Origin of the sequence: Fuscibacter oryzae (genome assembly GCF_016765795.1) — a bacterium.
Taxonomy (GTDB): Bacteria; Pseudomonadota; Alphaproteobacteria; order Rhodobacterales; family Rhodobacteraceae; genus Fuscibacter; species Fuscibacter oryzae.
The window spans coordinates 224,397-277,972 of sequence record NZ_JAESVP010000005.1 but is presented as its reverse complement, the minus strand read 5'-3'; the positions used below and the strand labels follow the sequence as shown (position 1 = coordinate 277,972).

Genomic DNA, 53,576 nt, shown 5'->3' with positions numbered 1-53,576 from the left:
GAATTTTCCGACGCGATGGCATCAAGGGCCGCTACATCTACCAGCGCATCGGTGATTTCATCTGTCAGGCGCAGCGCGGTGTCGGAAAGAAGCTGCAACAGAACCCTGTGATCTCCGGGCGAAAGCGCCAGGTGACCAAGCGCACCAATGATGCACTTCAGTTCAAGTGCCTTGGCATGGTTGCGCTCCAAATGGGAGAAGATCGCGTGTCTCATGGTCAGTCCTCGAGTTCATGTACTTGCTTGAGCAGCGCGCCAGCCACTCGCGCCGCATTGTCGATGGCGTCGAGAACAAGACGACGGTGATCGCCGTCCTCGGCCAGCACGTTGATCAGGTCCATCATCACATTCAGCTTGGAGGAGTTGATGCGGATTTGGCGGATCGCCTCTTTCCGATTGATCATTGCATCGCCCCCTCACGCTCGATGGCGCCATGGGTGATGCGGATGGCACGACGCTGATAGGCGACGGCCTCCTTCAGTTGAGCGGCGTCGAAGTCGGACGGGCGCTCGCCCATGGCATCCAGCGCCAAAGTCAGGAAGTCGCGCAATTCGCCCCAAACTGTGGGCGACAGAACGCCAGGCAAGCCACGGCCGTTCCCGGAAATCGGGTTGAGGTCTTTCATCGGTTTCTCCTAAATAATCTGTTGCCCATTCGGGCCCTTTTGGTCTAAAAGGATCACATCGGACCTGTCAAGCCCCTTTAGGCCATAATGACCCAAATAGACCAACACTTCAGCGGAAGCATTCTTGCGGCGGCGCGCACTTTGCTTGACCTGACGCAGGCCCAAGTTGCGGCAGAAGCAAACATCTCTGTTTCGACGCTAAAAAGAATGGAAGCGCGTGGTGAACACGCCCCATCAGGGGCACCTCCATCAAACAACTATCGTGCAGTCGTCGCGTTCCTTGAGCGGGCGGGCATTCAGTTTATCCCTCCAGACCATGACGGAGACGAGGGGGTTCGTCGCAAGTATCTGGACGAGGGCGCTGTGGAGGTGTTGGATCGATTGTTCCCTGGCGCCAGAGACCGTGATTATGTTGGCGTCCGCAGGCGCAAGTAGGAGACCTTTCGAAGATGATCAAAGGCAAGGGCACCATCACATACGATGATGGCCAGGCGTTCGAAGGCGATGCCACCTTGGATTTCCAAGTGGTCGGAAACCTGCGCCACGGGGCGGGCACTTTCGCGCATGCCAAGGCGTTCACTCTCGCCGCGAAAGGTGGCCAGCCCATCCTCGCATGCGGTGGGCAGCGCATCCGAGTTCTGTTCACGGAGGCCAGCATGGATGGACTGGCAAGGTTCAACACTTCCGGTGACTTCCTGAGCGAATAGCGATGCCACACCTCTACTGGACGCCAGAGCGCATTGCACAGCTGCGTCGTGAGATCGATGAGTTCGAGCGCGTCGCCTTCTCAGCCCCGTACCAGACGCTGATCGAGCGTAAGAAGGACATGACAAACGCCGGTCGCGCCTGTTCAGATGACAACGTGAGAAGCACCCTGTGCGGATCGGTTGGCTACATTGCCAAGCATCCAGACTGGGTGCGAGAAGCGATTGCGAAGGCACGGAGCAGTGCAGACGGTTTGGGTGGGAGATGACTGCCTGCCGATCGAGCGGATCGGCGCGGTGATGAGGGTGGTGTGAGGCGGAGTTGTTGGGCGGGACAGATGCACGACGCATGCCCATGATCTTCTTGATTTTCATGTTGCAACATTTGATCACACGACGACGATCGTTTGATCTATATCGTGTAGTTAGGTTGATTCGCCGAGAATATCTTGCGTCAACCCCCTCCGCAAACCGGGATCAGAACGTGATTTGATTTTTTCGTCTTTCCGGTTGATAAACTGTTTGTCAACCCCCGATGACTAACGGATTTATCGTGTTCAGCTTTCGTGAAATCTTGCGTTCTATGATTGGCGGAAACGCCAAAAAGCGCAGCGCGTTCGCGAACGAGCGCGAAGCTTACGAGTTTGTGCGGCGGGCATACAACGAGACTGGCGGGGTAACGCCGGAACTTAAGCGCGTGTTCGATTTCTATAAGAATTCCATGAATGACCCCTGCGAACCAACCGAAGGCACTAACTCTCTCCGTGGAGAAAATCGGGGCGGAGAACGCGCTTTCACTGTTCAACTGCGGACAGAGGCCGGTAGACCACTGGGCAAGAAAGAGCGCCCTCAAGCTGCACAAAAAGGGGCGGCATAAGGTCTATTTGGCTAGTGCGGAGGGGTATGAGAGCCCTATCGGGTTTTACTCCCTCAGCATGGCCCATCGGAAAGCCGCCAAGTTACTCAGGCAAGAAGACCGAGACGGCTGGCATATGGGCGCACCCTTCGTCTTCTTGGACTGGCTAGGCGTACATAAAGATCATCAAAACAAGGGCGTTGGACGAATTCTCCTCGCCGATGCGATCAATAGAACGATGATCGTGAATGACATAGTCCCCGTTTATGGGCTGGCACTTAGTTCTCTCAACAAGGAGACCACCAACTACTATGAGAAGCTGGGCTTTCGCATGGCTCCCGGTGAGAGCGCTGATGCCAACCCACTCATGATATTGCCCATTTTCACTATCGTGGAACTCTTCTAGTGGACGCGGCCTGAACGTTCCGGCCCCGCCCCGCGCCGGGCTTTTTCGTTTCAGATCATAGACAAAGGCCGGGGCGCATCCCGCTACCCCGGCCTTCTGATTGCCCCCGCGTCGCCCCGTGACAACCTGCGCCGCGCTGTCGAAAGGCTCAGCCGCGCCATGACGGGGTTTTCGGCTCAAGCTGCCGGGCACTCACCGTCTGATCCCAGATGCTTCGGCGCGCGAGATCGCCGGGTGCATCCAACCCTATTCGTCATCCCGTCATCGCATCGAACAAATCCGGGCTAAGTGGTCGCTGCGACACCTGCGGCACTTCCGGCCTGTTCCCGGCAGCCCCAGCCCGCAGCGTATTGATGGAATGCTCCAGCCACACCCGATCCAGTGCCAGGATCAGATCCACATGGTGCGGCGCCAAAGGCAGCCGCATGACCCAGCCATAGGCCTCGATCTCGCCATGGCTGATCGGATTCGGGCCGTGGGCGTGCCATGTGCGGCGGCCGGCAAGATCGCCAAACACGCGCCAGATCAACAGACCCGCATCTGGCGGGCGCGGGCTGCGGCCAGCCAGATGGCCACGCAGGGCATCACACATCAGCTGGGAAAGGCGGCGCTGGTTCATCCGAGACCTGCCACGATGTTCAGCCGGTAACCCTGCTTGTATTCTTCGTTCAGCTTCTTGGTCAGCGACCCCATGCTGTCCACGGCCATGCTGCCCACCCATTGGATGTTGACGGTCGCTGGCGGGGTGGAAGCAGAGGCGGGCGCCGTCGATGTGCTGGCCCCTTTGCCGACGCTGCCAGAGCCGCTGCTTTCGCTTACGCCCTTGATGGCGGCCACAAAGGCGGCACCCTTGGAGATAACCAACGCGGCCGACGCAAAGCCGAAGGTGCCCTTCTCCAGCTCTTTCGCTGCCCCCTTGAGGGTCGAAACCCAAGCCTCGGCCGCGGCGAAAGCCTGCCCGATCTTCAAGGCCTTCTTGTTGATCGCTCCAAGGCCGGTCAGCATCTGGGCGCCATAGCCCAGCATGGTTTCAAGGGTGCCCTTCTCGCCCTCTTCCTGCACGCCGCGCATGCGCGCGCGGTGCTCAGCCTCCAGCCGTTCAATGGCCGCGTGCCGCCCACCGATTGCCTCAAGCTGGGCATCGGTGGCATTGTTGATCAGGTCCAGGCTCTCCTGATACCACTCTTCAACGATCTCGCTTTGGGTCTGCAGATCGGCCAGCAGTTGCTCGATGCGGCTGGCGCCACCTGCACCCCCGCCGCCACCTCCACTCGTCGCCCCGCCGCGGCCTCCACCTGTCTTTTTTCCGGGAGGGAGAAGATCAGACCCGGTGCCGGTCAGAGGCGTGCCGGTCGTCATGCCCTCGCTGCCGGGCGGCAAGAGGCTGGTGCCAGTGCCAGACAGTGGGGTTCCGGTGTCCATGCCAAGCCCCACCGCTGGCATGTTTGCGGCTTCGCGCATCTTATCCACGACGCCCGCCGCCCACGACAGGGCGCGCGACAGGGCACCGGAAAGCCCATCCACCTGACCGATGGCGTTCTGCAGGTTGATGCCGTCGATCTTGCTGGCCTCGGCCAGAGCGGCCCTTGCCCTCTCGATCAGGCCCGCCATTTCCGTGTTGAGGTCGCTGGCCGGCCGCTTGCCCTGGACAACCTCAGAGATCAGGAGGTCCATCTGGGATGTCACATCGGCAAGTTCGATGGCCAGCGCTTCGGCATTGTCGGCACCAGACCCCAGGATGTTCGGGATTTCATCCCCGATGGCCCGCGTGGTCGCCAGCACATCACGCTGCAGGTCTTGATAGATATACCGGACCTCGTTGGCATCATCCTTGGCCTTTTCGAGGAGGACGCCATTCTCTGCCAGCGTCTGGCGCAGTTCCTCGCCAAGCTGTCCCTTGGCGATATTCTCGCCGCCCATCATGTTGTCGATGTCGTCGATCAGGCCGAAGTTTTCCGCCAGTGCGACGGCAAAGGTCTTGCCCAGGCCAGACAGGCTGGCCGTGATGGCGCTGAACTTCCGATCCAGCGCATCCGCCTTGGCGATGGCCTCCTGATCCAACACCACGCCAAGGTTGCGGGCTTCGGCGATGGTGTCAGACAATCCCTGCTTGCCCTGCGAAAGCAGTTCGACAAAGCGCTCGCCGCCCGTGCCGCCGAAGATCTCGTCGGCGATCCTGATCTGGGCGGCCTTGTCCAGACCTTCGAGGCGACCGACGATCTCCAGCATCAAGGCCGAAGGGTCTTTCAGCGCCTGCGCCAGTTCGGTGGAGGTGAAGCCCAGACGCTTGAAGGCATCCGCCGCTGGGCCGCTGCCGGTCGTGATCCATTCATCGGCCCGCAGGTTCAGCTCCTTGAAGCCGTCGATCACCGAATCGAGGCCGATGCGGTTCTGTTCTGCGACGAACTTCCACTCCTGAAACGCTTCCACAGCCATGCCAGCGCGCTTGGCCTCGTCACCCATCTCGGCAATCTGCCGGATGGTTTCGCGGGTAGAGCGCCCAAGTCCCTCGATGGCGGCCACAGCGCCACCGGCCAGCAGGCCACCGGCAAAGACCTTGGCGAAGGTGCCGACGCTGGAGGAAACCGACCCGAGGGCCTGATTGATCCGGCTGGTTGACCGGATCATATCGTCTTCCATCTGGTCGGTTGCAGTCCGTGACCCACGCCGCAGCCGATTATAGCTGCCCGTGCCGGTCTGCTCGGCCTTCTTCATCCTCTTCTCGAATTCCGAGATCCGGGCCTCGAGAAGAACCACCAGGCGTTCGCCATCATCTGCCATCAAAGCACCATCATATCATCGGTGAACCAGTCGGAATTCATCAGGACGTATCCGCCCTCATCTGCTGCACAGCGGGCCACGGCCATCGCCGCCGCTTGGGCGCCGTCGATCTTGTCGCGGCTCTTGCCCTTGTGGAACGTGCGGTTGCCCGAGGGATCAGTGCGCACTTCGATGTTGGCGAAGTTCCAGCGCAGGACCGGGTGCCCGCCATGGCGGAACCGCTTGCCGATGATCGCCCGCTCAAGCTCCTTGACGGCCGGTGCCATCGTCACCCAGCCCTGCCGCATCTCCACCGCCGGGAAACCATCCTCGAGGAGGTTGTTCAGCATGTTCCGGGCAAGATGGGGGTCGAAGGCGACCTCACGCACATTGAACCGGGCACAGAGTTCGCGGATCGTGGCCTCCACCACCCGGAAATCCACCACGCCGCCGGGCGTGGCTGTGACCTGTCCCTCTTCGGCCCATACCGTATAGGGCACCTGCGCCTCGTCTTCCCGGCGGCGCAGGTTGTCCTCCGGGCAGAAGTACCAAGGATGCACCTGAAACCCGTCCGGGCCATCGCGCCAGCAGGCGACAACGGCGGTGAGGTCGGAGTTGCTGGACAGGTCCACGGCCAGCCAGCAAGGCTCTTGCCGGGCCTCAAGGTCTTCGAGATCAACCTCGCCGCCGCCCTCATCGTAAACGTCCATGTCCACGAAAGGATCGGTCGCGTGATCCAGCCAGATATTGAGGTTCAGCTGCCGGAAGGCTTCGCGGTCGCCAACGCGGCGTGACCCCTCTTTGGCCAGCTGGCGCAGGCCTTCGATGTCTGGATAGCCATGGCGCAGGCCAGGATTCACGCGGAACCAGACCGCCTCATCCTGCCAGTCGCAATCCCGCTCGGCCTCGAAAAGGACGGGCAGGATGGAAGGGTCATCCACCTCACCACGCGCCACGCGCCGGGCATCATTCACGATGTCCCAGGCGATGTTCTCCTGCCCGCGGCCAGCGGTGGTGGCGATGACAAGCAGGCTGCCCGGCGTCTTCACAAGGCCAGAGCGCAGAACGTCCCAGAGTTCCCGCTTCTTCCAGGCGTGCAGTTCGTCGGCCAGCACGAAAACCGGGGTGCGCCCGTGCTGGGTGCCCGCGTCCGAGCTGATCGCTTCGCAGAAGCTGCCGATCTTGGGATAGACGATGCGATTGCGGTAATCGAGGGCGCGGATGTTCGGCGCGATCTTCGGATGCGCCTGCAACAGTCCGCGCAGCTCTTCATAGGCGATGCGAGACTGCTTGCGGTCCGATGCGGCGGTGATCACCTCGCCGCGCGCTTCCCGTTCCGGCCCGACCACATGCAAGGCTTCCAGCGCCGCCGAAAGGCTGGTCTTGCGATTGCCGCGGGGCACGAGGATCACCACCGTCTTGACGATCCGCCGCCCATCTTCGTGGCGCGGGCCATAGATGCGCCGCACGATCCGCTCTTGCCACGGGTCAAGCTGGAAAGCCTTCCCGCTTTTGGGGTGGCGCAGCATCTTCAGAAAGCGCACCGCCCTCTCGCCGAAGCCCAGAGGGTCAGGGATTTCCGAGCCATCATAGATCCAGTCAGGATACGTCGAGCGGGTCATCGCCGTCCTCCGTGTCCTCTTCACGCATGGCAGGACGGGACCGGGAAACCGGGGTCAGGCCGAGTTCCGCCGCGTGCTGCCGGGCCGAGGCCATGGCCTTGTCCTGCACCCGGATCAGCTTCAGGAGAGACCCGCTATCGGTCTCGGTCTGGATCGTTGCCTCGGTGGCCCGCACTCGGCCGATGCAGATGCAGTAATTCTCCAGGATGCCCAGATCGGCGACGGTCAGGATGCGGCGTTCCGACAGGACCGGCATGACGCGATCCCATTCGTTCTGCGCATCCGCCGCCAGCCATGCGGGCGCGGGCAGAATATCCACTGCCGCCGCATCTTGCTTCATCTGGGGCTTGGTGCCCTTCATTCGACACCGCCGATCTGCAGGCACTCGATTTCGAGGCCTTGATCATTGCCGATGACGCGCACGCGCTTGATGTTGAAATCCGCCCCGCGAAACTGCAGCCGATTGGCATTGCTCACACCGGCAACGAAGCGGGTGCGGAAGGTCATGGTTTCCCGATCCTCCGCACCGCCATCCGTATTGGTCTCCGTCGCTGAACGGTCCAGCAGTTCGGCCCGCAAGGGGAAGCCGGTGATCCAGTTCGTGATCGGCGTGCCAGTTTCGTTCGTGGTCACGACGGCCCGCTGGACGTTGATGACATGGCGCAGCTTTCCAGATTTCACGGCGCGACCTCCACGACCAGGGCATCGACCGTCACGACGCAATGCGATGTCGCGCCATTCGAATCGCGCAAGGTCCGAACCTGCGAAATGCGGGCCAGAGGGCAGTGATAGCCCCCGCCCAAGGAGAAGGGGGCCGACCTGATTGCGGCCTGAACCGCCCCGGCAATGGCCTTGGCGCCTTCGGTCGATGGTTCGCGCACCCAGATATGCAGGTCGTGATAGATGCGCACACGGGCGCGCCGGTCGATAACGCCTTCGTCCAGAGCCTGAGTTTCCCCCATGACGATGGAGGGCACCGGGGCCGGTCGCTCGTGGCGATCAAGGATGTTCGCCGCGGGCACCAGCGCGATGACCGCGGGGCTGCCCACAAGGCGCGCGCGGATGGCCTTTTGGAGTTCGAGGTCGGCGCTCATCGTGCCTCCCTGATCGCTTTGCCGATGGCGCGCTTGATCACCCCGGCGGCGCGTTTGCGGGTCAGGCGGAAACCCGGCCAGAAGAATGCTTGCGCCGGGGTGTCTTCGGTGCCGTGTTCGACCAGATGGGCATAGCGCACATCTGTATTGCCCACGGTGATGGCCGCCGCGTTTTCGGGCACGATCATCGATCCACCCGGCTGAGAATAGGCGGGCGTGGATTGCCCCGGCCCGGTGACCGCGATGCTGGCCGCCATGTCGCCGCTATCCACGGGCGCAAGGCTGCGCTGCACACCGGCCGTGATGTCCGCAGCCTTCAGCAGCGCGGGCTTCACGGCCTCGCGCGCTGCTTCCGGGATGGCCTGCATCCGACGCTGGAACTTTGCGAGACCGCCGTCATCCGCCATCAGAAACTCCAGTCCCGATAGGCGTCAACGATCTCGCTTACCCCGAAAGGGATGACTTTCGCGCCCTCCCCGGCGGCTTCGCGGTTCTCGTACCAATGGGCGGCAAGCTGGCAGGTCGCCTCTTTCAGGGGCGGCGGAACCGGATCTTGATCAACGCCGCCGAAGCGATCCTCGACCTTGTAGCCCAAAATGCTTTCAAGATATGCCTGAGCTGCCGCAACCTTTCGGGCGAGAAGGTCAAAGTCGATTGCCTTGATTTCCTCTGGCAAGTTCAGCTGCGTGCTAAGGTCGTCGGGCGTCACAATCGTCATGTCCTATCCTTCCTGCCCGTCACGCCGACCGCGTGATGGGGCTGTTGATGCCGATGGTGGCCATGCCCTTGACCACGCTGTTTGCCGAATCCATCGCCTCGATGCAGGAGGTGACGGGCCCGGTCCAAATCCTCGTCCGGCCGTCCGAAAGAACGAGGCAGAAATAGTAATCGGCGTTGGCCTTGGCGGCCGCCCACAGGGCCACCTGGCCGTCGTCAGATCCATTGAGGCCGAAGACGATCTGCATGCTTTGGGCGGCGCGGCTGGTCTTGATGGTGACCGTTTGATCCTCTTCCGATCCATCTTCGGGCGGGCTTACTTCCGTCGTGCCCCACTGGATGCCAATCTGGCCAAGAGCCTCTAGGTCAGAAATCTCGGTCCAAGACCCGGCATAGGTTGGCCCTGCACCAGATGGCCAGGACAGCTGCAAGGAGGCTGTCCCGCCGATGAAGAAACGACTGCCAGACGCGGCCCAAAGCATCCGCGATCACCCGAGCGGTGCCACGCGGACCACATTGCTGTTGATCCAGAGCGAGATCTTGTTCTTCGCCACGTTGTTCGCCGCGTCGATGGTTTCTTCGACCGATGCAACCTTGGCAGCGAAGAGGCGACGAGACGCGACGGGTGCCGTGGTCGCGGTATGCGTGCCGCTCTGGGTGCCCGAGGTGGTGATGGCCGCACCGCCCGAGGTCGCAGACACAGAGAAGCTGTTCGTGGTCAGGCCCGTGGCAGAGACATAATAGGTCGTGCCAGCGGTCAGGCCGGTGGGCAGCGCTCCGGTGGTGGAGAACACGACGGGTGTGCCAGCAACCAGACCATGGGCGTTCCACGATACGACGCCGGGCGCGGCGATGGTGATGGTCACGGCCGAGGTCTTGACCGGCGGCGGATCGGTAAAGGTCACGCGGAAGGCATAGTCATAGACCGTGCGCTCAGCGGCAACGGCCGCAATCTGACCGGCGTCAACCGCATCGATCCCGCAGACCAGATCGAGGGAACCGGCATTGCGGGTGCCCTTGAGGCGCAAGGTCCGGTTGCCCGACAGGCTGTCGAAGGTGATTTCCGACGCGGTATCCCCGAAGCTGCCCAGGTTTTCGACCTGGGCGATGTTGGTCCAGGTCTGGCCAGAGAACGAGGCTTCGGTAAGATCCACGCCAGCCAGCGTGATGGTGCTGCCGATTTCGATGGTGCAGCCATTCGAAGCGAATAGCATTTTTTAAGCTCCTTGAGTTGCGCGCCGCTCAAGGCGCTGTTTGGTGCTGTTGTGGTGGTGGCGACAGAGCGCCTGCCAGTTCGTCCGATCCCAGAAGATCGCATTGTCGCCCTTGTGGGGCTTGATGTGGTCCACCACCGTCGCGGGCGCGCCGCAGCGGCACAGTGGATGGGCTTTCAGGAAGTCGATCCGCGCGCTTTTCCAGTCGGAATCATAGCCACGGGCGCGGGCAGAAGGACGGGTCTTGTCGAACCGTGCCTTGCGCTCGGCATCGGCCGTGGCGCGGCAAGGGCAGCGCCCACCGGGGGGCACCGCCTTGCCACATCCACAAATCCGAGGCGCGCGGATCGGCATTGTCAGGCCACCGGCTTCGAGGCCGTGCCTTCCAGCACGACGCTTGCGCCCGCGGCCAACGAGGTGCCGCCCGCCTTGGTCAGGGAGAGGCGGACGTAGCGCTTGTAGCCAAAATAGCCGATCTTGTACGAGGCGTTGGCCGCCAGCGTTGCAGGGGCGTTGGTCTTCAGCGATGCCGCCGCAACGTCCGCCCAGCCGGTCGAGCCGTCCGTGCTTTCCTGCAAGGTTGCGCCGAAATCACCAGCACCCACGATTGCGCCCGTGTTGATCACGAAGGCGGCGCGGTTGACGTTCAGGAGGTCGATGGCCGGGCCCTGGATGGCGGCGGCCTGCACGGCCGGAGCCAGTGCCAGGCGGGCGGCGAGGTTGGAATAGTTGTCACGCATGGCCGGTTTCTCCTTACGAGGTTGCCATCTTGAGCTTCTTGAAGCGCGCCGCCTGCAGCACGCCGCCACCCACGCGCCGGGTGGCGTGAATGCGGGTGATGCCGTTGGTTGCGCGGGTGTAGGGATCGACCAGCGTGGACATGCTGAGCCGGTCGAGGATGCGATAAGCCTCGAAATCGCCGTAGAGGATCGGGAAGGCATCCGCTGCGACGTTGGGCATATCGACCAGCTCGATGACCGGGCGGCCCAGGATCGTTTCAGGCTGGCCAGCCTGATAGGAGGGCTGCCAGATATAGTTGTTCTGGCCATCCTTCAGGGTGCGCAGCACGCCCAAGGTGGTGCCGTTCAACGCCCAGACGCCCTTGTTGCGATACATCGCGGGCATCGAATAGAGCATCTTCACCAGCGCGTCGGGCTGCACAGCAGTCGCATGACCGTTGGCGTAATAGCCGATGTCCGGGTTGACCATGAAGCCTTCGGGCTGCAGCACGCCATCGCCCCAGACAAAGCCGGTCGCTTCCTTCTTGCCGAAATCGTCGGCGAGAGCCTGGCGCACTTCGGTTTCGGCGGCGGGGGCGTCCTGCATCAGGACGTTGGAAATCTCCACATAGGTCGAAAGTTCTTTCGTGGTCATTTCCTTCTGGCCGAAGGTGATGGTGCTTTCCGAGCGGGTCGCCATCTCGCCATGCCAAACGGCATTGGTGGTGTCGCTGCGCGTCGGATAGATCACGTTCGGCACCGAAATGCCGCGCACCGAGGCTACCGAGCGAACCGGGCTGAACTCGATCAGGTCGCGGATGATTTCCGTCGACAGTTCCGGGGGCACCAGATAGCCGCCTTGCGGGTCCACCGAGACGTTGAGGGCCTTGCGGTCATCTTCACTGATCTGGTTGCCCAGGCGCAGATAGGAACCAAAGGCCTTGCGCTCTTCGGTCGGCTCCTTCGCCTTGTCGCCGCCGGTTTCGGGCCGGTTCAGCTTTGCCTCGATCTGGTCGATGCGCTTGGACAGTGCGGAGACGGGCTTCAGATCCTCGCCCAGATCGGCGAGTTTCTTTTCAATCGCCGTAAGATCCGGCGTGGTCTGTTCAGTCATGTCGAGTTCCTTTGCGGATGTGATGCGGGCGCCGGGGTGCGCTGGCACCGCGACGACGCTGATTTCCAAGAGTTCGAGGTCGGAGATGGTCCTGCCGCCGCCCACACGGGGCGCCGACTTGCGGCTCTGAAAGCCGATGGAGAGGCCGCGCATCGCGCCTGCCTTGATCAGCGCCCGAACCTCTGCGGCCCGCGCGACTTCGGTGACAAGGAGGCGGCCCTTGACCTTGAGGCCTTCGGCCGTCTCCTCGATCTGATCCCAGACGCCAACGGTATCGGCCTGGTCATGGCTGGCCAGCATTGGCAGGGGTGCAACGGCCTTGACGAAGGCCCCGCGGTTGATCACGTCGCCCACGCGGTCGGGGCTTCCGAAGGGCCAGGCAATGCCTTCGATGGCGCCGGCATCGTCAACCGTCAGGGTGGCTTTGAATTCGAGGCGATCCATCAGGCACCGCCTTTCGCAAAGGCGCGACGGCTGCCTGCGAAATCGTCAACCTTCTCGATCACCCACCGGCCCGCCTTCAGGAGGCGCAGCACGTTGTCGAAGGTGAACGGCACGGGCTTGCCATCTTCCGCCACTTCCCATCCGATCACGCAGCGGGCCAGCATCCGCTGGCGGGCCAGTTCGCGGTTTTCGCCGGAAATACGGCCCTCATCGTCGGCCAGATCGACAAGATCATCTGCCATCTTGATCCGCGCGCGGCGTTGGATGTCCCCATCTGGGCCAGCGATCAGCAGGCGAATGCCCGTCTTATTGCCCTCATAGGGGTCGATCAGATCCAGCCAGCGGCCTTTGTCCTGATCTTCGGCGATGTTGGGCAGGTCACTGAAGTTCATCGGGCTTCCCTTCTTTCGGATCGGGCTTCGCGGGTTCCGCCGGTTTTTCGGTGATGTTCGGGTTGCTGAACTCGTCGCCGCCTTCGCGCGGGGTCAGGCCAAGCCATGCCCGGCCCTCGTTCGGGTTGATGGTGCGGGACGAGATCAGGCTGTTGATCACCGTCGCGCGGGTGGCCAGATCGGCACGGGTCAGGTCGTCACGATCAAAACGGATGACGAAGCCGGCGGCCTCTTCCGGGGTGAACAGCGCCCGACGCAGCGCGCCCTCAAGCGCCCGCAGCCATGGCTCCAGCGTGTAGGTGAGGAACTCCATCCCCATCTGCTCGCCGTTCGACCATGTGGCCCGTTCGAGGTCATAGAGCATGGTGGGCGGCACACGGAACGCGCGGGCGATTTCGAGGATCTGGAACTTGCGGTTCTCGATGAACTGGGCATCGGTGGATGAAAAACCGATGGCCTCGTACGACGTGCCATCGGGCAAGATGATCGTCTTGCCGGAGTTTTCCGCGCCGACCATCGTGCTGTCCCAGATTGCCCGGATGCGCTTGATCGCATCCTCCCCGAGGCCCTTTTCAAACTTGAGCGCGCCGCCCGGCTTGGCCCCTTTGGCAAAGAGATTGGCGCCGTGCTGGCCAAGGGTGTTGGCAAGGCCGATGGCCTCGGCCGCCAGGGTCAGGGGCGATCTGCCGAAAGGCGGCCGCAGATGGATGATGTCTTTCCCATCCACGGGGCGGCTATTGATCTGGTATCGCGGTTCGCCGGTCGCCTGATCATAGTCCACGGTGATGATGCCAGAGCGGTAGCGCACGATCTCCAGCACACCCGCGCTGCCACGGTTCACCCAAGCCACACCGCCACGATCATCGGTCAGTGCGTCGATCACCAGATCACGGATGAATTCGAAGCCCGAGGTCCAGCCATTGGCCTGGTCACGCAGGAAGGGCAGCACGGGGTGATTGGTCGCGTCGGCTTCCACCCCATCCGAACCGACGGCCTTCACCATCACATCGAGAGAGGCAACCGCTTCGCTGATCAGCCGGATGGCGGCGCTCACAGCGGGGATGCGAAGGGCTTGCTGTCCGGTGATGGCGACACCGCCAGCGGCGGGAACGATGCCAAAGATGGAAAGCACATCCGGCGTCGGATCAGCGAGGCCCTTGGTTTCCGGTGCCCTTGCGGGCCTGATACGGGACAGGAATTTCATATCCCGGATGGTGGCAGAGCGGGGGCCATCCGCCCATTTTGCAGGCTCTAGCTATTCCTTGCAGAACCTTGCATCCACGAAATCAGGTCAGACCGAAGCGCGAAATACCGCTCGTTGAGGCGCCGGATCGGCACATCGCATGCCGGATCTGCGGACCATCGATAAATAGTCGCAACCGATACGCCCAGCACCGCTGCGATGCCATTGGCCCCCCAGATCTTCTCTCGCGGCTTGATCGCGGCCGGTATGACCTCTTCATCGAACCTCCAGCGATCCAGCGGCGGCGGCTCACCAGGTTCCAGCTTCCTCATTGCACCCATCCTGAAAACTCCAATTCTGCTCGATCTCGCGCGAAGTTCCCCGCGCCGGTCCCCCTCAAAGGGGCAAAAGTCGAAGACCACCCCCCGTGATTTTCCACACTCAGATTTTCCAACAAAAACAGGCAAACACGTTCCACCACCACCAACATTTCCCTAATATAAATGACTGTGGTGGTGGATGTTTCCACCACCCACCACAGCGGTCCATTTCCACAGTCACCACAGTTAACCACCACAGTCAGATTGAGTGTGGTTGCATTCATGACACACCCTTGATGTCGGCATCGGTCATGGGGTCACCGGCCCCGATCACCTCCACATCACGGCCTGTACGGCTGTCACGCGTGGCCTCGGTGACCAGTGCCCCACTGCGCAGCCATTGCGCCATGATCCTGCGGACCTTCGCCCTGGCCATGTTCTGGGCGGCTGTGCGCTGTTCCTTCTTGAGGCCACGCCCGAGGTCCATGGCCAGCACATCGCCGATGATGTAGCCCGCCCAATCGGCGGCACGTTCGCTTGCCTTGGGCGGCTGGTCGCAGGAACTGATGGCACGCTGCACATCCTGCACATGTGATGGCGTCACCCCGTCGAAGGCATCAGGTGGCTCCCATGCCGTGCACACACCCATCGTATCGCCGTTGGGCCAAAGGCCAGCACCGTTATGGAGGGGCACGCCTATCATCTTGCGCCAGGACGCCTTGCTGGCTGGCACCAGATTGACCTTGCCATCCTGCACCCTGAAATAGCGATCTGGCTGTTCGATCCCGAAGTTTGCCGCCTCGATCTCGCTCATCTTGGCAAGGTATCGGGCTGACCTGACACCATCAATCAGGGCGCCAGCGCCCCGGCTGCCATAGATGCCGATGGCCGAATCCAGGGCGGCAGCCTTGCTGACGTGGTGAACCAGTTCGATGGCGCAGTTCGTCGCATCAGCAATGATGCGCCACATCGAAACCACTTCGTTGATCGCAGTGGTGTCGTTTTCTGGAACCGAGTGCGAAGTGACAAATGGATCGACGATCAGCACGTCGATCTTGGCCGACGCCAGCGCCTTCACCAAAGCCTTGACGGTGGGGGTCGAAATCTTACTGCCATTTCGTTCGGTGGTTGCAATCTTGATTGGCACATGGCGCCCGCTATCCATCATCAGCCGGTCGCCAATATCCTCCTTGCCGATGCCATAATTGATGCACGCAGCTTGAAGCCGCCTTGCCAGTTCATCGACCGGATCTTCGCCGTTCCAGGTCCACACCCTCAGGGGCTTTGGTGGCGCGTCTCCGATCAGGTTGCGCCCCGTGACCATGGCCAGCGTCTCAACGGTCATCAGGGATGACTTGCCGACGGCACCGGGGGCGACGGTCAGGGACAGGAAGCCCCGGATCAGGTGATGGCCATAGAGCCATTGCCGTGGGGGTATGCTCTCGGCATCGCGCCACTCGTAGGGTGTCGGGGTTATGCCCGGTGGATCGTCCGCCGATGATTCAGGTTTTTCCTTCGGTTCATCTGGCGGATCAGGCAAATCGTCATCACCGGCATACTGGCTGTCGATCCACCTATGACCTTCGTCCACATCAAGCCCACCATCCGGCCGGCGAAACCCCTTAGCCAGCGCGACGAACTCGGCAGGCTGCCACTCGCGCTGATCCATACCTTCGCAGCTGATCTCGCCGGTGGCTTCCTCCACCTTTACAAAGTGGGGTTCGTCCGCTGGCCAAGGCACCATGATGTCGGCCATCTTTTCGGCTATGCTGTCGGCCCACTGGTCGTGTCCCGCCAAGAATGCGCGATCCCTGATGCGTGCCATCCTGGGCAGGGACATCTCCGCTTCGAGGTTGATGGGGATTTGCCGGTCAGATGGCCAGGTTGCGACAGCTTCCCAGCCGCTGGCGGTCTTGATGGTTCCCGGCAGCCCGACCGCCTCAAACCAGTCATCAATCCGAATTGCCATAGTCACGAGGCCCACCCCGTGCTATCGTTCTGGCCTGCACAATGAACTGCCGAATTTGCCCCGGTTGCGCCCGCCAGCGCGCCGGGGTTTTCGTTTCTGGTGGTGTTTGGGTCGATTTCGCCCAAGCCCACTTTCACGTTGTGTTCTTGGTCTGTCTGTGGGCCGGTATCCCGGCTAAGTGCCTTGCGGCTATGGATTTCGTGAGAACTTAAAATCCCTAGCCGCAAGGCGTGCCGGTTCAAGTCCGGCCGCGGGCACCAGATTGATTGATATCGTTGATGTTTTATCTGCGCTTGCTCGCGCTTTGCCCCTTGGCGCATGGCAGGCCCGCTGAAAGGGGGGCCGGTGGGCTGACTGTCAGCCCTACGCTTGTGCGTCAGATTGCGTCAATTTCTTTGGCGCCGCGAACTATGCCGCCCGAACTGCACCTTCTAAGCAAGGCAACAGAGCGGAGGGCGGTATGGCGAGCGTCGATTACATCGTGGTGGGAGGCGGCTCGACCGGATGCGTCGTTGCGGGCCGCCTGTCCGAAAACCCCGATTGCAGCGTTGCCTTGCTGGAAGAAGGCCCGCGTGACCGCAGCCCGTGGATTCACATTCCCGGTGCCTATTACAAAACCGCGCAAGGCCGCCTGTTGAAGCGCCTGCCGTGGGAGCCCGGTCCGGGCCAAACGCGCAATGACCAGCCGACGATGGTGCAAGCCTCGGTTCTGGGGGGCGGCAGCTCGGTCAATGCGATGATCTATATTCGCGGCAACCCGGCTGACTATGCCGCTTGGCAGGCGCAGGGCGCCACAGGTTGGGGCTATGACGAGGTGCTGCCCTATTTCATCAAGGCCGAGGATAACAACCGCTTTGCCGCCCCCGCGCATGGCACGACCGGTCCGCTGAAGGTGTCGGATATCGATAATTTGCACCCCCTTAGCCGGGCCTGGCTGCTGGCCTGTCAGGAACAGGGGTTGCCGCTGAACCCTGATTTCAACTCGGGCGATCAGGCGGGGGCGGGGGCCTACCAGATCACGGCGCGCGGGCGCAGGCGGTCTTCGGCGGCGGTGGCCTATATCCACCCGGCGCTGGGGCGGCCCAACCTGACCCTGCACAGCGGCGCGCAGGTGCTGCGGGTGCTGATCGAGCAAGGCCGCGCGACCGGCGTGGAATACCTGCACCGCGGCCAGCGCAAAACCCTGCTGGCCCGCAAAGAGGTGATCCTGTCGGCCGGTGCCATCGCCACGCCCAAGCTGATGATGCTGTCGGGCCTTGGGCCAGCGGCGCATCTGGCACAGCATGGCATCACGGCCATCGCCGATCTGCCGGGCGTGGGGCAGAACCTGCAAGACCATATCGAGATTTCGCTGGTCTATCAGCTCAATGGCCCGCACAGCTATGACCGCTATAAAAAGCTGCGCTGGCGGGCGATGGCGGGGCTGGATTACCTGATGTTCGGCAAGGGGCCCGCCACGTCGAATCTGATCGAGACCGGGGCGTTCTGGTGGGGTGACAAGGCCGAGGCGCTGCCGGATTGCCAGTTTTTCCTCGTCTGCGGCGCGGGGATTGAAGAGGGCGTTGATGGCGTGCCGGGTGGCAATGGCTGCACCGTCAACCTTGGCCAGATCCGCCCACATTCGCGCGGTGAAATCCTGCTGTCCAGCGCCGACCCCGCCGCCCCGCCGCGCGTGCGCCCGAACTATTTCGGCGATGCCCGCGATCTGGAGGCAGTGACCGACGCCACCCTGTTCGCGATGGAGGTGATGGAGCGCCCCGCCATGCGCCGCTATATCGCCCGTCGTCATCTGCCCGACAACCGCCCGATGACCCGTGAAACGGTGCGCCGCTTTTGCCAGACCGAGGCGCATGCCGCCCTGCACCCCGCAGGCACCTGCCGCATGGGGCAGGATAATATGGCCGTGGTTGACCCGCAGTTGCGGGTGCGGGGGGTGGCGGGCTTGCGCGTGGCCGATGCCTCGGTCATGCCGCAACTGATTTCGGGCAACCCCAATGCCGTCTGCATCATGATCGGCGAAAGGGCGGCTGACCTGATCACGGCGGTGGCCTGATCGTGACGGACCTGTCGCCCATCCAGGGGCTGTTGCCAAAGCGGGCGACCGCGGGCTGGCTGGCCGATCTGCCCGCCTGTGACATGGCGCAGTTTCGCCGCAAGATCAAAGTGGGCGGCCAGCCGATCTTTCTGCCCGATGAAACCAGCACTTTGCGGCAACCGTGCTGGCGGTTGCTGGTGCAGGATGCGGCGGGGCAGGTTTGGCGGGTGACAACCCCGAAATCCCCGCTGTGCCGCAGCCTAAGCTCGGTCCAGCGGGTCTATCAGGTCGCACGGGATGCCGGGCTGGCCGAGCTGCGCGTCAGGATCGACGACGCACCCCCCCTATCGGAAAGGTGACCCCATGGCACAAACCCTGATCTATCACGGCCTCGTCTCGCGTTATGCCCCCTTGGCGCTGGATCTGGAAATCATGCGCCGCACCGGGTTTCAGGGGCTGGAGATTTCCGCCGCCAAGATGCGCGCGGCGCTGGAGGCGGGCATCTCTGAAGCCGAGCTTTCGGGCTGGTTGGCGGGCGTGGATGTTCCGGGCATCGGGTTCCTGCTGGATATCGAACGCCATGGCGCTGACAAGGATGCCCTGATCGCCGAGGCGCAGGACCACATTCGGCTGGCAAAGATTGCCGGGGCCAAGGGGTTGCAGGTGCTGACCGGCCCGGTGCAGGTGCAGGCGGTTCGGGCCTTTGCGGCGGGCACGGCCTCGGGCCTTTACGAAGGCGTGCTGCGGTTGCCGAGAGAAGAGCAGATGCGCATTACCGCGCAGAACCTTGCCATGTTGGCCGACCTTGCCGCCGAATCCGGCCTGTTGGTCTATCTGGAATCCTTGGCATGGTCTTCGCTGAACCACCTTGCCGATCAGCTTGAACTGATCACGCGCGCCAACCGGCCCAACCTGCGACTGGTGGTGGATTTCTGGCATTGCTACGCCTCTGGCGATACGCCCGCCGATGTGGCCGCCCTGCCGTGCGACCTGATCTATGGCGTGCATGTCTGCGACAGTCTGACCTTTCCCGGCGGCATTCCGGATGAGTCGGTCTTGCGTGATGTGCCCACCGGCGCGGGGGTGCTGAACCTTGCGGCTTGGGTCGATGCCGTCAAGGCCACCGGCTATCAAGGCTGGTGGAGTTGCGAGTTGTTCTGCCGCCTCCAGCAGCAGGAAAACAGCTTTGCCGTCGCCGCCGATCTGCACGCGCTTATGTCGCGCCTGATCAATCCGTGAGGGGAAAATGACCGTCACTTTGGCCCATGTTGCCCTTTGGACCCGTGATATTGACCGGCTTTGCGCTTTTTGGGCGCAGGCCTTTGGCGCCAGCATCGGCCCGCTGTATCAAAGCCGCAATCGCCCCGGCTATCAGTCGCGGTTCCTGCGCTTTGCTTCTGGCGCCGAGATTGAGGTGATGACCGGCCCTTGGGTTGGTGGCCCCGGCCCGCATGAAGGGCAGGGCTATGCCCATGTCGCGCTGTCGCTGGGGTCAGAGGCGGCGGTGGATGATCTGGCCGAGCGCATGGCGCAGACCGGCGCCCTGCACGCCGCGCCCCGCCACACCGGCGACGGGTTTTACGAGGCGGTCCTGCGCGACCCTGACGGCAACCTGATTGAGGTGACGGTCTAAGCAGATCGTATTCGGGCCTTGTGATCTGGCGAAGGCCATCGCCTTCGCCATGTGATGAAGGATCAATCGGACCGGACGGGCCTCAAAGGCCCGGCCAGCGCCCGCCCCGCCATCGGCGGGCGCTTCTCGCCCGCCGGGGCAGGCACTGGCCTTTTGCATTGCGTGTGGAAACGACTTTTGCTGAAAGCGCAGGCGCGGGCGGGGAAACGCGGTGCGTTTCCTGATCCGCCCGGACAGGGGTTGCCCATACGCCCTAGCGTTCCACCTCGGCCTGCATCTCTGCCCAGGTCTTGCCGCTGGCCAGCATGTCCTGCGCCAGGCGTGAGGCCGCTTCATACCCGATCAGCGGCACCAGCGCGGTGAAGTTGGCGGTCGATGCCTCCAGATTCCGGCGGCACCGGTCGGCATCGGCGATGATGCCTTCCACGCAGCGCAGGCGAAAGGTTTCGGTCGCGTTGTGCAGCAACCGGACCGATTGCATCAGCTCGAACGCCATCACCGGTTCAAACGCGTTCAGTTGCAACTGCCCCGCCTCGGCCGCGAAAGAGATGGTGACATCCGACCCGATGACATGGAACGCTACCTGATTGACCATCTCGCAGATCACCGGGTTGACCTTGCCGGGCATGATCGACGATCCCGGCTGCACGGCGGGCAGGTGTATCTCGCCCAACCCCCCGCGCGGGCCAGAGGACAGGAGGCGCAGGTCATTGGCAATCTTCGACAGCTTGGTCGCCACCCGCTTCAGCACGCCCGAGACATGCACGAACACCCCGGCATCCCAGTTGGCTTCGGTCAGGTCGGCGGCGGGGCGCAGGGGCAGGGCGGTCAAGGTGGTCAGCTCGGCAAAGACCGCCTGCCGATAGCCGGGGGGTGCGGCAATGCCTGTGCCCATCGCCGTGCCGCCCAGATTGACCTCGGCCAGCAGCGCCACGGTCGAGCGCAGGCGTTCAGCATCTTCGCGCAGCGACACGCCATAGGCGCGCATTTCGGCACCCAGCGTCATCGGCACGGCATCCTGCAATTCGGTGCGGCCCAGCTTGGGGATGGCGGCAAACTCGACGCCCTTGGCCTCAAACGCCGCCGCCAGCTCCATCAGCCTCGCCATCAGCTTTGGCAGCTCGCCCATCAGGGCGATGCGCACGGCGGTTGGGTAAACATCATTGGTCGATTGCGACCGGTTCACGTCGTCATTCGGGTGCAGATGGTCATAGTCACCGCAGGGGTGGCCCATTAGCTCCAGCCCGCGATTGGCGATCACTTCGTTGATGTTCATATTGGTCGAGGTGCCGGCTCCGCCCTGAAACACATCCACCGGAAAATGGTGCAGATGCTGGCCCGACAGGATTTCTTCGCAGACCTTCTCGATTACCTCGGCCTTGTCCTGGGTAAGGCAGCCCAGCCGCAGATTGGCCCGCGCCGCCGCGATCTTGATCAGGGCCAAGGCCCGCACCAAGGCCGGGAATTGCCCGACCGAGGTGCCTGAGATCGGAAAATTCTCCACCGCCCGCGCCGTTTGCACGCCATAAAGCGCGTCAAACGGCACGGCCATGGCCCCAAGGGCATCCGCCTCTTGCCGGACGGGCGCCGGCCCCGGACCTCGCAGTGCCATGTCAGGCCCGCGGATGCAGTTCGATGGCAAGCCAGACGGAATCGGTGTCGGCATAATAGCGGTGCCAAGGGTAGGTCCACTGGTTCGGCCCGGTCACGCGGCAGAACGGATCATGCGAATATCCGATCAGCATCGGAATATCCTCATACATCGTGGCCTCATCCCGCTCATGGAATTTCTGCATCCGGCCCTGACCGTGGATCTGGGTATGCACCTCAAGGAACGGGTGTTCGTTGTGGATGAAGCAATCGGTGTCGCCGGGCGACCACCACAGGTTCAGCCGCATGTCAAAGGTCTGTTCCTGCTGCGGCGTGGCGCGTTCATTGGTGAACACCAGGGGATCGGTCGTCACCTCGCCCACATGGTCAAAGTGCGAGATATACAGCGGCGTGTCGCGCGGAAAACTTTTGATCCGGTTGCCCAGCCAATCCCAGCCGCGAAAGACGCAGCCGCCAAGGTTGGTTTTCTGTACCACCTTGATCAGCGCCACGCGCTCTGCCGATTTGATCACCCCGCCCTTGAGCCATGTCGATTTCCACGCAGGCACAATGGCGGGGTGCGCATCGCCGGTAATCATCGGGCGGGGTGACAGGTTCACCACCACGGCATCGGCAACGGCAAGGTCGCGGACATCGGTGACCAGTTCGGCATGGATAAAATCATCGGCAAAGGCGAGGGGGCGGGTTACGTTCGGCATCGGTCACTCCCAAAATCGGTTGGGGGTAAAAGACCACGCCCATGGCGGCCTGCCTATTGCGCGGCGCGGTTTTTACTGACGCAACCTGACGCAGATTTGCCGGGTCAGCTTGGCTTGATCATATCCGGCGTGTCGCCCAGGTATTCGCGCACCTCTCGCGGGATCGAGCCGTCGTTCATGTCCAGCGCCGTGGTGCCTGCCAGATCCTCGCGCCCCAACAGGCCGGGGCGGCGGTAATGCAGGGCAATGCGGGTCGAAAACGGTTGGCGGAACATGGTGGCGGCGATGCCGGAGGTAATGCCGAACATGAACCTCTTGGCGCTGCGCTGGACCATGGAATAGATGCCGAATGTCATCTCATTGCGCTGCACGGTTTCAAAATCCACCGTGAAGATGCGGTTTTCGATGGGCAGGACAAAGCCGTGATATTTGAAGGTGTAAGCCGTTTTCTTCGGGTCATCATGGCTGGGGAAATGCTCCACATAGGTGTGCTGCAACAGGTCTTGCCCGGCATAGATGCACAACGATGCCCGCAAGATGCGGCGCGGATAGATCGATGAGAACTGGTAGCGGTCATAGATGCCGACCAGCGATTGTTCCAGCGTGCCGGGGGCCGACATCACCGTGGACAGGAACGCCTGCACCTGCGGCGCTGCGCGCAGGCGGTTGAAGGCATCAAAGAAATTGCCGTCGATCAGCGAGCGAAACTCGGCATGCGGGCTGCACAGCACCTCGGGGCTAAGCGAGAAATGGTCGGCAATGCTGCGCACATTGGCGGATGAGGGCATGTGGCGGCCCGACAGGTATTTGTTGAACTGCTGCCGGTTGATCTGCATCTTGCGGCAGATCTGCGAGATTGAGCCGCGCTGATCGCACAGATAGCGCAGGTTGGCGGCAAAGGCGGCGGCCTTGTCGTCGGTCTCCATCCCATCCTCCGGGCGCAGAATTGTGCGTCAGTTTGCGTCAGTAAACTGCGCCATGCGAAGTTGCATTGCAAGCCCCCTGCCGTGAATTTGGCCCCCAACAAGACATGGGGCGCTGACCCCGCAGCTGATGGGAGAGCCGCATGAAACTGACTGGTGGAGAGGTCGTCGCCAAGGCCCTGAAGGATTACGGGGTCGAATATGTCGCCGGGGTGCCGGGGCATGGCATCTGGTCGCTGTTTGATGCTTTCATGCAGGAAGGGTCGAGCATCCCGTTCATTCAGGTGATGCACGAACAAAGCGCCGTCCATATGGCGGACGGGTATTGGCGCGCCAGCGGCAAGCCGATGGCCTGTTCCACCTCGGTGGGGCCGGGGGCCACGAATACGATCATCGGTCTGGCCACCGCCTATACCGATTCGACCGCGCTGTTCTACGTTTCCGGCTCGCCGCAGACCTATATGCACGGCCACGGCACCATGCAGGAGCTGGAGCGTCAGCAGGACAACGCCTTTCTGCGCATCACCGAGCAGGTGACGAAACGCGCTTGGGCCGCCAATTCGGTGAAAACCCTGCCCACGGTGATGCACCGCGCCTTCAACGAGATGCTGACCGGTCGCCCCGGCCCGGTGCATGTCGAAGTGCCGATGGATGTGCAGGTCGAAGCGGCGGATGTGACGATCCACCCGTTGGACAAGCGCATGCCGGTGGGGGTCGCCCATCCCGATCCGGCGGCGATTTCGGCGGCGGTCAAGGTGCTGCTGTCGGCTAAGCGCCCGGTCATCGTGGCGGGCGGCGGTGCGATCACCGCCAATGCGTCCGCCGAACTGACCGCGCTGGCCGAAAAGCTGGGCGCTGCTGTGTCGATCACCTGGAACGGCAAGGGCGCGATTGCCGAAGACAATGATCTGTTCATCGGCGCGGTCGGTCAGACCGGCACCACCTGCGGCAATGAGATCACCGCTTCGGCCGATGTCGTGATCTCGGTTGGCTGCCGATTTACCGACTGGTCGGCCTCGTCCTATGCCAAGGGCGTGTCGTTCAGCTTCCCGCCGGGCCGCCTGATCCATATCGACCTTGACCCGCGCGAGATCGGCAAGACCTATCCGACCGAAGTGGGCATCGTGGCAGATGCCAAAGTCGCACTGGCGCAACTGCTGGACGCGATCAGCGACGCCGAAGCCGCCAAGCTGCGCGCAGGCAATGCGGCCTTCACCGCCGATGTCGCCCGCTCGAAAGCCGAGTGGCGCGCAAAGGTCGAACCGCGCGAGAACAGCACCGAAACGCCGTTCACCTCGCAGCGCCCGCTGGTCGCCCTGCGCAAGGTGTTACCGCGTGACGGGATTGTCGTCGTCGGCTCGGGCAATACCCAAGGCGCGGTGAAGCAAAGCTTTCCGGTCTATGAACCGCGCACGCATCTGACCTCTGGCTCCTTCTCGCCGATGGGCTGGGCGGTTCCGGCAGCGATGGGGGCGAAACTGGCCTGCCCGGATAAAAAGGTGGTGGCCATCGTCGGCGATGGCGACTTCATGATGAGCCTGCCGGAAATGGGCTGTGCCGCGATGAACGGCATCAACGTGGTGTTTCTGGTGCTGAACAATCAGGGCTATATGTCGATCCGCGGCGGGCAGCGCAAATTCATGGGGCGTCATGTGGCGTCTGAATTCAACCACCACGCGGGCAATGGCGAGCCCTATTCCGCCGATATCACCGCCACCGCCCGCGCCTTTGGCCTGCAAGCCTGGAAGGTGGAAAAGAACGAGGATCTGGAAAGCAGCCTGCAAGCCGCGCTGGATTGCGGCGGCCCGGCACTGGTCGAGGTGATCGTGTCGCGCGATGCCGCTGGCCCGTTTGCCACCGGCTGGTGGGATTTCCCCTCGCCCGCCTATTACGAAAAGGAACAGGCCGGTTACGAAGAAATGCGCGCGAAAGAGCAGCATCTTTAACCTGCCGCGCCCGCCGCGCTGACCGGCGGGCGCCCTTCCAGCCTGACATCCGCACATGACGGCCCCCGCAGGACGGGCGTGGCCGAACCGAAAAGGCTTGCCTCATGATCCGCTATATCAAATCCGCCAGACTGACGCAGGGGGCGACCTCTGACCCCGCCGTGACCGAAACCGTGACCGCGCTTTTGCGCGATGTGGAAGACAACGGCGATGCGGCGGTGCGCCGCTTGTCGGTGAAATTCGACGGGCTGGACCGCGACAGCTATCGGCTGAGCGATGCCGAAATCCGCGCCTGTATCGACGGGCTGACCAAGCAGGAACGCATCGACCTCGACTTTGCCCAGACGCAAGTGCGCAACTTTGCCGAAGCGCAGCGCGCCACCATGCTGGATCTCGAGGTGGAAACCCTGCCCGGCGTGGTGTTGGGCCACAAGAATATCCCCATCGCCAATGTCGGCTGCTATGTGCCGGGCGGGAAATATCCGCTGCTGGCCTCGGCCCATATGACCGTGCTGACCGCCAAGGTGGCGGGCTGCGACCGGGTGATCACCTGCGCGCCGCCGTTCAAGGGCCAGATCGCGCCGAAGATCGTCGCGGCGCAGGCCTTGGCCGGGGCGGATGAGATTTACGTTCTGGGCGGTGTTCAGGCGATTGCAGCGATGGGCCATGGCACCGAAACCATCCAGCCCGTCGATATGCTGGCCGGCCCCGGCAATGCCTATGTCGCCGAAGCGAAACGGCTGATGTTCGGCCGTGTCGGCATCGACCTGTTCGCCGGGCCGACCGAAACGCTGGTGATCGCCGATGACACCAGCGACGGCGAGGTGATTGCAACCGACCTGCTGGGCCAGGCCGAGCATGGCGTGAACTCGCCCGCCATCCTGATCACCAATTCCGAAGCGCTGGCCCGCGATACCTTGCATCAGATCGACCGGATTCTGGCGATCCTGCCCACCGCCGAGATCGCGGGCAAGGCGTGGCGCGACTTTGGCGAGATCATCCTGTGCGACACGTTGGACGAGATGGTAGCCGAGGCTGACCGCATTGCGTCGGAACATGTGCAGGTGATGACTGCCGATCCCGATTACTTCCTGACCCATATGAAAAACTATGGCGCGCTGTTCTTGGGCCAGCGCACCAATGTCGCCTTCGGCGACAAGGTGATCGGCACCAACCACACTTTGCCCACGCTGACCTCGGCCCGGTACACCGGCGGGCTTTGGGTCGGCAAGTTCCTGAAAACCTGCACTTATCAGCGCGTTCTGACCGATGCGGCCTCGGCCCGGATCGGGGCCATCGGCTCGCGCCTGTGCCACATGGAAGGGTTTGTCGGCCATGCCGAACAGGCCAACCTGCGCGTTCGCCGCTATGGCGGCCAGAACGTGCCCTACGGCCAACCCGCCGAAGTTATCTGACCCCCAAACCAGCCCGGCAGAGACAAAATCCACGCAAAAAACACCGGGCATCCCAACCCACAGAGAGGACATCGAATGACCCATTTCACCAAACTGCTGCTGGCCACCGCCTTGGCCCTGCCGATGACGGCGCGTGCCGAAGGCGTTGTAGAAGGCATCCACCATTGGGTGTCGGAAAGCGAGGTTGGCGCACTGAAGGTGCTGACCGACAATCTGGCGACCAAGGGCTTCACCTGGCAGGACAGCGCCGTCGGCGGCCTGTCAGGCGCCAATGCGACGCAGGCCCTGCGCACCCGTCTGGCGGCGGGCAACCCACCCGCAACCATGCAGTTTCTGGGCTATGAGGGTGTTGAGTGGGAGAAGGAAGGCGCGCTGCGGTCGCTGAACGACCTTTACGCCAAGAACGGCTGGGAGGCCGCGATTGCCCCGGCGATCCTGCCCTTCGTCAAGGCGGATGACACCTATTTCGCGGTGCCGATCAACATGCACCGGCAGAACTGGCTGTGGGTCAACAAGGGGCTGTTCGACAAATACGGCATCGCCGAGCCGAAAAGCTGGGATGACCTGATCGCGGCGGGCAAGAAGCTGAAGGAAAACGGCGTCACAGCCTTTGCCCTGTCGGATGAAAGCTGGCAGATCCTGGAGGTGTTCGAGGCGATCCTGACCGACCAGAACGGCACCGATTTCTACAAGAAGGCGGTGATGGATCTGGACCCGGCGGCGCTGTCCGGCCCGGAAATGCTGAAAGCCTTTGACACGCTGCGCGAAGTACGCGGGCTGGTCGATGACGGCTTCACCGGTCGTGACTGGGCGGTGGCGACGGGCATGGTTGCATCTGGCCAGGCGGCGATGCAGATCATGGGCGACTGGGCCAAGGGCGAGTTTCTGGCTAAGGGGCTGAAGCCGGGCGTTGATTTCCTGTGCTTCCCCACTCCGGCGGCTGTGCCGAACTTCAAGTTCGTCATCGACACCTTCGGCACCTTCAACATCGACGATGCCAACATCACCGCCGGTCAGGATGCTTGGGTTGAAACCGTGATGGACCCGGAAAACCAGAAGAACTTCAACATGATCAAGGGCTCGATCCCGGCGCGGATCGACGTTCCGGTTGACGGGTTCGACGATTGCGCCAAGCGCAGCTTTGCCGACCGCGATGCTGCGGTGAAGGCGGGCACCATGGTGGGCGGCCTGACCGAAGGTTTCGCCGCGCAACCGCAGTTCGCCGGCGTGTTCTTTGATGTGGTCGGCCAGTTCTTCGTCACCGACATGTCGTCGCAAGAGGCGGTGGATATGCTGGTTTCCGGCATCGACAACGCCCGCTGATCCAAAGCGGTGGCCTGCCTTATCGGCAGGCCACCCCGGCCATCTGAAAGGGACGCCATGCAAAAACCCATTTCCCTGAAGGATCGGCTTGCGGCATGGCTGCCGCAACTGGTTCTGACACCCAGCATCCTGGCGGTTTTCGTCGGCGTGTATCTGTTCATCGCCTGGACGGCGGTCATCTCGTTCAGCTCGTCCAAGATGCTGCCGCGTTATGATTTCGTCGGGCTGGAGCAATACATCCGCCTGTGGTCCACCCCGCGCTGGATCACGGCGGTGGAAAACCTGTTCCTGTTCACCGTGCTGTTTCTGGCCATCACCATCGCCGTCGGCCTGTTCATGGCGATCCTGCTGGACCAGAAGGTGCGGGCCGAAGGCGTGCTGCGGGCGGTTTACCTCTATCCGATGGCGCTGTCGTTCATCGTGACCGGCACAGCGTGGAAGTGGATTCTCAACCCTTCGCTGGGTATCCAAAAGGTCGTCAACGATCTGGGCTGGCATAGCTTTGTGTTTGACTGGATCACCCGGCCCGAGTTTGCCATCTACTGCGTCGTCATCGCCGCCGTCTGGCAATCGACCGGCTTTGCCATGGCGATCTTTCTGGCCGGGCTGCGCGGCATCGACAATTCGATCATCAAGGCCGCGCAGATCGAGGGCGCCAGCCTGACGCGGATTTATCTGTCGATCATCGTACCCATGCTGCGCCCGGCGTTTTTGTCGGTGATCGTGCTGCTGTCCTATATCTCGATCAAAAGCTTCGATCTGGTGCTGGCGCTGACCAATGCCGGGCCGGGTTCTGCCACCGAGATGCCCTCGACCTTCATGTTCTCGGCCACGTTCCGGCGCAACCAGATGGGCGTGGGCGCGGCCAGCGCGATGATGATGCTGATGACTGTCGCCGCCATCATCATCCCCTATCTTTATTCCGAGCTGAAGGAGGACCGGAATGGCCACTGACCTGCGCTCTGCGCGCCGTGCGCAAAACTGGGGCCGCCTGTTCATCTATGGCAGCCTTGCCGCCATGGCGGCATTCTATCTGATGCCCTTGTGGGTGATGATCGTCACATCATTGAAATCGCTGGATGAAATCTATTCCGGCTCTTTCATCGGCCTGCCCAAGGCCGTGACCTTCGACGCCTGGGCCAAAGCCTGGGGAACCGCGTGCATCGGCACGAAATGCGAGGGGCTGAAACCCTATTTCGTGAACTCTCTGGTCATGGTCATTCCGGCGGTGATCCTGTCGTCTGGCATCGGGGCGATCAACGGCTATGTGCTGACGAAATGGCGGTTCAAAGGGTCGAACATCGTCTTCGGGATGCTGCTGTTCGGTTGCTTCCTGCCGTTTCAGGCGGTGATCCTGCCGATGGCGCAGGTGTTGGGGCGGCTGGGCCTGTCGGGCACCATCCCAGGTCTGGTGCTGGTCCATACGGTCTACGGTATCGCCTTTACCACCTTGTTCTTCCGCAACTACTTCATCACCATCCCGGACGAGCTGACCAAGGCTGCACAGATCGACGGGGCCGGGTTCTTCCGCATCTTCTTTTCCATCATGCTGCCCGCCGCCTTGCCGATCATCGTGGTGTCCTGCATCTGGCAATTCACCCAGATCTGGAACGATTTCCTGTTCGGCGTGTCGTTCACCGCAGGCGACAGCACGCCCGTCACCGTGGCCCTGAACAACATCGTCAACGTCACGATGGGCCGCAAGCAATATAACGTCGATATGGCCTCGGCCATGATCGCCGCAATCCCCACCCTTGTCGTCTATGTCGTGGCAGGCCGCTATTTCGTGCGCGGTCTGACGGCTGGCGCTGTGAAAGGCTGATCCAATGGCAACGCTTGAAATCGACCGCGTGAAGAAATCCTATGGCCAGATGGATGTGCTGAAAGAGGTCAGCATTTCGGTCGGCGACGGGGATTTTCTGGTTCTGCTGGGGCCGTCGGGCTGCGGCAAATCCACCTTGCTGAACATGATCGCGGGGCTGGAGGATATCACGTCAGGGCAAATCCGCATCTCGGGCGATGTGGTCAACGACCTGTCGCCCAAGGACCGCGACATTGCGATGGTGTTCCAGTCTTACGCGCTTTACCCCACGATGACCGTGCGCCAGAACATCGAGTTCGGCATGAAAATCCGAGGCGTTCCGCCAGAGGCGCGGGCAAAGGCGACCAAGGCTGCCGCCGACATGCTGCAAATGGGCCATCTGCTCGACCGTAAGCCCAGCCAGCTTTCGGGCGGCCAGCGTCAGCGGGTTGCGATGGGGCGGGCGATCGTGCGCGAACCCAAACTGTTCCTGTTCGATGAACCCCTGTCCAACCTTGACGCCAAGCTGCGCGTCGATATGCGGACCGAGATCAAGCGCCTGCATCAGCGGCTTGGCACCACCATCGTCTATGTCACCCATGACCAGATCGAGGCGATGACGCTGGCGACCCGGATTGCGGTGATGAAAGACGGCGTCGTTCAGCATTTCGGCCCGCCGCAAGAGGTCTATGACCGCCCGGCGAACACCTATGTCGCGCGGTTTGTCGGCTCTCCGGCGATGAACATCATTCCAGCCAGTTTGCAGGTGGGCGCGGATGGTCTGGCCGAAGCGGTGGTGTCGCTGCCATCGGGCGAGGCGCGGATCGCGGGCATCCCGCTGTCGGCGGCGGCGCTGAAATCGCATGCCGGGCAAAAGGTGTTGCTGGGCATCCGGCCCGAGCATTTCTCGCTGACCTCTGGGCCGGGCCTTTCGGTGCATATCGACGTGGTGGAACCGACCGGGCCAGACACACTGGCGGTTTTCGCTATGGGCGGCACAGAAGTCATCGCGCGGCTGGAACCCTTTGCGGCGGCGGCGGGCGACCGGCTGACGCTGGCGGTGAAGCAGGAAAAGGTCGTAGTGTTTGATGCCAGCAGCGAAACCCGGCTGGATTGACGCGATGGATGCGGATCTGATCATCATCGGCTCGGGCATCGGTGGGGCGACGCTGGCTTCGGCGCTGGCGCCTTCGGGCCTGAATATCCTGATCGTCGAAAAGGGCCAGCATCTGCGCCCCGCACCCGAAGCGCGCGACGATGTGGCGATTTTTCAGCGCGGCCATTATGCGCCGACCGAAAAGTGGATGGGGTCGGATGGCACGCCCTTTGTCGCCGGCAATTATTACGTCGTCGGCGGCAATTCGAAATTCTTCGGCGCGGTGATGTATCGCTATCGCGAAAGCGACTTTTCCCCGCGCCCGCATCTGCAAGGATCCTCGCCCGGCTGGCCGCTGCGCTATGCCGATCTGGCGCCCTGGTATGACCGGGCCGAGGCTTTGTTCAAAGTGCGCGGCACCGCCGACCAAGACCCGACCGAGCCGCCGCATGCCCAGCCCTACGCCTATCCCCCGGTGCCGGACGAGCCGGTGATGGCAAAGGTCCGCGCGCGGTTGCAAAAGGCCGGGGCGCATCCGTCATCGCTGCCCTTGGCCATCGACATCGACACCTGGCTGGCCGAGGGTAAAACCGGCTGGGACGCTTTTCCCAACACCGGCAAGGGCAAGATCGACGCGGAATCCGGCCCGCTGACCGATGCGCTCGCCTATCCCAACGTCCGGCTGCTGACCGGGGCCGAGGTGCTGCGGCTGGAAACCGACGCCAGCGGCGGGCAGGTGACGGCGGCAATCGCTCGCGTCGGGGGCCAGGAACAACGCCTGACCGCGCGCGGCTTTGCGGTGGCAGCGGGGGCGATCCAGTCGGCGGCGCTGCTGCTGCGGTCGGCCAATGACGCGCATCCCAGCGGGCTGGCCAATGGCTCGGATCAGGTCGGGCGCAATTTCATGAACCACAACTCTTCAGCGATGCTGACGATTGATCCGCGGTTGCCGAACACCTCGGTTTATCAAAAGACGCTCAGCTTCAACGATTTCTACGACAAAGACCCGCAGACTGGCGCGCCCTTGGGCAATGTGCAGGGGCTGGGGCGGATCACCGCACCGATCCTGAAGGCCAACATGCCGCGCCTGCCGATGCCCCTGGCGCGGCTGGTGGCGCGCTATGCTTTCGGCTGGTTCCTGCAAAGCGAGGATCTGCCCAACCCCGACAGCCGGGTGATGGTGAAAGACGGCCAGATCACCATGCACTGGCAGCGCAGCAATATGGCGGCGCATCAGGCGCTGATCGCGCGCAGCAAAGCGGTGATGAAGCGGGCGGGCTTTCCCATCGTGCTGGTGCATACCTTTGGCCGCAAGACCACTTCGCATCAATGCGGCACGGCGCGGCTGGGCGATGATCCGGCGCGCGCAGTGGTGACCCCCGATCTGCGGGCGCATCAGGTGGAAAACCTGTGGGTCACCGATGCCTCGGTCTTGCCGACCTCTGCCGCCGTCAACCCGGCGCTGACCGTGGCGGCGCTGGTCTTGCGCAGCGCGCCGGGGGTTGAGCGGTTCTTGCGGCAGGGCGGTTAGCTGGGCCGCCCGGCAAGATGCACATTGGTTCCCAGCCGCTGAAACATCTCAACCGTCTGCGGGTCTGCATCGGGCAGGATGACAAGGTGATCGACCGCATCCGCCGGGGCCACCCGAAACGGAGCGATGGTTGCGATCTTGTCGCTGGTTGCGGCCACGGCAAGTCGGGTGCTTTGCTGGGCCATCGCACGTTTCAGCTCTGCCTCTGCCGGGTCAAAGGCTGTCACACCGATCTGGCCATGCAGACCGCAAGCGCCGACAAAGAACAGATCGGCATTGATCTGTTGCAGCGCGGCAATCGCTGCCCCGCCAAAACATCCGCCCCGTTCGGCATCGAACACGCCGCCCAGCAGGATGACTCTGGCATGCGCATGATCCGACAGGGCGACGGCAATGGCAGGCGTGTTGGTGACGACCGTGACCGGCAACGCCCGCGGGATCGCCCCCGCAATGGCCAGATTGGTCGATGCCGCGTCCAGAAAGACGATCTGCCCCGGCGCGATCAGCCCCGCCGCCGCCACTGCAAGCCGCGCCTTGTCATCGGCGGCAAGAGTGCTGCGCTGCATGATCGGCCCGGCCTTTGGCGCTGGACCCGCCACCAGCAGCGCGCCGCCATAGACCTTACGGCAAAGCCCCGCCTTGGCCAGATCGCGCAGGTCGCGCCGAATGGTATCTTCGGACACCGCAAATTCCTGTGCGAGATCGGCGGCCACCACGCGGCCATCCCGCTTTAGCCGGTGCTGAATGGCAACGGTGCGTTCTTCGGCCAGCATGTGAGACTCCGCCATTTAGATTGGGTGTGCATGTTTATGCCATATTTTGCGTTATTCTGTCAATTTTGTTGAATAGTACGCATTAACGTGCAAGAAGCGGCGTGCAACCCGTAGTTACTGGAATCACCATGCCCCATTCCATTGCCGAAAATGCCCGTGCCGTTCTGCTGCCCGCTTTCGATGGCACGACGTTAAGCGACGCGACCTTGCGCTTTTTGGATCAGGGAGGCGTGTCTATCCTGCTGGGCGAAAGCCGGCAGGAATATGTGGCGCGGCAGATGAGCGAGGCTCGTCGCAGCAGCGAGACGCCGGAAACCTTTATGGCCGTTACCACACAGGCGCGGGCGCGGTCTGACGGCTTGCTGACCTTCGTCGATCAGGAGATGGGTGGCATTTGCCGTCTGCACGATCTGGTGCTCGGCTTTCCCGATGCCACAGACCTGCCCGGCGCGACGGCAGGTGAGATTGAAGATACCGCATTCCGCATTGCGCAGATGGCTGCCGCAATGGGGGTGAACGGCTTTCTCGCGCCGGTGGTCGATGTGTTGATCGGTCGGAATGATTGGCTGCGGGGGCGCACATGGTCCACCGATGCGGCGCTGGTCGGCCAACTGTCGGCTGCCTATGTACGCGGCGTGCAGCGCGCAGGCGTGCATGCAACGGTCAAACATTTCCCGGGCTTTGGCGCGATCACGGCAGACCCGGCAATTGCGGCCGAGGCGGTCAATCCGTTGACGCTGGCCGAGGTAGAGGCGGCCTTTCCGGCCTTTCAGGCGCCGATTGATGCCGGTGCGGCCTTTGTCATGGTCGGTCCTGCCATTGTGACGGCGCTGGACCCCGAAAAGCCTGCCTTGCGGTCGGGCAAGATCATCTCGATGCTGAAACAGCGGCTGGGGTTCAAGGGCATCGTCATGGCCGATGATCTGGATGGCAAGGCGACGTTGCGCGGCGATTCCGTTGCGCAGGTTGCGGTGGAGGCGCTGAATGCCGGTTGCGATTTCCTGCTGCTTGCCGATATCGGAAGCCAGCTTGATGACGTGGCAGAGGCGATCTGCCTTGCTGCCGAGACGGGAAAGGTTTCCGCCGAAGCCCTTGCCCTTTCGGCAGACAAGCTGCGCGCTTTGGCGCGCGGCTGACGGGCCAAACGCCCGCTAAGGGGCCGTTGCTTTGAAGGACGACAAGACCGTGCAGGCTTGGGTATTTCCCGGATTATTACTTGGCCGTCGCGCCGCCCTTTCGGGGTGCTTTCTGGCGGCGGGCCTTGGCATCGGGACATGGGGTGCCAACTTGCCTGCCTTGGGCCGCCGCGCCAGCATGTCCGAAGGCGATATCGGCATTGTCCTTTTGTGCTTTGCTGCCGGGGCGGTGCTGGCCATGACCAACGCCGCGCGCGTGATGATGCGCTTTGGGGCAGGGCGGTCTGCGGCAACGGCCGCCGCCTTGTTCGGCCTTGGCATCATTGCCGTCACCCAAGCCGCAGACATGGTTTCTGCGGCGCTGATCGCCGTGCTGCTCGGGATCAGCTTTGGCGCGCTTGATGTGACCATGAACAGCGAGGCGGCCAGTCTGGAACGGCATGCGGCTCGCCCGGTGATGGCATCGCTTCATGCCATTTTCAGTCTGGGAACCCTCGCGTCCTCAATGTCTTATGCCGCAATTGTTGCCGCCGGGGGACGCGATGTCCTGTGTCTGGTGCTGGCGGGCACCGCGATTGTGGCGATTGCGCTGTTGTCTTGGCGAGGCTTGCCGCCCGAGGGCAGCCCCGGAAAAAGCGGCGCGGATGCCAAGATCACGGGCACCAGCGTGGCCCTGGCCCGCGTGCTGCTGCTGGGGGGCATCGCCTTTCTCGCATTCTTTGCAGAGGGCGCGATTCTGGACTGGATCGCCATTTATGTCGTGCGTGTTGTTGGCGCGGGCGAAAGCGCGGGGGCGATGGTTTACGCGGTTTTCGCCTGCGCGATGACCTTTGGCCGCCTGATCGGCGACCGCGCCAAGATGCGGCTTGGCGCCCTGCGGCTGTTTCGGATCGGCACGCTGATGGTTGCTTTCGGGTTCACGCTGATCCTGCTGCTGCCTGTTCTTCCGGTGATCCTGATCGCGATCATCTTTTGCGGGCTGGGGGTTGCAAACCTTATTCCGCTGATCTTTTCCGAGGCGGGCCGCTTTGGCGCAGGCGATGGCGGCAAAGCCATGTCACGCGTGATGACGATGGGATACGCCGGAATTCTGATTGGCCCGGCGCTGATTGGCTTTGTTGCAGAGTTTGCCTCTTTGCCGGCCGGGCTGTGGTTGGTGGTGCTGGCGTTGATGGTAACGATGTCGGGCGGCAGGTTGCTGCGTGGCGCGGGCTGACGACGGGGCCGATCTCGTGTGGCGGGCGATCCGTTCCGCCGGGCCAGAAACCCCCGGCTTGTTTGACCGGCATCAAGGACGGGCGGCAGGCAAAGCAGCATAGTGGGTCCATCTTTGCGCGGAAGACCCCGATGCCTGCAAAACAACTTTCACGCTGGACGATGGCCTGGTTCGGGGCGGCACTGCTGTTCCTGCTGCTGTCATTGACCCTTGCGCTGGGCGGAGCCGTGGGACCGAGCGACTGGTCGCGCGGGGTGGGGTTGGCGGGGGTGCATCTTTTCACCTTGGGCTGGCTGTGTCTGGCGATGCTGGGCGCGCTGATACAGTTCGTGCCGGTTCTGGCCGCCCGCCCGCCAGTTCTGCCGGTTCTGGCGCTGCCCGCGCTGCTGGCGGGAATCGGCGGAACGGTGGCCTTGGCGACCGGGTTCCTGTGGCTGGACGGGCATGAGGCGGTGCGCGGTGCTTTCCTTGTGGCTCCGGTCTTGCTGGCGGTGGCATTCGGTCTGGCTGCGGCGATGATCGTGCCTTTGCTGCTGGTTCGTGCCAGCCACAAACTGGCCGAGGTGCAGTTGGCGCTGGTTGCGTTGGCCGCGCTGTGGGCCAGTGGCGCTGCGATGACCTATAATCTTTCCGGGATCGACCTGATGCCGGCGTTCCTGCCCGACGGGCTGGGGCTGCATGTTTTGCTGGGCGTCGCGGGCTGGCTGTCGCTGGCGGCGTTCGGTGTCAGCTATACGCTGTTTGCCATGTTCCTGCTGGCCCCGGAAGGCGGCGCTGCCTTGCGGCTTGCGGTGCGTCTGGCGGCTGGGCTGACGCTTGGGCTGATCCTCCTGGCGGGGATGCTGCTGCTTGTGCAGGGCGTGGTGCCTGCGGTCCTGCTGTGGTGTCTGACCGCGCTGTTGCCTGCTGTCGTGGCGCTTTATCTGGCAGAGGTGGCCCGGATATGGCGCCTGCGCCGCCGCGCCGACCCCGAAGGCAACATGCGCTGGAGCCGGGTGGCGCTGGCCTTTCTTGGGCTTGCGGCGCTGTTGGCGGGGCCTGCGCTGTGGCTGGGGGGCCGTTGGGCCGAGGCTGCAATTTTTGTAGCACTGGTGGGGTGGCTTTCGTTGCTGACGCTGGCGCAGATGGTCAAGATCGTCAGCTTTCTGACCTGGATACAGGTCTTCGCGCCTCTGATCGGGCGGGCACCCGTGCCCTTGGTGCATCACCTGACCGACCCGCGCGCCACCACACGCTGGCTGTCGCTGTGGGGCGGCGGCGGGGCGGTGGGGGGGCTGGCGCTGTTGCTGGTGCAGCCCTTGGTCTTTCGTCTGTCGGTTGCCGCGCTGTTGCTGGCGGCGCTGGGGTTGGGGGCAGAGCTGGTGGCGATCCGGCGGCTTTCCCACCTTGACCCGCAAAAGCGTCCGGCCACGCTGCCGCCCGTCATCTTTCCCGCCCCTGATAAGAGGTCCGCCCATGATCACGCCCGCACCGCTTGACCTTGATGTCCGCCCGCAGCTTGCGCGTGGCGAAGAGCCTTTCGCGGCCATCATGTCCGCCGTCGATGCGCTTGCCGCCGGGCAGGCGTTGCGGCTGGTGGCCCCCTTCCGGCCCGCGCCGCTGTTCAATGTCATGGCCAATCGTGGCTTTGCCTGTAGTGACCGGCAATTGCCCGATGGCGCGTGGGAAGTAACCTTCACCCCGCTGGATGCCGCCCCGCCTGCGGTTGGTCTGGCACCCGGATCGGCCCCCGGTGCGATGCTATGGCCCGATCCGTCGCAGTCGCTGGACCTTTTGGGGCTGATGCCGCCAGAGCCGATGGTGCGGATTCTGGAAGCCCTGCTAGACATGCCGCCCGGTGCCGTGCTGTTCGCCCTGCTGGACCGTGAACCGATGTTCCTGTTTCCCGAACTTGCCCATCGCGGCCATGAATGGGCGGGCAATTATGCGCCCGATGGCACGACCTATCGCCTAATGATCCGCTGCGGGGATTAAGATGGCCATCACGCTTCAGGATCAGATCGAAGACAGGCTGCGCGGGGTGCAAGACCCCGAAACAGGGCGCGACCTGATCGCCATGGGAATGATCTATGACATCCGCGTGCTGGGGGACCGGGCAGAGATTGACATGACAACCACCACACGCGGGTGCCCGATGGCGGATATGCTGCGGCTGGGGGTAGAGGCGGCGGTGCTGGGGGTTGAAGGCATCCGATCAGCCGAGGTGCGGTTGGTCTGGGAACCGCCCTGGACCCCGGCGCGCATGGCGCCGGGCTGATCGCGCGGGCCCGTGGCTAGGCGCCGCGCGGCTGACGGCGGCGCAAGACAAGCATCGCGCCATGTTCCAGAACGAACATTCCGAAGGCGAGCATCCACAATATCCCCGCCGCCTCCATCAGTGCCATCCTCCCCAACACATCCGCCAGTGGACGCGCCAAAGCCGCCGCAAACAGGCACAGATAGGAAAGCCGCGTCATCCGCGATGCGGTCAGCGCCCGCCCGGTATGGCCGCGCGTGACCCGCGTCATCATCGCCAGCATTGTCCCGCCAATCACCCCAACTGTCAGCACATGCAGCGCCGAGACAGGTTGCACCACGCCCATCCCTGCTGCGGCGATGGTCACAAAGCCCAGCGGCATGAAGGCATAGGCCAGATGCAGCACGAACAGCAGCCCTTCGCTCCGCGTGGCCAGCCCTTGCCAGCGCGCCAGCCGGGCAAGGTTCAGCCCGGCGGCAATCAGGGCTGTCACCATCGTCAGCCTTCCCTCTGGCGCGATCGCCCACAGCGCCAGCGCCCCGGCAGAAACCCAGATCACCCCAAGGTCAAAGCGGTTGTAGGGCACCGGAAACCGCGTGATCCCGCGCTGGTTCAGCCAGTTTCGGGTAAAGCTCGGAATGATCCGCCCGCCCATGATCAGCACCAGCACGACAAAGCCCGCAACCGCCGCGCGCAGCCAAAGCGACGGGTCGCCGCCGGTCAGCACGGCGGCATGAAACCCCAGATTGCCCGCCATGACCGCCGCCACCCCGGCCAGCACCTTGAGGTCGTTCCACTTGGCACCCGCAATGATCTCTCTTGCGGCGATGGCCAGCAGGATCGGCAGAAAGGCCGCGTCGATCAGCATGGCTGGCCAGATTCCGGTCAGCGCCGCCCCCGCCATCGCAATCCGCCCGACGGCCCAGATGCCGAACAGCGCCATCAGTCGCGCACCCGAAACCGGCAGGCCGCCTGTCCAGTTCGGAATTGCGGTCAGCAGGAACCCGGCCAGTACGGCGGGTGCAAAGCCAAACACCATCTCATGCGCGTGCCACAGGGGGGCGCCGAAGTCGCCGCCCAGCGGCAGGCCGTGGATAAGTGCGGCAATCCACAGCGCCATGGTCAACACGGCCCACATCGCCCCGCCCAGAAAGAACGGCCTGAACCCATAGGACCACAGCGCCAGCCCCTCTTGCTTTAGCCCACGCGGGATGCGGGGGCGTTTTTCCTGTGTCATGGCAGGCTCCTTGCAATGTCATTCCCCAGACCGATAGGCCGGAAAACCGCGCGCTCTTTGCGCTGCCGCAAGCAAGGCGGCAAATGGGGTGGCGTTGGTTGTTCCGGCACAACGAAGGCGGCAACGGAACCTGTCACTATGGGATCAGCCGGAAAGATCCGGGTCACAGAAGACCGATAGGAGATATGCCATGACCACGTTGCCCGTAAGCCGCCGCACCCTGCTGGCCGGGGCTGCCTTTGCGGGTGCCCTGACCCAGGTGCGTCAGGTCGCCGCCGAAACCAAGGCGGTGCTGACCTCTGCCACGCCGTCGGACGTGGACAGTCTGCCGCGCGTCAAGGTCAAGCTGGTCGATCCGCCCTTTGTGCATGAACATGAACAGGTTGCCACCGGCGGGCCGAAGGTGGTCGAGTTCGAGATCACCATCCACGAAAAGAAGATCAAGCTGGACGACAGCGGTGCCGAGGTTTGGGCCTCTACCTTCAACGGCACGGTGCCCGGCCCGCTGATGGTGGTGCATGAGGGCGATTATGTCGAACTGACGCTGATCAACGCGCCGACGAATGAGTTGCTGCACAACATCGACTTTCACAGCTCTACGGGGGCTTTGGGCGGTGGCGCGCTGACCCAGATCAACCCCGGCGAAAAGACCATCCTGCGCTGGAAAGCAACCAAGCCGGGCGTGTTCGTCTATCACTGCGCCCCTCCGGGCATGGTGGCCTGGCATGTGGTGTCGGGGATGAACGGCGCGATCATGGTGCTGCCGCGCGACGGGCTGAAAGGCCGCGACGGCGAGGCGGTGACCTATGACAAGGTCTACTATGTCGGCGAGCAGGATTTCTATGTGCCGCGTGACGCTGCGGGCAACTGGAAGACCTATGACAGCCCCGGCGAAAGCTATGAAGACACTGTCGCAGTCATGAAAACGCTGACGCCCAGCCATGTGGTGTTCAACGGCGCGGTCGGTGCCCTGACGGGCGACAATGCGATGACGGCCAAAGTTGGCGAAACGGTGGCCTTCATCCACAGTCAGGCCAACCGCGACACCCGGCCCCACCTGATCGGCGGGCATGGTGATTATGTCTGGGCCACGGGCAAGTTCAACAACCCACCGGAACGCGGGCTGGAAACCTGGTTCATTCCGGGCGGCACGGCGGGGCTGATGGTCTATACCTTCCAGCAGCCGGGCATCTACGCCTATGTGAACCACAACCTGATCGAAGCCTTTGAGCTGGGGGCCGCCGGCCATGTGAAGGTTGAGGGCGAGTGGAACGATGATCTGATGAAGCAGATTCTGGCCCCCTCTGCGGTCTGACATCGCATCAGCCGGGCCGTCCCTTGTCGGGGCGGCCCCTTTTCATCGGGGACATGACATGCAGGTATCTGCCCTTCTTATGGCCGGGGCTGCCTTTGGCGCACTGGGCATTTCGTTCTGGCCGCAGACCACGCCGACCGCGCTGCCCGAACTGGTGCGGCTGGTGCCTGCCCCTTTCGCCCACCGGCTGGACGGTGACTGGCAGCAGGGTGGCTGGCCGGTCGATGCGCCGGTGGAACGCGTGACAATCCCCGCCCCGGTCGAGATCATGGCCTTGCCGGTCAGCATGGCAGACTGGCAAACCTGCGTGGCCGAGGGGGCCTGCACCGCTGCGGATGGCCCTGCGGATCAGTCCGACCTGCCGGTGACCGGCGTAAGCTGGATCGACGCCAATGCCTATGCCGCCTGGATGTCGGACCGCACCGGCGATACCTGGCGCCTGCCCAGTGATGTCGAATGGGCGCAAGCCGCAGGCGAATTGTTCCGCGATGATGCTCTTGGCATAGAAAGCGATCCGTCGAACCCCGCCGTTCTGTGGCTGGCCGAATACAGCGCCGAATCCGCCCGCAGCCGCAATCTGGATAGGGAGGTTCGCCCAGTGGGCAACCTGAACGTCAATGCGTTGGGCGTGCATGACATTGGCGGCGCGGTCTGGGAATGGACCTCGACCTGCCTGCGCCGGGTCGAGGTGGATGGCAGTGGCGCGATCCTGCGGCAAAGTGACAGCTGCGGCATCTATATTGCCGAAGGTCTGCATCGCGCCGCGATCAGCGATTTTGTCCGCGACCCAAAGTCGGGTGGCTGTTCGGTCGGGGTGCCGCCCGCCAACCTGGGCTTCCGGCTGGTGCGGGAGGCCGGGTGACGCGCCGCCCGGCCATAAGGCCCGTCGGGCTTTGCATTCCGCTCGTTTTGCGCCACCAATGGAAAGACCCGGTGTGAAGGCGCAAAACTTGGCAATCGACATTTCCCTTGTCCGCAATCTGCCCTTGTTCCGGCAGATGGACTCTGCCGCCTTGTCGCGGTTGATGGTGCGCGCCACCTCGCGGCGCGTGGCGCCGGGGGATCTGGTGTTCGAACAGGGCGCCGAGGCGGTGGCTTTTTACCTGTTGCTGCATGGCCGCCTCAAGGTAAGCCAGGTCACGCCCGACGGTCAGCAGGTCATGGTGCGGGTGGTGCATCCGGGCGATCTGTTCGGCTTTGCCCGTGCATTGGCCCGACCCGATTACCCCGGCACCGCGCGGGCGGCGGTTGAATCCATCGTTGTCAGCTGGCCGATGGCCGACTGGGATGCGGTGGTCGAAAACAACCCCCGCCTTGCGATAAACGCCATGCAGACCATCGGCCAGCGGCTGGATGAGGCCCATACTCGCCTGCGCGAAATGTCCACCCAAGAGGTGGAGCGGCGCGTGGCCCATGCCGTGCTGCGGCTGGCGGAAAAAGCGGGCCGGATCGAAGGCGGCGGCACCCGGATCGATTTTCCCATCACCCGACAGGACATTGCCGAGATGACGGGAACCACGCTGCACACCGTGTCGCGCCTGCTGTCGGCCTGGGAAGGGCAGGGGCTGGTCGAGGGCGGGCGGCAAAAGCTGACCGTGACCGATGCCGAGGGGCTGGCGAAAATTGCCGATCCAGAGATCTGATCGCTGATCATCCGGCGCTGGCCAGAAAAGCGGAATTCTGCCTCTCTCTTTGCGTTTCATCAAAGTCGGGCACTGCGCCAGAGCCTAGACCCTTGCTCAACGGGTCAGGATCGACCCGCTTCGCAGGAGACTGAAAATGAAACTGATCACCTTCCTTGCCGTCCCCGCCTTGGGTCTGGCCTTGGGCCTTGCGCTGGCCGCCCCCGCCCTTGCCGCCGAATTCGAGGTGCATATGAAGAACAAGGGCGAAGCCGGGGCCATGGTGTTCGAGCCGGGATTTGTAAAAGCCGCGCCCGGCGACGTGATCCACTTTATCCCCACCGACAAAAGCCACAACGTTGAGGCGATCAAGGACATTCTTCCTGCCGGGGTCGAAGTGTTCAAAAGCCAGATCAGCGAGGGCTATGACCTGACGGTGACCGAAGCGGGCCTATACGGCGTGAAATGTACCCCGCATTTCGCCATGGGCATGGTCGCGCTGATCCAGGTGGGCGATGCGCCTGCCAATCTTGATGCTGCCAAGACTGCCAAGCTGCCGAAAAAGGCACGCGAGCGGCTGGATGCGGATATCGCACAGGTCAAGTGACCTGCCGAATACCCCCAGCCGGGGGTAAGCCGACGGTGCCCGCAAGGGGAATGTTGGCACCAAGGGTCCGGGCGGGCGTATGTCCCTCGTCCGTCCGGGCCATCTATTCAGAAAGGCCAGACAGATGCGCGTGAAACTGACCGAGGCCCAAAGGCAGATTGCCTGCCAGTCGCGGCTGTTCTCGGGCCTGCCGCCCGACCTTTCGGCCATCCTGCTGAACGCGGCCCATCTGCGGCACTTGCGGCGCGGGCAGGCAATCTTTCACCACGGTGACATTGCGCAATCCATCCACATCGTCACAGCGGGCTGGGTAAAGCTGTACCGCATCGCCCCGAATGGCACCGAGGCGGTGGTCGGCGTGATGACCAAAGGCCAGAGCTTTGGCGAGCCGATTGCCCTGCGCAGGGCCGCCTATCCGGTTTCGGCAGAGGCGACGACCGATTGCGAACTGCTGGCGGTGCCGGCGCAGGCCTTTCTCGACCTTTTGCAATCGCACCCCGAAACAGCGATTTCGGTGCTGTCGGCCACCTTCCTGCATTTGCAGGGGCTGGTCGAACAGATCGAACAGCTCAAGGCGCGGTCGGGCGCGCAGCGGGTGGCCGAGTTTCTGCTGGAGCTTTGCCCGGCCGAAGCCGAAAGCGCCACCGTGATCCTTCCCTATGACAAGATGCTGATTGCCGGGCGGCTGGGAATGAAACCCGAAAGCCTGAGCCGCGCCTTTGTGCGTCTGCGCGACCATGGGGTGCGCGTGAACCAGAGCAGCGCGGCCATCGCCTCGGTCAGCGGGCTGCGCGATCTGGTGCATTCCGACATGAACGGCCCGCTAAGTCGCGCTATCTGATTGCCATGAGTGCCGCGATTGCGGCCAGCCACAGCGCCAGCGGCAGGGTAAAGGCCGCAAGCCAACCGGGCGCGTTCCGCAGATGCAGGAATCCGGCCAGAATGCCGCGCGCCTTTGCCCAAGCCAGCAGCATCAGCCCGGGCACCGCCAGCCGCCCGTCCCAAGCGGCAAGGGCGGTGGTGGCCAGCGTCAGGCCGATCAGCAGCGCCCAGGTGCGGGTCAGCCGGTCCATCCTGTCCCCCAGATCAGATAGACCGGCGGCAGGATCAGCACCCAGACCAGATCCACCATATGCCAGAACATCGCCCCCGCCTGCACCGATTCCGGCCGCGCGCGGATCGCCACCAGCGCCAGCACCGCCACCCCTGCGATGACATGGGCGGCGTGAAAACCGGTCAGCAGGTAGTAAAAGGTAAAGAAAGGATGGCTGTCGATGCCCAGCCCCGCATGCAGGTCACGGGCATATTCCACGCCTTTCAACGTCAGAAAGCCCAGTCCGCCCGCCGCCGCCAGCACCAGCGCGATGCGCGCAGCCCTGCGGTTCCCGGTTGCTGCGGCGCGTTCGGCTCGGGCGGCAAACAGGCCAGAGGTGACCAGAACCACCGTGTTCAGCGCCGCCATCCTGCCATCCAGTTGTGCCTGAGCAGCAGCAAAGCTCTGCGGGTCCAGCGCGCCATTGATCACCATGGCCGAGACCCCGGCCATGAAAACCAGCACCTCTGACAGGATCAGAATCCACAGGATCAATTCACCCGGCAAATCATCAACGCGCATTACAGCACCAGTTGCCGGTAAATCTCTGGCAGCGCCGTGATCAGTCGGTCAAGATCGCGGATCACCTGAAACCCGCCTTGGCCAAAGATGCGCGGGAACCAGCTTTGCGCATCGCGGTCGATGGTGATGCCAAAGACCGCATGGCCCGCGCGCCGGGCCTGCCGCACCGCCATGGCGCTGTCTTCGATGCCGTGGCGGCCTTCGTAATGGTCAAGATCGTTTGGCTTGCCATCGGTGATGACGATCAGCAGGCGGCGAGAGCGGCCCTCTTTTTCCAGACCATGCGCAGCATGGCGGATGGCCGCGCCCAGCCGGGTGTAAAAGCCGGGGCGCAGGGCGTGGATACGGGCCTCGATGGCGTGGCCCATCGGTTCATCGAACCCTTTGCAGTCATGAATCCACACCCGGTCACGCTTCAGCGACGAAAACCCCTGAATGGCAAAGCGGTCGCCGCAGGCATCCAGCCCCCAGGCAAGGGCGGTCAGCGCCTCGCGCGCGATGTCGATGACGGCGCGGCCCGTGACGGCGCTTTCGGTCGAGCGCGACACATCCAGCAGGATCGACACCGCCAGATCGCGCTTTTCGGGCCGGGCCTGTTGCCATATCCGGTCCGACCCGCGCCCGGTGGCGCGCAGATCGGTGACGGAGCGCAGGGTGGCATCCAGATCCAGCTCTTCGCCATCGGGCTGGGCGTGGCGGATCAGCTTGGCCGGGCGCAGCGCCTCGAACTGGCGCTTTACCGCGCGGATGCGGCGGCGGGCGGCCTGATCGGTGATGCCCGCGTAATCGGCGGCAGGTTCGACCGGCGCTGCCAGCACGCGGCAATGGTCGGGCAGCCAGACACCGCCGCGCGCATCCCATTCGGGGTATGTGAACTTGCCGGCGATGCGTTCGCGGTCCACATCCTCGGGCGCAAGGTCCAGGTGCAGTTTCAGCTTGGTGGCAGGGGCCTTGGAAATCTGGCCCAGCACGATTTCTTCGTGGTCTTCGGCGGCCTTCTTGGCATTGTCCAGATCGTCATCCTCGACCCGGCGGTTGATGTTCATCATCTCGGCCCAGGTCAGCATCGCCTCGAACTTGTAAAGGATCAGGCTGTCTTTGCGTTCGGCCTGATCGGCCTTCATCCGGCGCGTCTTGCGGGCGGCGCTGTCGCTGGCTTCCTCTGGCGTGCCGCTGGTGGGCAGGGTGGCCACCTCGGCCGGGTTGCCGGTGGCAAGGCCGCGCAGATCGGGCCAGAGCGGCACCGGCAACACCGGGCGATAGCCCTTTGGCGCGCGCCAATGGGCGGGCGGGGCGCCATATTGCGCCAGCAGTGCGGCCTCGGGCGCGGTGGGGTCGCCCAGCAGATGACGCACCAGCGCTTCAACCGCGGCTTCGGTGCCGCGCAGGGCAGGGCGTTGGCGTTGGGCCAGATGCGCAGCGCACAGCCGCTGCCACAGCGGGCGCATGCCGGGGGCGGCGGTAAGGGTGGCTTGCGTCATTGCCACCCCGGCGGCAATGGCGGCAAGATCGGCGCGCAGCGGGTCGGGTTCAGCATCGAAACCGGGGGCATGGGCGGATGCGGCGGCAAGCCACAGATACAGCGCCTCATTCTCATCCCGTCCCGGAAAGACCGCCAGTTCCACCGGCAGGCGCAGTGCCTCACCGTCAAAGCTGGCGCGGGCAAGCTGTTCGGCATTGTGGGCCAGACGCCGCCGCCACGAAATGCGGTGGCGGCTGGCCTGATCGGCCACCGGCTTCATCTCTACATCCTGCCCGCCGCCAAGGCCGCGAAACAGCACGGCGATACGGCCCCGCATCTCGTCAAACCGTACTGCCGCATCAGGGAAACGCGGCGGCGGGTCCATACGAGAGGCGAGACGGTGCCAAAGTTTGCCGACCGTCTCTTCCGGCTCCCACGGGGCGATGTCGAGATGCGCCATCGGTCAGCCCGCCACTGCCACCACCAGATCCATCAACCCCCTGCGGGTATCAGGATCGTCGGTCAAGGGTTCGATCATCGCGGCGCGAATGGCACGGTTCAGGTCCATTCCCCCCGCAACCAGCGTGGCGGCATAGACGACAAGGCGGGTCGAGACGCCCTCCTCAAGATCCTGGCCCTTCAGCCCGCGCAGCTTGCCCGCCAGCCGAACCAGCAGTGCGACCTGATCGGCCCCAAGCCCACTTTCGCGCGCCACCACCGGAATTTCGTGCTCCGGCTTTGGAAAGGTGAATTCCACCGACAAAAACCGCTGTCGGGTCGAAGGTTTCAGGGTTTTCAGGATGCTTTGATAGCCGGGGTTATAGCTGGCCACCAACATGAAGCCGGGTGCTGCGTGCAGCTCCTCTCCGGTGCGGTCAATGGGCAGGATGCGGCGGTCATCGGTCAGCGGGTGCAGCACCACGGCCACATCCTTGCGCGCCTCGACCACCTCATCCAGATAGCAGATCGCCCCTTCGCGCACGGCGCGGGTCAAGGGGCCATCAACCCAGACCGTCTCGCCGCCTTTCAGCAGATAGCGCCCGATCAGATCGGCGGCGGACAAGTCATCATGGCAGGCCACCGTGTAAAGCGCTCTCCCCAGCCGCGCCGCCATATGGGCGACGAAACGGGTCTTGCCGCAGCCGGTCGGGCCTTTCAGCAGCAGGGGCAGGCGGTTGGCATGGGCGGCGGCGAAGACATCGCATTCGTCCCCTTGGGCGAGGTAGAAGGGGGCATCCGCCCCCGTCACATGGGTTCCGTCCATGGGATCACTCCGCTGCATGTTTGATGACGGGGCCGGGCTCGATCACCTCGCGCCGGGGCACCAGCAGGGCATAGATCAGCAGGTAGGCCCCCAGCACCACGATCACGCCCGCGCCCAGCCGCATCCAGTAGAACAGCGCAAGCTGGTCCTGCACCTCCATATAATACATGCCCATCACCCGTTGCAGATGGGTCTGGATCGTACCGGCAAAGGTCAGCACAAAGGTCATGAATACCATGCCCGACGACATCAGCCAGAACCCGGCCATGTTCAGGACCTGATTATAGGGGTCGCGCTGGCGCAGGATGGGCAGCGCATAGGTGAACAGCGCAAGGTTGACGCAGACATAGGCGCCATAGAAGGCCAGATGGCCATGGGCCGCCGTCACCTGCGTGCCATGGGTGTAATAGTTCACCCCGTGCAGCGTGTGCAGGAACCCCCAGATGCCCGCACCAAAGAAGGCCAGTACCGAACACCCCAGGCTCCACAGCAGGGCCGCCTTGTTCGGGTGATCGCGCCGTCCCTTCCACACCATGACAAAGGCAAAGGCCATCATCGCAAAGAAGGGCACGATTTCAAAGCTGGAGAAGATCGACCCGACCCACTGCCAATAGGCGGGCAGCCCGATCCAATAGTAATGGTGGCCGGTGCCAAGGATGCCCGAGAAAAGCGCGGTGGCGACGATGACGTAAAGCCATTTCTCCACCACCTCGCGGTCCACCCCCGTCAGCTTCAGCATCAGGAAGCCCAGGATCGAGGCCATGATCAGTTCCCACACGCCTTCCACCCACAGATGGACGACGTTCCACCAATATTGCTTGTCCAGCGCCAGGTTCGACGGGTTGTAGAACGAGAACAGGAACAGCAGCGCCAGTCCCCAAAGGCCGATCAGCATGATCGAAGAGATCACCGTCTTGCGGCCCTTCATCACCGTCATCGTGACGTTCCACAGAAAGATCAGCGCAGCAATCACGATGCCCGCCTTGACCCATTTCGGCTGCTCCAGAAACTCCCGCCCCTCACGGCCCAACAGGAAGTTGCCCTCGAACAGGTTGAATAGGTAGGTGACAACCACCCCGGCTGTGCCCAGCACAAGGATGCCAAGCTGCAGATAGGCCGCCTTGACCGAATGGATCTCGCGTTCCGCCTCTTCGGGGATCAGGAAATAGGCGGCACCGAAGAACCCGGTCAGCAGCCAGACGATCAGCGAATTGGTATGCAGCATCCGGCCGACGTTGAACGGCAGGATTTCCGACAGGAAGTTCGGCTCGACATAGATATAGCCGATGACAACGCCCATGCTGACCTGAACGGCGAACAGGGTCAGGGCCACCAGAATATAGGCGAGTGCGATCTTTTGAGATTGGTATTTCATGGTTTTCCCCTTAGCCCGCGTCGTTCGGTGGCCAGTTCTGGGTGTTGATCGTGCCGGTCCAGCGCAGGAAATCGGCCAGATCGCGAATCTCTTCGTCGGTCAGGTTGAACTGCGGCATCTGGCGGCGCCCTTCGACGCCCGAAGGTTGCGCCTCCATCCAGCCTTTCAGCGTGTCAAAGGCGGCTTCGGGGTCATCCTGAACGCCCCAGCGTTTCATCACATTGCCGACCTCGGGCGCGAAATAGGCGCCTTCGCCAAGGATGGTGTGGCAGTTGATGCAGGCCTTGCGTTCCCACACATGCTTGCCGCGGGCAACGCTTTCGGTCAGCGTCGCCTGATTGGTGGACACGTTCACGATGTACCAATGGCCATGGATGAAGAGGCCGATGAAGATAAGGATGAAGAACAGCGACCCGCCGTAAAAGATGTTCCGGGCCATGCTCTTCGTCAGGACGTCGCGCATGGCGAGGATCTCCCGGAGCTGTTGTCGATGCTCTTGGGAATGGCCGCAGGGGACGGTGCTTGCCTTAACAAAAGTCAAGGATACGGAATTAACTTTGCCGCAGCCTGAGCCTGACGAGGGAGGCGACAGTATGGAAACCCGCTGGCCGGTCTGGAAACTAGCCCTGTTACTTTACGTTTTCGCGGCGGGGGCGGTGGCGATCAATCTGTTCATGCTGGGCCTGTTGATGCAGGCCGTGGGCTTTGCCGCCTTGTCGCCGGTTGTCGCGCTGGGGCTATCGGTTCCGCTGGGTATCCCGGCGGCCTGGGCTGCGGGGGCATGGGTACATCGGCTGCTTGCAGAAGCAGAGGGTCGGTAGGCGCACGCGATCCGCGTGCGCCGGCAGTTGCAGCGGTCAGCCGGCCCTTAGCCGCATTTCGAATGGCCGCAGTCGGTGCAGGTCATGCAGCCCTCTTTCATCTGCATGGCATAGCTGCCGCAGGACGGGCAGGCCTTGCCGCGCGGCGTTTCGCCCACCACCATGACCTCGGCCTTGGGGTCCGATTTCAGGCCCATACCCTCGCCCTCGATGAAGCCGATCGAGATCAGGTGCCGCTCGATCACCCCGCCGATGGCAGCAAGGATCGAGGGGATATAGCGCCCTTCCATCCAGGCCCCGCCGCGCGGGTCGAAGACGGCTTTCAGCTCTTCCACCACAAAGGAGATATCGCCGCCACGCCGGAACACCGCCGAAATCATCCGCGTCAGCGCCACGGTCCAGGCGAAATGCTCCATATTCTTGGAGTTGATGAACACCTCGAACGGGCGGCGGTGACCGGCGATAAGGATGTCGTTGATGGTGATGTAAAGCGCATGTTCGCTGCCCGGCCATTTGACCTTGTAGGTCTGGCCTTCCAGCGCCGCCGGACGGTCGAGCGGTTCCGACAGATAAACCACCTCTCCCCCGGTCTGCGGCTGGGCGGCGACCGGCGTTTCGGCTTTTTCCGAAACCGTCAGCACCGAGCCTGTTACCGCATTGGGCCGATAGGTGGTGCAGCCTTTGCAGCCCTGATCCCAGGCGGCCATATAGACCTCTTTGAAATCATCAAAGCTGATGTCTTCGGGGCAGTTGATCGTCTTGGAAATCGACGAGTCGATCCATTTCTGCGCCGCGGCCTGCATTTTCACATGGTCCAAGGGCGGCAGGGTTTGGGCATTGACGAAATAGTCGGGCAGGGGGGCATCGCCCTTCAGTTCCCGCCACAGGCGGACGGCGTAATCGACCACTTCCTCTTCCGTGCGGCTGCCGTCCTTTTGCAGAACCTTGCGGGTATAGGCATAGGCAAAGACCGGCTCGATGCCCGAAGACACGTTGCCCGCATAAAGGCTGATGGTCCCAGTCGGCGCGACCGAAGTCAGTAGCGCATTGCGGATGCCGTGCTTCGCGATGGCGTCGCGCACATCGGCATCCATGTTCCGCATGTTGCCAGAGGAGAGGTAACCCTTGGCATCAAATAGCGGGAAGGCGCCCTTTTCGCGGGCCAGATCGACCGAGGCGAGGTAGGACGCCCGCGCAATCGCGTGCATCCATGCCTCGGTTTGCGCCGCGCCCTCATCCGACCCATAGCGCAGGCCCAGCATCAGCAGGGCATCGGCAAGCCCGGTCACGCCAAGGCCAATGCGGCGCTTGGCGGCGGCCTCTTGCGCCTGTTGGTCCAGCGGGAAGCGGCTGGCATCCACCGTATTGTCCATCATCCGCACGGCGGTGCGCACGAGGTCATCCAACGCGGCAAGGTTCAGTTCCGCTTTGTCGGTAAAGGCCCCTGTCACCAGCGTGGGCAGGTTGATCGACCCCAGAAGGCAGGCGCCATAGGGGGGCAGGGGCTGTTCGCCGCAGGGATTGGTGGCCGCAATCGTTTCGACATAGCCAAGGTTGTTCGCCTTGTTGATGCGGTCGATGAAGATCACGCCCGGCTCGGCGAAATCATAGGTGTTGCGCATGATCTTGTTCCACAGATCGCGCGCCGGGATGGTCTTGTAAACCTTGCCGCCGAACACCAGCTCCCACGGGCCATCGGCCTTGACGGCATCCATGAACGGATCGGTGATCAGCACCGACAGGTTGAACATGCGCAGGCGGGCCGGGTCTTTCTTGGCCTCGATGAACTGTTCCACATCGGGGTGGTCACAGCGCATCGTGGCCATCATCGCTCCCCGGCGCGACCCGGCCGACATGATGGTGCGGCACATCGCATCCCACACGTCCATAAAGGACAGCGGGCCAGAGGCATCCGCCGCGACGCCCTTCACCTCGGCCCCACGGGGGCGGATGGTGGAAAAGTCATACCCGATGCCGCCGCCCTGCTGCATGGTCAGCGCGGCCTCTTTCAGCGCGTCGAAGATGCCGCCCATCGAATCGGGCACGGTGCCCATGACAAAGCAGTTGAACAGAGTGACATTGCGGCCCGTACCCGCGCCTGCGGTGATGCGGCCTGCGGGCAGGAACTTGAACCCCTCCAGCGCCTTGTAGAACTTGGCCTCCCATTCGGCCGGGTTCTTTTCCACCACGGCCAGCGCGCGGGCGATGCGGTGCCAGCTATCTTCGACCGAGCCGTCAATCGGGGTGCCATCCGCCTCTTTCAGGCGATACTTCATATCCCAGATTTGTTCGGCAATCGGGGCGGAAAAGGCGGACATCGGCATTCCTTGGCATATAGGGTGGGGCAGATTTAGGGGAAGCATCCACACTACCCCCAAGACCCTGCGGGGTCAACGGCAACGGGCCATTGAAACCGCCAAAGGCCGCCCTATTGTTAACGCTTGGGGTGCCCGTATGAATCATCTGAACATCATCAAACTTTGCGTCGGAGCCGAAAGCGTGGACGACCTGCTGCACTGGCAGGAACAGAACGCGCCCCTGTGGGGCCCCGGCACGGCAGAGCATGTTACCCGCATGTGGCCCAAGCGCGCCAATGAGGTGCTGGCGGGGGGCAGCCTGTATTGGGTGGTCAAAGGCGCGGTGCTGTGCCGTCAGCGGATCGTGGGGCTGGAGCCGCGCCGTGGATCGGATGGTATCGAACGCTGCGCCATCGTGCTTGACCGCGAGGTGGTGCGCACCGAAGCCGCCGCCCGCCGCCCGTTTCAGGGCTGGCGCTATCTTGATCCGGCGGAAACCCCGCGCGACCTGCCCAAAGGGCGGGTGCATGATGATGCACTGCCCCCGGCGCTGGCGCAGGCGCTCGCCGAAATTGGCCTGCGCTAGCTGTTGACTCCCCCGAAACCCCGGCTATAAGCGCGCCACGGTCCCCGAGGGCAACTTCGGGGCCTGTTCATTGGTGTTGGTGGCTCCCGCAAGGGAATGCCTGTCGCCCTTCGGGGAAAAGGACAACGCCCTTCGTAACGTGATGAAGGAGATCAGCCGTGACCAAACGCACCGCTGCCAAACACAAGATTGACCGCCGTATGGGCGAAAACATCTGGGGTCGCCCGAAGTCGCCGCTGAACAAGCGCGAATACGGCCCCGGCCAGCACGGCCAGCGCCGCAAGGGTAAGCTGTCCGACTTCGGTACGCAGCTGCGCGCCAAGCAAAAGCTGAAGGGTTACTACGGTGACCTGACCGAAAAGCAGTTCCGCAAGATCTATGGCGAAGCTGAACGCGTCAAGGGCGACACCGGCGAAATGCTGGTTGGCCTGCTGGAGCGCCGCCTGGACGCCGTCGTCTACCGCGCCAAGTTCGTTCCGACCGTGTTCGCCGCCCGCCAGTTCGTGAACCACGGCCACGTCACCGTGAACGGCCAGCGCGTGAACATCGCCTCTTACCGCGTGAAAGAAGGCGACGTGATCGAAGTGCGTCAAAAGTCGAAGCAACTGGCTCTGGTGCTGGAAGCTGTCGCCCTGACCGAGCGTGACGTTCCCGACTATCTGGAAGTGGACCACAACAAGATGGTCGCCAAGTTCGTCCGCACCCCGGGCCTGTCGGACGTGCCGTACCCGGTTCAGATGGAACCGAACCTGGTCGTCGAATACTACGCGAAAAACTGATCTTTTCGCCTTGCAGATACCGAAAGGCCCGCCATATCAGGCGGGTCTTTTTCTTTTTCCGCCATGAGGTTGCGCATGACCAAACCCAGCATTGAAACCCGGTTTGAACGAACCCTGTTCGGCGCGCGCTGGCTGATGGCGCCGATGTATCTGGGCCTTGTGGTCAGTCTGGCGATGCTGCTGGTGACGTTTGTAAAGGAAATTGCCTATTACGCGCCCAAGGTGCTGGAGTTGACACCCGACCAGACCATTCTGGCGATCCTGACGCTGATCGACCTGAGCCTTGCGGCCAACCTGCTCTTGATCGTGCTGTTTTCGGGCTATGAGAATTTCGTCTCGAAATTCGACATCGCCGACCATGAGGACCGGCCCGACTGGATGGGCACGGTGGATTTCTCGGGGCTGAAAATGAAGCTGATTGCCTCGATCGTGGCGATCTCTGGGATCCATCTGCTGAAGGTCTTCATGTCGCTGGGCAAAACCGAAGGCAACTATGCCGTGTCGGCAACTACCTTGCAGTGGATGGTGATCATCCACCTGACCTTTGTCGTGTCGGGTGTGCTGCTGGCGCTGATGGATTGGCTGTCGGCCAAGACGGATAAACACTGAACCGTCGGCAGCGGGGGCGCTTCGCCCCCCGCACCCCCAGAGGATATTTATGAACAGATGATGGGGCCGACACTGCCTATCATCTGTTCATAAATATCCTCGGGGGTGAATGCGCCCTTGGGCGCAGAGGGGGCAGACAGCCCCCTTCTTCTTAGCCGCGGAGGATCTTGGCCAGCGGCTCGAACAGGGGCTCGTTGGCGGCGATCACCGCACCTTTGCCCAGCATATCATCGCCTTCACGCACCGGGCCGATCATGCCGCCCGCTTCCTTGACCAAGAGAAGGCCTGCCGCACAATCCCAAGCGTTCAGTTCCCGTTCCCAATAGCCATCATACCGGCCCGCCGCCACATAGGCGAGGTCAAGCGAGGCGGCGCCCCAGCGGCGCACGCCGGCGCAGGCGGGCATCAGGCGGGCCAGATCTTGCAGCGTGGCGGGCAGCGTCTTGCGCGCGCCAAAGGGCACACCGGTGGAAAAC

63 protein-coding genes (2 of these 63 cut by a window edge) are annotated in these 53,576 nt (G+C 63.0%); 30 read left to right on the top strand and 33 right to left on the bottom strand.

The genetic code is table 11. From position 1 onward, the window contains the following. The 3 genes in view from JI744_RS11855 to JI744_RS11845 are tightly spaced (at most 2 nt apart) and all read right to left on the bottom strand, a layout consistent with a single transcriptional unit that may run on beyond the window. A protein-coding gene (locus JI744_RS11855; protein ID WP_202661152.1) for a hypothetical protein crosses the window boundary here: on the bottom strand, nt 1-215 show its 5' portion. It extends 46 nt beyond the left edge of the window; the window shows 215 of its 261 coding nt (coding positions 1-215); the start codon lies at nt 213-215; the stop codon falls past the left edge of the window. A gap of 2 nt (nt 216-217) precedes the next feature. Beyond that, nucleotides 218-403, bottom strand: coding sequence for a hypothetical protein (locus JI744_RS11850; protein ID WP_202661150.1), 186 nt, complete (start codon nt 401-403; stop codon nt 218-220). After that, a complete protein-coding gene (locus JI744_RS11845) occupies nt 400-624 on the bottom strand; it encodes a hypothetical protein (protein ID WP_202661148.1) in 225 nt (74 codons plus the stop codon). The genes JI744_RS11850 and JI744_RS11845 overlap by 4 nt, the downstream gene beginning before the upstream one ends. An 87-nt stretch (nt 625-711) precedes the next feature. On the opposite strand from JI744_RS11845, the gene JI744_RS11840 reads away from it, so the two are divergent. The 5 genes from JI744_RS11840 (at nt 712) to JI744_RS11825 (ending at nt 2,590) form a co-directional block, all read left to right on the top strand. After that, nucleotides 712-1,059: a helix-turn-helix domain-containing protein gene (locus JI744_RS11840; RefSeq protein WP_202661146.1), complete on the top strand. Its 348-nt coding sequence runs from the start codon at nt 712-714 to the stop codon at nt 1,057-1,059. Between the two features lie 14 nt (nt 1,060-1,073). Then, nucleotides 1,074-1,331: a hypothetical protein gene (locus tag JI744_RS11835; RefSeq protein WP_202661144.1), complete on the top strand. Its 258-nt coding sequence runs from the start codon at nt 1,074-1,076 to the stop codon at nt 1,329-1,331. A gap of 2 nt (nt 1,332-1,333) precedes the next feature. Further along, nucleotides 1,334-1,597 carry a hypothetical protein gene (locus JI744_RS11830; protein ID WP_202661142.1) on the top strand — a complete coding sequence of 88 codons (264 nt, stop codon included), beginning with the start codon at nt 1,334-1,336 and terminating at the stop codon, nt 1,595-1,597. 266 nt (nt 1,598-1,863) lie between these two features. Beyond that, entirely contained in the window at nt 1,864-2,205 is a 342-nt protein-coding gene (locus JI744_RS19115; RefSeq protein WP_236019435.1) for a hypothetical protein, read from the top strand. Then, complete coding sequence (locus JI744_RS11825) at nt 2,093-2,590, top strand: GNAT family N-acetyltransferase (RefSeq protein WP_328757289.1); 498 nt, start codon at nt 2,093-2,095, stop codon at nt 2,588-2,590. The genes JI744_RS19115 and JI744_RS11825 overlap by 113 nt, the downstream gene beginning before the upstream one ends. 253 nt (nt 2,591-2,843) lie before the next feature. Here the strand turns inward: JI744_RS11825 and JI744_RS11820 are convergent, their stop codons facing one another. From JI744_RS11820 to JI744_RS11740, 17 genes are all read right to left on the bottom strand, one after another. After that, complete coding sequence (locus JI744_RS11820) at nt 2,844-3,209, bottom strand: phage tail assembly chaperone (RefSeq protein ID WP_202661138.1); 366 nt, start codon at nt 3,207-3,209, stop codon at nt 2,844-2,846. Next, entirely contained in the window at nt 3,206-5,371 is a 2,166-nt protein-coding gene (locus JI744_RS11815; protein ID WP_202661136.1) for a phage tail tape measure protein, read from the bottom strand. Before JI744_RS11815 ends, JI744_RS11820 begins: the two co-directional genes overlap by 4 nt. Then, on the bottom strand, nt 5,371-6,972 hold the full coding sequence (locus JI744_RS11810) for a terminase large subunit (protein ID WP_202661134.1): 1,602 nt from the start codon (nt 6,970-6,972) through the stop codon (nt 5,371-5,373). The genes JI744_RS11815 and JI744_RS11810 overlap by 1 nt, the downstream gene beginning before the upstream one ends. Then, entirely contained in the window at nt 6,950-7,333 is a 384-nt protein-coding gene (locus tag JI744_RS11805) for a phage terminase small subunit P27 family (protein WP_202661132.1), read from the bottom strand. Before JI744_RS11805 ends, JI744_RS11810 begins: the two co-directional genes overlap by 23 nt. Continuing rightward, nucleotides 7,330-7,653 carry a phage head closure protein gene (locus JI744_RS11800; protein ID WP_202661130.1) on the bottom strand — a complete coding sequence of 108 codons (324 nt, stop codon included), beginning with the start codon at nt 7,651-7,653 and terminating at the stop codon, nt 7,330-7,332. The genes JI744_RS11805 and JI744_RS11800 overlap by 4 nt, the downstream gene beginning before the upstream one ends. After that, nucleotides 7,650-8,066: a DUF3168 domain-containing protein gene (locus JI744_RS11795; protein ID WP_202661128.1), complete on the bottom strand. Its 417-nt coding sequence runs from the start codon at nt 8,064-8,066 to the stop codon at nt 7,650-7,652. The genes JI744_RS11800 and JI744_RS11795 overlap by 4 nt, the downstream gene beginning before the upstream one ends. Then, nucleotides 8,063-8,473 (bottom strand): HK97-gp10 family putative phage morphogenesis protein, encoded by a 411-nt coding sequence (locus JI744_RS11790; protein ID WP_202661126.1) that lies wholly within the window; start codon nt 8,471-8,473, stop codon nt 8,063-8,065. Before JI744_RS11790 ends, JI744_RS11795 begins: the two co-directional genes overlap by 4 nt. Next, complete coding sequence (locus tag JI744_RS11785) at nt 8,473-8,784, bottom strand: head-tail connector protein (protein WP_202661124.1); 312 nt, start codon at nt 8,782-8,784, stop codon at nt 8,473-8,475. Before JI744_RS11785 ends, JI744_RS11790 begins: the two co-directional genes overlap by 1 nt. Nucleotides 8,785-8,803: 19 nt before the next feature. Continuing rightward, nucleotides 8,804-9,214 carry a hypothetical protein gene (locus JI744_RS11780; protein ID WP_202661122.1) on the bottom strand — a complete coding sequence of 137 codons (411 nt, stop codon included), beginning with the start codon at nt 9,212-9,214 and terminating at the stop codon, nt 8,804-8,806. Nucleotides 9,215-9,271: 57 nt separating this feature from the next. After that, nucleotides 9,272-9,997, bottom strand: a complete 726-nt coding sequence (locus tag JI744_RS11775; RefSeq protein WP_202661120.1) for a hypothetical protein — start codon at nt 9,995-9,997, stop codon at nt 9,272-9,274. Between the two features lie 3 nt (nt 9,998-10,000). After that, complete coding sequence (locus JI744_RS11770; protein WP_202661118.1) at nt 10,001-10,351, bottom strand: HNH endonuclease signature motif containing protein; 351 nt, start codon at nt 10,349-10,351, stop codon at nt 10,001-10,003. A gap of 2 nt (nt 10,352-10,353) precedes the next feature. Further along, nucleotides 10,354-10,737: a hypothetical protein gene (locus tag JI744_RS11765; protein ID WP_202661116.1), complete on the bottom strand. Its 384-nt coding sequence runs from the start codon at nt 10,735-10,737 to the stop codon at nt 10,354-10,356. A 13-nt stretch (nt 10,738-10,750) separates the two neighbouring features. Then, nucleotides 10,751-12,274, bottom strand: a complete 1,524-nt coding sequence (locus JI744_RS11760) for a phage major capsid protein (protein WP_202661114.1) — start codon at nt 12,272-12,274, stop codon at nt 10,751-10,753. Continuing rightward, entirely contained in the window at nt 12,274-12,666 is a 393-nt protein-coding gene (locus tag JI744_RS11755) for a hypothetical protein (protein ID WP_202661112.1), read from the bottom strand. The genes JI744_RS11760 and JI744_RS11755 overlap by 1 nt, the downstream gene beginning before the upstream one ends. Next, on the bottom strand, nt 12,653-13,870 hold the full coding sequence (locus tag JI744_RS11750) for a phage portal protein (RefSeq protein ID WP_202661110.1): 1,218 nt from the start codon (nt 13,868-13,870) through the stop codon (nt 12,653-12,655). The genes JI744_RS11755 and JI744_RS11750 overlap by 14 nt, the downstream gene beginning before the upstream one ends. A gap of 47 nt (nt 13,871-13,917) precedes the next feature. Continuing rightward, on the bottom strand, nt 13,918-14,181 hold the full coding sequence (locus JI744_RS11745) for a DNA-binding protein (protein ID WP_202661108.1): 264 nt from the start codon (nt 14,179-14,181) through the stop codon (nt 13,918-13,920). Between the two features lie 268 nt (nt 14,182-14,449). Then, the gene (locus JI744_RS11740) at nt 14,450-16,138 is read right to left on the bottom strand and encodes an AAA family ATPase (protein WP_202661106.1); all 1,689 of its coding nucleotides are present in this window, start codon (nt 16,136-16,138) and stop codon (nt 14,450-14,452) included. A 460-nt stretch (nt 16,139-16,598) separates the two neighbouring features. Here JI744_RS11740 and JI744_RS11735 point away from each other — a divergent pair, with 460 nt between their 5' ends. Genes JI744_RS11735 through JI744_RS11720 form a run of 4 tightly spaced genes read left to right on the top strand, consistent with a single transcriptional unit; the run spans nt 16,599 to nt 19,806 of the window. Then, on the top strand, nt 16,599-18,191 hold the full coding sequence (locus JI744_RS11735) for a GMC family oxidoreductase (protein WP_202661104.1): 1,593 nt from the start codon (nt 16,599-16,601) through the stop codon (nt 18,189-18,191). A 2-nt stretch (nt 18,192-18,193) separates the two neighbouring features. Continuing rightward, nucleotides 18,194-18,532: a hypothetical protein gene (locus tag JI744_RS11730; protein WP_202661102.1), complete on the top strand. Its 339-nt coding sequence runs from the start codon at nt 18,194-18,196 to the stop codon at nt 18,530-18,532. Nucleotides 18,533-18,536: 4 nt separating this feature from the next. Next, entirely contained in the window at nt 18,537-19,412 is an 876-nt protein-coding gene (locus JI744_RS11725) for a sugar phosphate isomerase/epimerase family protein (RefSeq protein ID WP_202661101.1), read from the top strand. 7 nt (nt 19,413-19,419) lie between these two features. Then, a complete protein-coding gene (locus JI744_RS11720; protein ID WP_202661100.1) occupies nt 19,420-19,806 on the top strand; it encodes a VOC family protein in 387 nt (128 codons plus the stop codon). Nucleotides 19,807-20,059: 253 nt separating this feature from the next. Here the strand turns inward: JI744_RS11720 and JI744_RS11715 are convergent, their stop codons facing one another. The 3 genes from JI744_RS11715 to JI744_RS11705 form a co-directional block, all read right to left on the bottom strand. After that, nucleotides 20,060-21,418, bottom strand: a complete 1,359-nt coding sequence (locus JI744_RS11715) for an aspartate ammonia-lyase (protein ID WP_202661099.1) — start codon at nt 21,416-21,418, stop codon at nt 20,060-20,062. A gap of 1 nt (nt 21,419) precedes the next feature. Next, on the bottom strand, nt 21,420-22,115 hold the full coding sequence (locus JI744_RS11710; RefSeq protein WP_202661098.1) for a hypothetical protein: 696 nt from the start codon (nt 22,113-22,115) through the stop codon (nt 21,420-21,422). A 104-nt stretch (nt 22,116-22,219) separates the two neighbouring features. After that, nucleotides 22,220-23,041, bottom strand: a complete 822-nt coding sequence (locus tag JI744_RS11705; RefSeq protein ID WP_202661097.1) for a helix-turn-helix domain-containing protein — start codon at nt 23,039-23,041, stop codon at nt 22,220-22,222. Between the two features lie 140 nt (nt 23,042-23,181). Between JI744_RS11705 and JI744_RS11700 the strand changes: the two genes are divergently transcribed. From JI744_RS11700 to JI744_RS11670, 7 genes are all read left to right on the top strand, one after another. Next, nucleotides 23,182-24,984: a thiamine pyrophosphate-binding protein gene (locus tag JI744_RS11700; RefSeq protein WP_202661096.1), complete on the top strand. Its 1,803-nt coding sequence runs from the start codon at nt 23,182-23,184 to the stop codon at nt 24,982-24,984. A gap of 104 nt (nt 24,985-25,088) precedes the next feature. Then, complete coding sequence (hisD, locus tag JI744_RS11695) at nt 25,089-26,399, top strand: histidinol dehydrogenase (protein WP_202661095.1); 1,311 nt, start codon at nt 25,089-25,091, stop codon at nt 26,397-26,399. Nucleotides 26,400-26,474: 75 nt separating this feature from the next. Next, the gene (locus JI744_RS11690) at nt 26,475-27,722 is read left to right on the top strand and encodes an ABC transporter substrate-binding protein (RefSeq protein ID WP_202661094.1); all 1,248 of its coding nucleotides are present in this window, start codon (nt 26,475-26,477) and stop codon (nt 27,720-27,722) included. A 57-nt stretch (nt 27,723-27,779) separates the two neighbouring features. Then, nucleotides 27,780-28,676, top strand: coding sequence for a carbohydrate ABC transporter permease (locus JI744_RS11685; RefSeq protein ID WP_202661093.1), 897 nt, complete (start codon nt 27,780-27,782; stop codon nt 28,674-28,676). Next, nucleotides 28,666-29,544 (top strand): carbohydrate ABC transporter permease, encoded by an 879-nt coding sequence (locus JI744_RS11680; RefSeq protein ID WP_202661092.1) that lies wholly within the window; start codon nt 28,666-28,668, stop codon nt 29,542-29,544. The genes JI744_RS11685 and JI744_RS11680 overlap by 11 nt, the downstream gene beginning before the upstream one ends. A gap of 4 nt (nt 29,545-29,548) precedes the next feature. Next, complete coding sequence (locus JI744_RS11675; protein ID WP_202661091.1) at nt 29,549-30,640, top strand: ABC transporter ATP-binding protein; 1,092 nt, start codon at nt 29,549-29,551, stop codon at nt 30,638-30,640. Continuing rightward, the gene (locus JI744_RS11670; protein ID WP_236019401.1) at nt 30,612-32,150 is read left to right on the top strand and encodes a GMC oxidoreductase; all 1,539 of its coding nucleotides are present in this window, start codon (nt 30,612-30,614) and stop codon (nt 32,148-32,150) included. The genes JI744_RS11675 and JI744_RS11670 overlap by 29 nt, the downstream gene beginning before the upstream one ends. Here JI744_RS11670 and JI744_RS11665 read toward each other — a convergent pair. Further along, the gene (locus JI744_RS11665) at nt 32,147-32,923 is read right to left on the bottom strand and encodes a DeoR/GlpR family DNA-binding transcription regulator (protein WP_202661090.1); all 777 of its coding nucleotides are present in this window, start codon (nt 32,921-32,923) and stop codon (nt 32,147-32,149) included. The genes JI744_RS11670 and JI744_RS11665 overlap by 4 nt on opposite strands. Nucleotides 32,924-33,051: 128 nt before the next feature. On the opposite strand from JI744_RS11665, the gene JI744_RS11660 reads away from it, so the two are divergent. The 5 genes from JI744_RS11660 (at nt 33,052) to JI744_RS11640 (ending at nt 37,532) form a co-directional block, all read left to right on the top strand. Next, nucleotides 33,052-34,059 (top strand): glycoside hydrolase family 3 N-terminal domain-containing protein, encoded by a 1,008-nt coding sequence (locus JI744_RS11660; RefSeq protein ID WP_202661089.1) that lies wholly within the window; start codon nt 33,052-33,054, stop codon nt 34,057-34,059. 31 nt (nt 34,060-34,090) lie between these two features. After that, the gene (locus JI744_RS11655) at nt 34,091-35,275 is read left to right on the top strand and encodes an MFS transporter (protein ID WP_236019400.1); all 1,185 of its coding nucleotides are present in this window, start codon (nt 34,091-34,093) and stop codon (nt 35,273-35,275) included. A gap of 131 nt (nt 35,276-35,406) precedes the next feature. Continuing rightward, complete coding sequence (locus JI744_RS11650; RefSeq protein ID WP_202661087.1) at nt 35,407-36,753, top strand: hypothetical protein; 1,347 nt, start codon at nt 35,407-35,409, stop codon at nt 36,751-36,753. Then, a complete protein-coding gene (locus tag JI744_RS11645) occupies nt 36,731-37,249 on the top strand; it encodes a DUF2249 domain-containing protein (RefSeq protein WP_202661085.1) in 519 nt (172 codons plus the stop codon). The genes JI744_RS11650 and JI744_RS11645 overlap by 23 nt, the downstream gene beginning before the upstream one ends. A gap of 1 nt (nt 37,250) precedes the next feature. Further along, nucleotides 37,251-37,532 carry a metal-sulfur cluster assembly factor gene (locus tag JI744_RS11640; protein WP_202661083.1) on the top strand — a complete coding sequence of 94 codons (282 nt, stop codon included), beginning with the start codon at nt 37,251-37,253 and terminating at the stop codon, nt 37,530-37,532. A gap of 16 nt (nt 37,533-37,548) precedes the next feature. On the opposite strand, the gene JI744_RS11635 is transcribed toward JI744_RS11640, so the two are convergent. Next, nucleotides 37,549-38,748: an NnrS family protein gene (locus JI744_RS11635; RefSeq protein ID WP_202661081.1), complete on the bottom strand. Its 1,200-nt coding sequence runs from the start codon at nt 38,746-38,748 to the stop codon at nt 37,549-37,551. Nucleotides 38,749-38,938: 190 nt separating this feature from the next. Here JI744_RS11635 and nirK point away from each other — a divergent pair, with 190 nt between their 5' ends. The 5 genes from nirK to JI744_RS11610 all read left to right on the top strand — a co-directional run bounded on the left by nirK (nt 38,939) and on the right by JI744_RS11610 (nt 43,133). After that, complete coding sequence (gene nirK / locus JI744_RS11630; RefSeq protein WP_202661079.1) at nt 38,939-40,063, top strand: copper-containing nitrite reductase; 1,125 nt, start codon at nt 38,939-38,941, stop codon at nt 40,061-40,063. A gap of 58 nt (nt 40,064-40,121) precedes the next feature. Then, complete coding sequence (locus tag JI744_RS11625) at nt 40,122-40,925, top strand: SUMF1/EgtB/PvdO family nonheme iron enzyme (RefSeq protein ID WP_202661077.1); 804 nt, start codon at nt 40,122-40,124, stop codon at nt 40,923-40,925. Between the two features lie 136 nt (nt 40,926-41,061). After that, nucleotides 41,062-41,706: a Crp/Fnr family transcriptional regulator gene (locus tag JI744_RS11620; protein ID WP_236019399.1), complete on the top strand. Its 645-nt coding sequence runs from the start codon at nt 41,062-41,064 to the stop codon at nt 41,704-41,706. A 136-nt stretch (nt 41,707-41,842) separates the two neighbouring features. Continuing rightward, nucleotides 41,843-42,292, top strand: coding sequence for a pseudoazurin (locus JI744_RS11615; RefSeq protein ID WP_202661071.1), 450 nt, complete (start codon nt 41,843-41,845; stop codon nt 42,290-42,292). Nucleotides 42,293-42,416: 124 nt separating this feature from the next. Continuing rightward, nucleotides 42,417-43,133: a Crp/Fnr family transcriptional regulator gene (locus JI744_RS11610; protein ID WP_202661069.1), complete on the top strand. Its 717-nt coding sequence runs from the start codon at nt 42,417-42,419 to the stop codon at nt 43,131-43,133. Here the strand turns inward: JI744_RS11610 and JI744_RS11605 are convergent. Genes JI744_RS11605 through JI744_RS11580 form a run of 6 tightly spaced genes read right to left on the bottom strand, consistent with a single transcriptional unit; the run spans nt 43,126 to nt 48,471 of the window. Then, nucleotides 43,126-43,365 (bottom strand): cytochrome C oxidase subunit IV family protein, encoded by a 240-nt coding sequence (locus JI744_RS11605; RefSeq protein ID WP_202661067.1) that lies wholly within the window; start codon nt 43,363-43,365, stop codon nt 43,126-43,128. The genes JI744_RS11610 and JI744_RS11605 overlap by 8 nt on opposite strands. After that, the gene (locus JI744_RS11600; RefSeq protein WP_202661059.1) at nt 43,353-43,907 is read right to left on the bottom strand and encodes a cytochrome c oxidase subunit 3; all 555 of its coding nucleotides are present in this window, start codon (nt 43,905-43,907) and stop codon (nt 43,353-43,355) included. The genes JI744_RS11605 and JI744_RS11600 overlap by 13 nt, the downstream gene beginning before the upstream one ends. Next, nucleotides 43,907-45,829: a nitric oxide reductase activation protein NorD gene (locus JI744_RS11595; protein ID WP_202661050.1), complete on the bottom strand. Its 1,923-nt coding sequence runs from the start codon at nt 45,827-45,829 to the stop codon at nt 43,907-43,909. Before JI744_RS11595 ends, JI744_RS11600 begins: the two co-directional genes overlap by 1 nt. A gap of 3 nt (nt 45,830-45,832) precedes the next feature. Next, nucleotides 45,833-46,633, bottom strand: a complete 801-nt coding sequence (locus JI744_RS11590; RefSeq protein WP_202661048.1) for a CbbQ/NirQ/NorQ/GpvN family protein — start codon at nt 46,631-46,633, stop codon at nt 45,833-45,835. Between the two features lie 4 nt (nt 46,634-46,637). Continuing rightward, complete coding sequence (locus JI744_RS11585; RefSeq protein ID WP_202661046.1) at nt 46,638-48,008, bottom strand: cbb3-type cytochrome c oxidase subunit I; 1,371 nt, start codon at nt 48,006-48,008, stop codon at nt 46,638-46,640. Between the two features lie 10 nt (nt 48,009-48,018). Continuing rightward, nucleotides 48,019-48,471, bottom strand: coding sequence for a c-type cytochrome (locus JI744_RS11580; protein ID WP_202661030.1), 453 nt, complete (start codon nt 48,469-48,471; stop codon nt 48,019-48,021). 130 nt (nt 48,472-48,601) lie between these two features. Between JI744_RS11580 and JI744_RS11575 the strand changes: the two genes are divergently transcribed. After that, on the top strand, nt 48,602-48,829 hold the full coding sequence (locus tag JI744_RS11575; protein ID WP_202661028.1) for a hypothetical protein: 228 nt from the start codon (nt 48,602-48,604) through the stop codon (nt 48,827-48,829). Between the two features lie 47 nt (nt 48,830-48,876). Here JI744_RS11575 and JI744_RS11570 read toward each other — a convergent pair whose 3' ends face one another. Further along, entirely contained in the window at nt 48,877-51,147 is a 2,271-nt protein-coding gene (locus tag JI744_RS11570) for an adenosylcobalamin-dependent ribonucleoside-diphosphate reductase (RefSeq protein WP_202661482.1), read from the bottom strand. Between the two features lie 136 nt (nt 51,148-51,283). Between JI744_RS11570 and JI744_RS11565 the strand changes: the two genes are divergently transcribed. From JI744_RS11565 to JI744_RS11555, 3 genes are all read left to right on the top strand, one after another. Next, nucleotides 51,284-51,712, top strand: coding sequence for a DUF1489 family protein (locus JI744_RS11565; RefSeq protein WP_202661018.1), 429 nt, complete (start codon nt 51,284-51,286; stop codon nt 51,710-51,712). Nucleotides 51,713-51,870: 158 nt separating this feature from the next. Beyond that, entirely contained in the window at nt 51,871-52,491 is a 621-nt protein-coding gene (gene rpsD, locus JI744_RS11560; protein ID WP_202661016.1) for a 30S ribosomal protein S4, read from the top strand. Between the two features lie 75 nt (nt 52,492-52,566). Then, on the top strand, nt 52,567-53,100 hold the full coding sequence (locus tag JI744_RS11555) for a TIGR00645 family protein (protein ID WP_202661008.1): 534 nt from the start codon (nt 52,567-52,569) through the stop codon (nt 53,098-53,100). Nucleotides 53,101-53,251: 151 nt separating this feature from the next. Here JI744_RS11555 and JI744_RS11550 read toward each other — a convergent pair whose 3' ends face one another. Continuing rightward, nucleotides 53,252-53,576, bottom strand: partial view of an inositol monophosphatase family protein gene (locus JI744_RS11550; RefSeq protein WP_202661006.1) — the end only. 464 nt of this gene lie beyond the right edge of the window; the window shows 325 of its 789 coding nt (coding positions 465-789); its start codon lies off the right edge, out of view — the gene reads right to left on this strand; its stop codon occupies nt 53,252-53,254.

Bases quoted from the DNA above. Each gene is read 5' to 3' on its own strand.
- JI744_RS11850 (WP_202661150.1), bottom strand. From the start codon at position 403: ATGATCAATCGGAAAGAGGCGATCCGCCAAATCCGCATCAACTCCTCC.
- JI744_RS11845 (WP_202661148.1), bottom strand. From the start codon at position 624: ATGAAAGACCTCAACCCGATTTCCGGGAACGGCCGTGGCTTGCCTGGC.
- JI744_RS11840 (WP_202661146.1), top strand. From the start codon at position 712: ATGACCCAAATAGACCAACACTTCAGCGGAAGCATTCTTGCGGCGGCG.
- JI744_RS11835 (WP_202661144.1), top strand. From the start codon at position 1,074: ATGATCAAAGGCAAGGGCACCATCACATACGATGATGGCCAGGCGTTC.
- JI744_RS11830 (WP_202661142.1), top strand. From the start codon at position 1,334: ATGCCACACCTCTACTGGACGCCAGAGCGCATTGCACAGCTGCGTCGT.
- JI744_RS19115 (WP_236019435.1), top strand. From the start codon at position 1,864: ATGACTAACGGATTTATCGTGTTCAGCTTTCGTGAAATCTTGCGTTCT.
- JI744_RS11820 (WP_202661138.1), bottom strand. From the start codon at position 3,209: ATGAACCAGCGCCGCCTTTCCCAGCTGATGTGTGATGCCCTGCGTGGC.
- JI744_RS11815 (WP_202661136.1), bottom strand. From the start codon at position 5,371: ATGGCAGATGATGGCGAACGCCTGGTGGTTCTTCTCGAGGCCCGGATC.
- JI744_RS11810 (WP_202661134.1), bottom strand. From the start codon at position 6,972: ATGACCCGCTCGACGTATCCTGACTGGATCTATGATGGCTCGGAAATC.
- JI744_RS11805 (WP_202661132.1), bottom strand. From the start codon at position 7,333: ATGAAGGGCACCAAGCCCCAGATGAAGCAAGATGCGGCGGCAGTGGAT.
- JI744_RS11795 (WP_202661128.1), bottom strand. From the start codon at position 8,066: ATGAGCGCCGACCTCGAACTCCAAAAGGCCATCCGCGCGCGCCTTGTG.
- JI744_RS11790 (WP_202661126.1), bottom strand. From the start codon at position 8,473: ATGGCGGATGACGGCGGTCTCGCAAAGTTCCAGCGTCGGATGCAGGCC.
- JI744_RS11785 (WP_202661124.1), bottom strand. From the start codon at position 8,784: ATGACGATTGTGACGCCCGACGACCTTAGCACGCAGCTGAACTTGCCA.
- JI744_RS11775 (WP_202661120.1), bottom strand. From the start codon at position 9,997: ATGCTATTCGCTTCGAATGGCTGCACCATCGAAATCGGCAGCACCATC.
- JI744_RS11770 (WP_202661118.1), bottom strand. From the start codon at position 10,351: ATGCCGATCCGCGCGCCTCGGATTTGTGGATGTGGCAAGGCGGTGCCC.
- JI744_RS11765 (WP_202661116.1), bottom strand. From the start codon at position 10,737: ATGCGTGACAACTATTCCAACCTCGCCGCCCGCCTGGCACTGGCTCCG.
- JI744_RS11760 (WP_202661114.1), bottom strand. From the start codon at position 12,274: ATGGATCGCCTCGAATTCAAAGCCACCCTGACGGTTGACGATGCCGGC.
- JI744_RS11755 (WP_202661112.1), bottom strand. From the start codon at position 12,666: ATGAACTTCAGTGACCTGCCCAACATCGCCGAAGATCAGGACAAAGGC.
- JI744_RS11750 (WP_202661110.1), bottom strand. From the start codon at position 13,870: ATGAAATTCCTGTCCCGTATCAGGCCCGCAAGGGCACCGGAAACCAAG.
- JI744_RS11745 (WP_202661108.1), bottom strand. From the start codon at position 14,181: ATGAGGAAGCTGGAACCTGGTGAGCCGCCGCCGCTGGATCGCTGGAGG.
- JI744_RS11740 (WP_202661106.1), bottom strand. From the start codon at position 16,138: ATGGCAATTCGGATTGATGACTGGTTTGAGGCGGTCGGGCTGCCGGGA.
- JI744_RS11735 (WP_202661104.1), top strand. From the start codon at position 16,599: ATGGCGAGCGTCGATTACATCGTGGTGGGAGGCGGCTCGACCGGATGC.
- JI744_RS11725 (WP_202661101.1), top strand. From the start codon at position 18,537: ATGGCACAAACCCTGATCTATCACGGCCTCGTCTCGCGTTATGCCCCC.
- JI744_RS11720 (WP_202661100.1), top strand. From the start codon at position 19,420: ATGACCGTCACTTTGGCCCATGTTGCCCTTTGGACCCGTGATATTGAC.
- JI744_RS11715 (WP_202661099.1), bottom strand. From the start codon at position 21,418: ATGGCACTGCGAGGTCCGGGGCCGGCGCCCGTCCGGCAAGAGGCGGAT.
- JI744_RS11710 (WP_202661098.1), bottom strand. From the start codon at position 22,115: ATGCCGAACGTAACCCGCCCCCTCGCCTTTGCCGATGATTTTATCCAT.
- JI744_RS11705 (WP_202661097.1), bottom strand. From the start codon at position 23,041: ATGGAGACCGACGACAAGGCCGCCGCCTTTGCCGCCAACCTGCGCTAT.
- JI744_RS11700 (WP_202661096.1), top strand. From the start codon at position 23,182: ATGAAACTGACTGGTGGAGAGGTCGTCGCCAAGGCCCTGAAGGATTAC.
- hisD (WP_202661095.1), top strand. From the start codon at position 25,089: ATGATCCGCTATATCAAATCCGCCAGACTGACGCAGGGGGCGACCTCT.
- JI744_RS11690 (WP_202661094.1), top strand. From the start codon at position 26,475: ATGACCCATTTCACCAAACTGCTGCTGGCCACCGCCTTGGCCCTGCCG.
- JI744_RS11685 (WP_202661093.1), top strand. From the start codon at position 27,780: ATGCAAAAACCCATTTCCCTGAAGGATCGGCTTGCGGCATGGCTGCCG.
- JI744_RS11680 (WP_202661092.1), top strand. From the start codon at position 28,666: ATGGCCACTGACCTGCGCTCTGCGCGCCGTGCGCAAAACTGGGGCCGC.
- JI744_RS11675 (WP_202661091.1), top strand. From the start codon at position 29,549: ATGGCAACGCTTGAAATCGACCGCGTGAAGAAATCCTATGGCCAGATG.
- JI744_RS11670 (WP_236019401.1), top strand. From the start codon at position 30,612: ATGCCAGCAGCGAAACCCGGCTGGATTGACGCGATGGATGCGGATCTG.
- JI744_RS11665 (WP_202661090.1), bottom strand. From the start codon at position 32,923: ATGCTGGCCGAAGAACGCACCGTTGCCATTCAGCACCGGCTAAAGCGG.
- JI744_RS11660 (WP_202661089.1), top strand. From the start codon at position 33,052: ATGCCCCATTCCATTGCCGAAAATGCCCGTGCCGTTCTGCTGCCCGCT.
- JI744_RS11650 (WP_202661087.1), top strand. From the start codon at position 35,407: ATGCCTGCAAAACAACTTTCACGCTGGACGATGGCCTGGTTCGGGGCG.
- JI744_RS11645 (WP_202661085.1), top strand. From the start codon at position 36,731: ATGATCACGCCCGCACCGCTTGACCTTGATGTCCGCCCGCAGCTTGCG.
- JI744_RS11640 (WP_202661083.1), top strand. From the start codon at position 37,251: ATGGCCATCACGCTTCAGGATCAGATCGAAGACAGGCTGCGCGGGGTG.
- JI744_RS11635 (WP_202661081.1), bottom strand. From the start codon at position 38,748: ATGACACAGGAAAAACGCCCCCGCATCCCGCGTGGGCTAAAGCAAGAG.
- nirK (WP_202661079.1), top strand. From the start codon at position 38,939: ATGACCACGTTGCCCGTAAGCCGCCGCACCCTGCTGGCCGGGGCTGCC.
- JI744_RS11625 (WP_202661077.1), top strand. From the start codon at position 40,122: ATGCAGGTATCTGCCCTTCTTATGGCCGGGGCTGCCTTTGGCGCACTG.
- JI744_RS11620 (WP_236019399.1), top strand. From the start codon at position 41,062: ATGGACTCTGCCGCCTTGTCGCGGTTGATGGTGCGCGCCACCTCGCGG.
- JI744_RS11615 (WP_202661071.1), top strand. From the start codon at position 41,843: ATGAAACTGATCACCTTCCTTGCCGTCCCCGCCTTGGGTCTGGCCTTG.
- JI744_RS11610 (WP_202661069.1), top strand. From the start codon at position 42,417: ATGCGCGTGAAACTGACCGAGGCCCAAAGGCAGATTGCCTGCCAGTCG.
- JI744_RS11605 (WP_202661067.1), bottom strand. From the start codon at position 43,365: ATGGACCGGCTGACCCGCACCTGGGCGCTGCTGATCGGCCTGACGCTG.
- JI744_RS11600 (WP_202661059.1), bottom strand. From the start codon at position 43,907: ATGCGCGTTGATGATTTGCCGGGTGAATTGATCCTGTGGATTCTGATC.
- JI744_RS11595 (WP_202661050.1), bottom strand. From the start codon at position 45,829: ATGGCGCATCTCGACATCGCCCCGTGGGAGCCGGAAGAGACGGTCGGC.
- JI744_RS11590 (WP_202661048.1), bottom strand. From the start codon at position 46,633: ATGGACGGAACCCATGTGACGGGGGCGGATGCCCCCTTCTACCTCGCC.
- JI744_RS11585 (WP_202661046.1), bottom strand. From the start codon at position 48,008: ATGAAATACCAATCTCAAAAGATCGCACTCGCCTATATTCTGGTGGCC.
- JI744_RS11580 (WP_202661030.1), bottom strand. From the start codon at position 48,471: ATGCGCGACGTCCTGACGAAGAGCATGGCCCGGAACATCTTTTACGGC.
- JI744_RS11575 (WP_202661028.1), top strand. From the start codon at position 48,602: ATGGAAACCCGCTGGCCGGTCTGGAAACTAGCCCTGTTACTTTACGTT.
- JI744_RS11570 (WP_202661482.1), bottom strand. From the start codon at position 51,147: ATGTCCGCCTTTTCCGCCCCGATTGCCGAACAAATCTGGGATATGAAG.
- JI744_RS11565 (WP_202661018.1), top strand. From the start codon at position 51,284: ATGAATCATCTGAACATCATCAAACTTTGCGTCGGAGCCGAAAGCGTG.
- JI744_RS11555 (WP_202661008.1), top strand. From the start codon at position 52,567: ATGACCAAACCCAGCATTGAAACCCGGTTTGAACGAACCCTGTTCGGC.